The sequence below is a fragment of the Moraxella equi genome, assembly GCF_002027555.1.
In the GTDB taxonomy this organism is placed as follows: domain Bacteria; phylum Pseudomonadota; class Gammaproteobacteria; order Pseudomonadales; family Moraxellaceae; genus Moraxella; species Moraxella equi.
The window spans coordinates 1-57,671 of record NZ_MXAP01000012.1; the positions used below are offsets into that span (position 1 = coordinate 1).

The 57,671-nt window shown below is 43.7% G+C and carries 48 protein-coding genes (1 of these 48 running past the window's edge); 6 read left to right on the top strand and 42 right to left on the bottom strand.

The features are described from left to right. The 25 genes from B5J93_RS00970 to B5J93_RS01095 form a co-directional block, all read right to left on the bottom strand. The coding region (locus tag B5J93_RS00970; RefSeq protein WP_143823463.1) for a DUF2789 family protein at positions 1-228 on the bottom strand (228 nt) is incomplete at its 3' end. A 374-nt stretch (positions 229-602) separates the two neighbouring features. Continuing rightward, complete coding sequence (locus B5J93_RS00975; RefSeq protein WP_079324003.1) at positions 603-1,589, bottom strand: malate dehydrogenase; 987 nt, start codon at positions 1,587-1,589, stop codon at positions 603-605. 637 nt (positions 1,590-2,226) lie between these two features. After that, positions 2,227-4,254 (bottom strand): lytic transglycosylase domain-containing protein, encoded by a 2,028-nt coding sequence (locus tag B5J93_RS00980; RefSeq protein ID WP_228144825.1) that lies wholly within the window; start codon positions 4,252-4,254, stop codon positions 2,227-2,229. A 231-nt stretch (positions 4,255-4,485) separates the two neighbouring features. After that, positions 4,486-8,229 (bottom strand): AAA family ATPase, encoded by a 3,744-nt coding sequence (locus tag B5J93_RS00985; protein WP_079324004.1) that lies wholly within the window; start codon positions 8,227-8,229, stop codon positions 4,486-4,488. A 601-nt stretch (positions 8,230-8,830) separates the two neighbouring features. Next, a complete protein-coding gene (ftsZ, locus tag B5J93_RS00990) occupies positions 8,831-10,015 on the bottom strand; it encodes a cell division protein FtsZ (RefSeq protein WP_079324005.1) in 1,185 nt (394 codons plus the stop codon). 179 nt (positions 10,016-10,194) lie between these two features. After that, positions 10,195-11,517: a cell division protein FtsA gene (ftsA, locus tag B5J93_RS00995; protein ID WP_079324006.1), complete on the bottom strand. Its 1,323-nt coding sequence runs from the start codon at positions 11,515-11,517 to the stop codon at positions 10,195-10,197. A gap of 105 nt (positions 11,518-11,622) precedes the next feature. Further along, the gene (locus B5J93_RS01000; protein WP_143823464.1) at positions 11,623-12,402 is read right to left on the bottom strand and encodes a cell division protein FtsQ/DivIB; all 780 of its coding nucleotides are present in this window, start codon (positions 12,400-12,402) and stop codon (positions 11,623-11,625) included. Positions 12,403-12,757: 355 nt separating this feature from the next. Next, on the bottom strand, positions 12,758-13,666 hold the full coding sequence (locus B5J93_RS01005) for a D-alanine--D-alanine ligase (protein WP_079324008.1): 909 nt from the start codon (positions 13,664-13,666) through the stop codon (positions 12,758-12,760). Between the two features lie 46 nt (positions 13,667-13,712). Continuing rightward, complete coding sequence (locus B5J93_RS01010) at positions 13,713-14,132, bottom strand: type II toxin-antitoxin system VapC family toxin (RefSeq protein WP_079324009.1); 420 nt, start codon at positions 14,130-14,132, stop codon at positions 13,713-13,715. Continuing rightward, positions 14,129-14,428 (bottom strand): hypothetical protein, encoded by a 300-nt coding sequence (locus B5J93_RS01015; RefSeq protein ID WP_079324010.1) that lies wholly within the window; start codon positions 14,426-14,428, stop codon positions 14,129-14,131. Before B5J93_RS01015 ends, B5J93_RS01010 begins: the two co-directional genes overlap by 4 nt. 9 nt (positions 14,429-14,437) lie before the next feature. Further along, positions 14,438-15,889, bottom strand: a complete 1,452-nt coding sequence (gene murC, locus B5J93_RS01020) for a UDP-N-acetylmuramate--L-alanine ligase (protein ID WP_079324011.1) — start codon at positions 15,887-15,889, stop codon at positions 14,438-14,440. Between the two features lie 170 nt (positions 15,890-16,059). Continuing rightward, positions 16,060-16,584, bottom strand: a complete 525-nt coding sequence (locus tag B5J93_RS01025; protein ID WP_079324012.1) for a GNAT family N-acetyltransferase — start codon at positions 16,582-16,584, stop codon at positions 16,060-16,062. A gap of 168 nt (positions 16,585-16,752) precedes the next feature. Then, on the bottom strand, positions 16,753-17,835 hold the full coding sequence (gene murG / locus B5J93_RS01030) for an undecaprenyldiphospho-muramoylpentapeptide beta-N-acetylglucosaminyltransferase (protein WP_079324013.1): 1,083 nt from the start codon (positions 17,833-17,835) through the stop codon (positions 16,753-16,755). A 320-nt stretch (positions 17,836-18,155) separates the two neighbouring features. Then, positions 18,156-18,965 carry a glycosyltransferase family 2 protein gene (locus B5J93_RS01040; protein ID WP_079324014.1) on the bottom strand — a complete coding sequence of 270 codons (810 nt, stop codon included), beginning with the start codon at positions 18,963-18,965 and terminating at the stop codon, positions 18,156-18,158. 113 nt (positions 18,966-19,078) lie between these two features. After that, positions 19,079-21,211, bottom strand: a complete 2,133-nt coding sequence (locus B5J93_RS01045) for a PhoX family protein (protein ID WP_079324015.1) — start codon at positions 21,209-21,211, stop codon at positions 19,079-19,081. Between the two features lie 184 nt (positions 21,212-21,395). Continuing rightward, on the bottom strand, positions 21,396-22,346 hold the full coding sequence (gene gshB / locus B5J93_RS01050) for a glutathione synthase (RefSeq protein WP_079324016.1): 951 nt from the start codon (positions 22,344-22,346) through the stop codon (positions 21,396-21,398). A 12-nt stretch (positions 22,347-22,358) separates the two neighbouring features. Further along, positions 22,359-22,820, bottom strand: a complete 462-nt coding sequence (locus tag B5J93_RS01055) for a type II toxin-antitoxin system VapC family toxin (protein WP_079324017.1) — start codon at positions 22,818-22,820, stop codon at positions 22,359-22,361. Then, positions 22,813-23,055, bottom strand: a complete 243-nt coding sequence (locus B5J93_RS01060) for a hypothetical protein (protein WP_079324018.1) — start codon at positions 23,053-23,055, stop codon at positions 22,813-22,815. Before B5J93_RS01060 ends, B5J93_RS01055 begins: the two co-directional genes overlap by 8 nt. Before the next feature lie 8 nt (positions 23,056-23,063). After that, on the bottom strand, positions 23,064-23,702 hold the full coding sequence (gene pyrE / locus B5J93_RS01065) for an orotate phosphoribosyltransferase (RefSeq protein ID WP_079324054.1): 639 nt from the start codon (positions 23,700-23,702) through the stop codon (positions 23,064-23,066). A gap of 110 nt (positions 23,703-23,812) precedes the next feature. Then, complete coding sequence (locus B5J93_RS01070) at positions 23,813-26,161, bottom strand: TonB-dependent receptor domain-containing protein (RefSeq protein WP_079324019.1); 2,349 nt, start codon at positions 26,159-26,161, stop codon at positions 23,813-23,815. Between the two features lie 383 nt (positions 26,162-26,544). Next, on the bottom strand, positions 26,545-27,423 hold the full coding sequence (gene tsf / locus B5J93_RS01075) for a translation elongation factor Ts (protein WP_079324020.1): 879 nt from the start codon (positions 27,421-27,423) through the stop codon (positions 26,545-26,547). Positions 27,424-27,551: 128 nt separating this feature from the next. Continuing rightward, the gene (gene rpsB / locus B5J93_RS01080) at positions 27,552-28,304 is read right to left on the bottom strand and encodes a 30S ribosomal protein S2 (RefSeq protein ID WP_079324021.1); all 753 of its coding nucleotides are present in this window, start codon (positions 28,302-28,304) and stop codon (positions 27,552-27,554) included. Between the two features lie 266 nt (positions 28,305-28,570). Further along, positions 28,571-29,026 (bottom strand): chemotaxis protein CheX, encoded by a 456-nt coding sequence (locus B5J93_RS01085; protein ID WP_079324022.1) that lies wholly within the window; start codon positions 29,024-29,026, stop codon positions 28,571-28,573. 133 nt (positions 29,027-29,159) lie between these two features. Beyond that, complete coding sequence (locus tag B5J93_RS01090) at positions 29,160-29,522, bottom strand: response regulator (RefSeq protein ID WP_079324023.1); 363 nt, start codon at positions 29,520-29,522, stop codon at positions 29,160-29,162. A 51-nt stretch (positions 29,523-29,573) separates the two neighbouring features. After that, the gene (locus B5J93_RS01095) at positions 29,574-31,745 is read right to left on the bottom strand and encodes an ATP-binding protein (RefSeq protein ID WP_079324024.1); all 2,172 of its coding nucleotides are present in this window, start codon (positions 31,743-31,745) and stop codon (positions 29,574-29,576) included. 1,069 nt (positions 31,746-32,814) lie between these two features. On the opposite strand from B5J93_RS01095, the gene B5J93_RS01100 reads away from it, so the two are divergent. Beyond that, complete coding sequence (locus B5J93_RS01100; protein WP_228144826.1) at positions 32,815-33,990, top strand: cytochrome-c peroxidase; 1,176 nt, start codon at positions 32,815-32,817, stop codon at positions 33,988-33,990. Between the two features lie 145 nt (positions 33,991-34,135). After that, positions 34,136-37,321: a DUF2339 domain-containing protein gene (locus B5J93_RS01105; RefSeq protein ID WP_079324025.1), complete on the top strand. Its 3,186-nt coding sequence runs from the start codon at positions 34,136-34,138 to the stop codon at positions 37,319-37,321. Positions 37,322-37,324: 3 nt separating this feature from the next. On the opposite strand, the gene B5J93_RS01110 is transcribed toward B5J93_RS01105, so the two are convergent. The 7 genes from B5J93_RS01110 to B5J93_RS01140 form a co-directional block, all read right to left on the bottom strand. Beyond that, positions 37,325-38,143: a putative RNA methyltransferase gene (locus tag B5J93_RS01110; RefSeq protein WP_079324056.1), complete on the bottom strand. Its 819-nt coding sequence runs from the start codon at positions 38,141-38,143 to the stop codon at positions 37,325-37,327. A gap of 41 nt (positions 38,144-38,184) precedes the next feature. Continuing rightward, positions 38,185-38,397: a hypothetical protein gene (locus B5J93_RS01115; RefSeq protein ID WP_079324026.1), complete on the bottom strand. Its 213-nt coding sequence runs from the start codon at positions 38,395-38,397 to the stop codon at positions 38,185-38,187. Positions 38,398-38,464: 67 nt separating this feature from the next. Beyond that, positions 38,465-39,256, bottom strand: coding sequence for a hypothetical protein (locus B5J93_RS01120; protein ID WP_079324027.1), 792 nt, complete (start codon positions 39,254-39,256; stop codon positions 38,465-38,467). 44 nt (positions 39,257-39,300) lie between these two features. Continuing rightward, positions 39,301-41,541, bottom strand: a complete 2,241-nt coding sequence (locus B5J93_RS01125) for an HD domain-containing protein (RefSeq protein WP_079324028.1) — start codon at positions 41,539-41,541, stop codon at positions 39,301-39,303. Positions 41,542-41,567: 26 nt separating this feature from the next. Further along, positions 41,568-43,151 (bottom strand): peptide chain release factor 3, encoded by a 1,584-nt coding sequence (locus B5J93_RS01130; protein ID WP_079324029.1) that lies wholly within the window; start codon positions 43,149-43,151, stop codon positions 41,568-41,570. Between the two features lie 80 nt (positions 43,152-43,231). Then, a complete protein-coding gene (locus B5J93_RS01135; RefSeq protein ID WP_079324030.1) occupies positions 43,232-43,600 on the bottom strand; it encodes a hypothetical protein in 369 nt (122 codons plus the stop codon). Next, positions 43,597-43,899: a toxin-antitoxin system HicB family antitoxin gene (locus B5J93_RS01140; RefSeq protein WP_079324031.1), complete on the bottom strand. Its 303-nt coding sequence runs from the start codon at positions 43,897-43,899 to the stop codon at positions 43,597-43,599. Before B5J93_RS01140 ends, B5J93_RS01135 begins: the two co-directional genes overlap by 4 nt. A gap of 100 nt (positions 43,900-43,999) precedes the next feature. Between B5J93_RS01140 and B5J93_RS01145 the strand changes: the two genes are divergently transcribed. After that, positions 44,000-44,362: a diacylglycerol kinase gene (locus B5J93_RS01145; protein ID WP_079324032.1), complete on the top strand. Its 363-nt coding sequence runs from the start codon at positions 44,000-44,002 to the stop codon at positions 44,360-44,362. Between the two features lie 50 nt (positions 44,363-44,412). Here B5J93_RS01145 and B5J93_RS01150 read toward each other — a convergent pair whose 3' ends face one another. The 3 genes from B5J93_RS01150 to B5J93_RS01160 form a co-directional block, all read right to left on the bottom strand. Beyond that, positions 44,413-44,778, bottom strand: coding sequence for a DUF423 domain-containing protein (locus B5J93_RS01150; protein ID WP_079324033.1), 366 nt, complete (start codon positions 44,776-44,778; stop codon positions 44,413-44,415). A gap of 17 nt (positions 44,779-44,795) precedes the next feature. Next, positions 44,796-45,647 carry an RNA polymerase sigma factor RpoH gene (gene rpoH / locus B5J93_RS01155; RefSeq protein WP_208624110.1) on the bottom strand — a complete coding sequence of 284 codons (852 nt, stop codon included), beginning with the start codon at positions 45,645-45,647 and terminating at the stop codon, positions 44,796-44,798. A 674-nt stretch (positions 45,648-46,321) separates the two neighbouring features. Continuing rightward, positions 46,322-46,684: a sulfurtransferase TusA family protein gene (locus tag B5J93_RS01160; protein ID WP_112742559.1), complete on the bottom strand. Its 363-nt coding sequence runs from the start codon at positions 46,682-46,684 to the stop codon at positions 46,322-46,324. A gap of 318 nt (positions 46,685-47,002) precedes the next feature. On the opposite strand from B5J93_RS01160, the gene B5J93_RS01165 reads away from it, so the two are divergent. Further along, positions 47,003-47,626, top strand: a complete 624-nt coding sequence (locus B5J93_RS01165) for a YidB family protein (protein WP_079324034.1) — start codon at positions 47,003-47,005, stop codon at positions 47,624-47,626. A gap of 78 nt (positions 47,627-47,704) precedes the next feature. Here B5J93_RS01165 and B5J93_RS14285 read toward each other — a convergent pair whose 3' ends face one another. The 7 genes from B5J93_RS14285 to B5J93_RS01200 form a co-directional block, all read right to left on the bottom strand. Then, positions 47,705-51,319 carry a putative Ig domain-containing protein gene (locus tag B5J93_RS14285; RefSeq protein ID WP_079324035.1) on the bottom strand — a complete coding sequence of 1,205 codons (3,615 nt, stop codon included), beginning with the start codon at positions 51,317-51,319 and terminating at the stop codon, positions 47,705-47,707. After that, positions 51,306-51,848: a hypothetical protein gene (locus B5J93_RS01175; RefSeq protein WP_079324036.1), complete on the bottom strand. Its 543-nt coding sequence runs from the start codon at positions 51,846-51,848 to the stop codon at positions 51,306-51,308. Before B5J93_RS01175 ends, B5J93_RS14285 begins: the two co-directional genes overlap by 14 nt. Positions 51,849-51,976: 128 nt before the next feature. Next, a complete protein-coding gene (locus B5J93_RS01180) occupies positions 51,977-52,399 on the bottom strand; it encodes a hypothetical protein (protein ID WP_079324037.1) in 423 nt (140 codons plus the stop codon). A gap of 163 nt (positions 52,400-52,562) precedes the next feature. Then, on the bottom strand, positions 52,563-52,877 hold the full coding sequence (locus B5J93_RS01185; RefSeq protein ID WP_143823465.1) for a hypothetical protein: 315 nt from the start codon (positions 52,875-52,877) through the stop codon (positions 52,563-52,565). Between the two features lie 388 nt (positions 52,878-53,265). Next, positions 53,266-53,460 (bottom strand): hypothetical protein, encoded by a 195-nt coding sequence (locus tag B5J93_RS01190; protein ID WP_079324039.1) that lies wholly within the window; start codon positions 53,458-53,460, stop codon positions 53,266-53,268. Then, positions 53,438-53,653 carry a hypothetical protein gene (locus B5J93_RS01195; RefSeq protein WP_079324040.1) on the bottom strand — a complete coding sequence of 72 codons (216 nt, stop codon included), beginning with the start codon at positions 53,651-53,653 and terminating at the stop codon, positions 53,438-53,440. Before B5J93_RS01195 ends, B5J93_RS01190 begins: the two co-directional genes overlap by 23 nt. A 162-nt stretch (positions 53,654-53,815) precedes the next feature. Then, positions 53,816-54,130: a hypothetical protein gene (locus B5J93_RS01200; protein ID WP_079324041.1), complete on the bottom strand. Its 315-nt coding sequence runs from the start codon at positions 54,128-54,130 to the stop codon at positions 53,816-53,818. A 689-nt stretch (positions 54,131-54,819) separates the two neighbouring features. Between B5J93_RS01200 and B5J93_RS01205 the strand changes: the two genes are divergently transcribed. Further along, positions 54,820-56,277, top strand: coding sequence for an anion permease (locus B5J93_RS01205; protein ID WP_079324042.1), 1,458 nt, complete (start codon positions 54,820-54,822; stop codon positions 56,275-56,277). Between the two features lie 229 nt (positions 56,278-56,506). Further along, positions 56,507-57,671: the 5' portion of a calcium-binding protein gene (locus B5J93_RS01210; protein ID WP_158080656.1), read on the top strand. Its footprint extends 677 nt past the window's final position; only the first 1,165 of its 1,842 coding nucleotides appear in the window; the start codon lies at positions 56,507-56,509; the stop codon falls past the right edge of the window.

Consider the following 57,671-nt stretch of genomic DNA (forward strand, 5'->3'; position numbering starts at 1 on the left):
TAAGTTCGGTTGGTATAGCTCATCAATAACAAGCGACCAAACTGCATCTAGCTTCCATTCTTCACGGATAAACATACTTTGTTGCTCATCTAAAAATGGGGCATCTGCCAATGTCACATTCTCAGGCAGTTGATTGTTTTTGATAAAAGTATCAATCTCGCTATCCGAGTTTGGCAAACCGAGCTGGGCAAATAGGTCATTCATGGTGTGTTCGGCATTGTCTAACATGGTATTCTCCAAAGTAAATAAATGAATGGTAAGTCCTTAAACTTAGCTTTATTCTAACAAAATTTGGGCGTGGTAGTGTGTGTTTTATGTGCTGATTTTTATATAAATGTAAAAGACGTTGTTGGGGTTGGGGGGATTAACAATACTTTTTTAAAATACAAATTTATGTTGCGTGGATGTAGGGACGTGCCGAGCATGCCCGATAAATCATATCATCAAGGGCGTTTTCAACACGCCCCCACAAAACCTGCGGTAACTATCAAATTTGGTTAGTCAGAATACACCACAGGGCAAATTGCCATTTACCCACAAATCCTTTTCAAATAATAAAATACCCCCTATCGCACGATAAGGGGTATTTGTCTAACTGCTAATTATAGCAAATGTGCAATCGCATCACGCTCTTCGGTCAGCTCGTTTAGCGTAATATTGATACGCTCTTGGCTAAATTCATCAATCTCTAAACCTTGAACGATTTTGTATTCGCCATTTTCGCAGGTTACAGGGAAACCAAACATCACGCCTTCTGGGATACCATAAGAGCCGTCCGATGGAATGCCCATGGTTACCCATTCGCCATTTGAGCCCAACGCCCAATCTCTCATGTGGTCAATGGCAGCGTTGGCAGCGGACGCCGCTGATGACAAACCACGGGCTTCGATGATTGCCGCACCACGTTTGCCGACTGTTGGCAAGAAGGTGTTAGCGTTCCACTCTTGGTCGTTAATCATGTCTTTGACGCTCTCGCCGTTAATGGTCGCAAAACGGTAGTCAGCGTACATGGTTGGGCTGTGGTTGCCCCATACGGTTAGGTTCTTGATGTCTTTGACGGCTTTATCAGTCTTTTTGGCGACTTGGGTCAAGGCACGGTTGTGGTCTAGGCGTAGCATGGCGGTGAAGTTCTTGGCAGGTAGGTCTGGGGCAGACTTCATGGCGATGTAAGCGTTGGTGTTGGCAGGGTTGCCGACTACCAAAACTTTAACATCACGGCTTGCCACGTCATTTAGGGCTTTGCCTTGTACGGTAAAGATTTTGGCGTTTTCTTGGAGTAGGTCAGCACGCTCCATGCCTGGTCCACGGGGACGAGCACCGACAAGCAGGGCATAATCTGCGTCTTTGAACGCCACATTTGGGTCGTCCGTGCCAATCACGTCATGCAGTAGTGGGAAAGCACAGTCATCAAGTTCCATGATAACACCCTGTAGGGCTTGTTGGGCTTTTTCGTTGGGGATTTCTAGAAGTTGCAAAATCACAGGCTGGTCTTTGCCAAGCATCTCACCGCTGGCAATACGGAACAATAGGCTATAACCAATCTGACCTGCGGCACCAGTTACCGCAACACGAACAGGCTGTTTGCTCATGACTTATCCTTAAAATAAAATTTGAAAATGGAAAAAATTTTGCTCAATTTTGCCTTTTGAAACCCATTTCAAAAACTGCAAAATCGCCCTAGTGTAGCATATTTTTTGGGGTATTGGCAAAGGTTTTTTGGGGCAAATTACCACCAATTGGCTTTTGTTAATTTACCATAAAAAGCTCGTACATTGACAGGCTTGTGTAAATTAGAGATATTGGCAGGCTAAGTCATAACCATTTTCACAGGCTTTGCTAAACCAATATATAGAATGATGTTTTTGCATGAAAAATGGCTATCCGACCACTTAATTTAAAAAATTAAGTTATACCCAATAAACTTTAAAATTACTACAAACACAATGATTTGTGGATGTAGGGGCGTGCTGTGCACGCCTTGCACGGTAATGTCATCAAAAGGGTGTGCTCAGCACACCCCTACAAACCCGTGGTAAATATCAAGTTGGTTAGGTGTAAAACTCTTAAAATTTATCCAGTTAAGTGGTCGGATTGTGGCTCGAAGTCAAAAGCTCGTTTGATAGAAGACTCACAAACTTCACTTTTTCCTTGAAAAACGGGCAACTCCCCTGCGTTTTTAAACAGGCATTTTTCATTGCAAATACAAAAGGCAGGCACGCCCTAGACTTACCAAGACGGCGACACTGTTCCCATGCGTTGGCTGATTGGGGTGTATCTGCCGAGTATCACGCCATAGATGGTGGCATTTTCCATGACGTGCTTGACATACTCGCGAGTCTCTGAATACGGGATGGCTTCGACATATTGGTCAGCACTGATGGTACCATGCTTGGGCAGCCATTTGCGAGCAGGGGTTGTGCCAGCATTGTAGGCGGCGGTGGCAGGGGCGATTTGTCCGTTAAAATCACGGGTCTTATCCGACAGATACCAAGTGCCATAGCGGATGTTGGTATCAGGGTCGCTTGAATTACCACTACCGCCGATTTTACCAGCAATCATCTTGGCGGTGTTTGGCATGATTTGCATCAGCCCACCTGCCCCCACGCCCGAGCGAGCATTGGCAGCAAAACGACTCTCTTGGCGAGTGATGCCATACGCCCACGCAGGGTCAATGCCTGCACTGCCTGCATGAGTCATAAAGCTGTGCTGATAAGGCATGGGGTGGCTAATCGCTGATGCTCTTAGGGGTGAATTTTCCATGGCGTGAATGCTACGGCTATAAATCCCCATGTCGTGGGCTTTTTTGGCGGCGGCAAGCACGAGCTGATGGTCGCCTGCGTTTGTGGTGGTACGCACCGCCCAGTTCCACTCACGCTGAATATGCTCCATGCTCGCCCCACTCTCCATGAGTTTAAAGGCACGAGCAAAATCAGGGTTTTGCATGATACGAGCGGTATCTTTGGCACTGATGTTTGGCATGCCGATACCGCCGATGTCATTGGCAGTTAGGGGCATGTTTAGCCTATCACGGGCAAGCAGACCATAATAATCTAAGTTTTTGGTGAGATTTTGGTAAATCTGACGAGCCTGTCCGCCCTTGCCCGTCTGCTCATAAGCACGAGCAAGCCAGTACTGCCAAACATTCTCGCCTGCCTTGGTCTTGCTCATCGCACCGATGGCGTTAATCACGTCCGTCCATTGCCCAAAATAGATACCTGCTTGGGCGTAGTCTTCGGCTTCTTCAAAGTTAAACGGCTCGCCTAGGCTGTTTCTAAACCAATGCACCGCCTCCACATTAAAGCCGTCATCGGTATTCATATTCATACGCTTAACGGCAATGCTCCGCCACGCATAGCGACGTGCCATGTCCGAGAGCAGTTTTTGGGGGCGGGCGTTGTCTTGATTAATATCATAATTTAGCTGAGTGCTGGCCTCCCAATATGAACGATGAGCCAACTGACTGATGGCATAGACATATAGGTATTGGTTCGTCTCGCTAAACGGCATGGCATGAAACCGACTAAAAAAGCCGTTGGGGTTTGAGCGGATAGTCGCAAGCGTGCCATAGTCGATGGCTAGGTTAAGCTGACGGGCAAGGCTGATGATGTCCGCACTCTTATCAAGGGGCGGGTTGCGTGATGACAGCTGACGGGCGTCGATTCTCATCATGCGAATCAGCCGTTCGTGGCGGTCGGTGCGACTGATGTGGCGGTTATTACCCATTTCTAGGGCGAGCTTGTCGCACAAAGACTGCCTGATTTGGGTGTTTAGCCAGACATTCTCTTTTTGCTCTAAGGCACGGGCGTCATTTGCCCCGTTATAACCTAGGGCGATGGCACATGCTTCGGACGCATCGGCATTGCGGATATTAGGAATGACCGCACGCACGCTGTGATAGTCGCCTTGGCGTGCCTTTTCTTCGGCATAGTCTGCCACGAGTTTTTCGCTGATGACGTGGTTGGGGTACTGCTGAACAAAGCTGTTAATGGTGCTAGGGTCATGATAGGTGATGTCGTTGTTAAGTCGCCAATAGGTCGGGTACATGGCAAACAGCGAGCCTTGCATGCTCTGCTCATACTGATACATGGCGTTGGTGTTGGACTTTTGGCGTTCGGCTTCCATGAACTGATAGACACTGCCGTCTTGGCTATAATCTTTGGCATTGGCACATGCCACAAGCGATACGCCCATGACAGATAGGGCAAGGGTGGATAAAGATAAAAAGCGTCCAGATGAGCGATGTTTGGTGTGCATGATGAGTTCCATGATTTGGGCGGTAAAAAGATGGGTTAGCTTATCAAACTAATTTTGCAACTCATTTAGCGGTTGTATAAAAGTTGTAAAATTGGCGGATATTTTTAATGATAGATAATTAATATTGAAAACAAAAACACGGACAAACAATGCCAACCATTTTTATTTTAAAAATCCCCAAAATACACACCGAAATAACAAGCACCCCGCACTTATCCAAACACCCTTTTATCACTCACGGGGTTCTAGATATTTCTCCGCTTCTTCTAAATCGACCGTCACCAGACTAGAAATACCCGCCGTAGGCATGGTAATGCCCTTTAACTCATGTGCCGCTTGCATGGCAAGTTTGTTATGACTGATAAAAATAAACTGCACGCTGTCTGACAACTCATGAATCAGACTCGTAAACCGCCCCACGTTCGCATCATCCAAGGGGGCATCGACTTCATCAAGCACACAAAACGGAGCAGGGTGCTGTTTGAAAATCGCAAAAATCAGACTTAGGGCAGTCAATGTTTTCTCGCCCCCTGACAGCACGGCAAGGCGTGAGTTTTTTTTGCCTTTGGGCTGTGCCATTAGCACGAGTCCTGCCCGCCATTTGTCCGCCTTGGGCAAGCTCTCATCATCAATGAGTGTTAGGCTTGCCTGCCCACCGCCAAACACTTTGGCAAATAACGCATTCATCTCATCATTGACCGCTTTTAACATGCCCAAAAACAGCTGTTTGGTCTTGTCATCAATGGCACGAATGGCATCTTGGAGTTTTTTCATGCTGTCTGTGATGTCTGCCACCTGCTCATCTAGGGGCGAGACTCGCTCTTCTAACTCGGCAAGCTCTGCCGCCGCCGCCAGATTGACCGCCCCTAGCTTCTCAATGTCCGCCTTAATCTGCTCAATGCGAGAGCTGTTGTCGGCAAATACAGGCGTACTCGCCCGAAAGTCCGCCAACGTGGACGGCAGGTTAAACTGCTCATTCATGCCAAGCATCTGCTCGCCCAAATCCGCCAAACGGCTCTCCCCCACCGCCACATCGGCATGAGCATTGGCAATGCTCGCCTGTGCAGCAGCGAACTTGGCATGGGCATTGGCCAGATTCTCTTCTAGCTTGCCTTGCATGATGACCAGCGTTTTTGCCACCGCTTCATGTTCTTCGCTTTGCACTTTTAGCTCGGCGGTCTCAGCTTTTGCCTGCTCAAAGGCATCTTCTAACACAGGCAGTCGCTCACTCATCGCCACGCTCTGAGCGATAAGCTCCTTGGTCTCAGCATCCGCCTTTGCCACGTTCTCATGCGATAACTCCAACAGCCTTGTGGCATGGGCTTTGTTTTGGGTGAGTGTGGTCTGTTTGAGTGTCAGCTCCTGTCTGTCTTGGGTCATCTGCCTGACCTTGCCTGACAGCTCATCCACGCTTACCGACAGCACATTTAGGGTGTTTTGGGCGACCTGCAATATCGGCAAATGCTCATCTAGTGCCGTCATGCTACGCCTAATCTCATCATCCATGAGCCTAAGCTCGCCATCTAGCTCGGAGAGTTCATCGCTAAGGCTTATCTTTTGGCTGTTAAAATTCTCCCATATCAGCTTATCTTGACTTATCTGATGTTCTAGTTTGACCAGTTTTGCCTTGCTCTCGTGTAGGCTGTGGGTCAGCTCGCTGTGCTTGGCATGGCGTTCTTCTTGTGCCACTCTTAGGACATCCAGCTCGCTCATCATCGCCTTTAACGACCGCTGTTTATCATCTAACTCACTCTCTATCTGCCCCAGTCTCTCTTCTAGCTCATCTAGGCGTTTGGCGTGTTCGGCTCGCTCGCTAAGCACGCCCTGCCCCAAAGCAGAGACATGCACGACCCCAAAAGAGCCAATAATCCATCCTGTCTTTGTCAAAATCAGCACGCCTTGGGCAAGCTCATCCGCCCATGCCGTGACCAGTTTATCAAACCCCTTTTCATCAAGCGTTTGGATATCGACATCCAGCAGATACACGCCCTGCCACAGTGCCAGCGTGGGCGATTTTATCAAGGCAGTGAGCGGAATGAGTTTATCACTACTTTGCCTAAAATTAGGTGCGGTATAAAGCACCATGCTCGGCAAGCGTTCATGAGCAGACAGCCCCGAAGTCTCGCCTTTGTGCTTGGCTTTTTTGCCGTCTTTTTTCTTATCCTTTTTATCATCATGGCTGCGCTTACCACCGTCCATGGCTGTGGGCAGATGATTGATGAGTGGCAACAAAGAAAAATCACGCTCACCATCTAGCACCCGAGCATCCAGCCAAAAGCCCAGAAATTTATCCAGAACATCGGCATATTTTTCGCCATCACGGGTTAGCTTAATGCTGTCTTTTAATAAGTCCAGTTGGGGCAGAGCGATACCATCCACACAGCTTTTGGTGTCAGCCCCACTGTTGTCTGTATCATCATCCGTGCCGTCATCATCGGCGGACGGGGCGTGTTTGGGCTTATGCACCAGTTTGTGCAGGGTGTCATACTCGCCCATCATGGACGCATGGCGTTTTTCTAATGCAGACAGCTCATCTTGCAATGCTTTGACCTGCCGACTTTTTTCATCAAACACCTGCCTGTCGTCGTCATCGGACAGCTCATCTATGGCAAGATTTAGCGTGACGATGTGGTTCGTCAGCGACTTTATCTCATCCTGCTCTTTGTCGTGGTTTTGCTCTTTGTTCTCGTGCTTATTGATGAGTTCTTGGTATTTTTTGGTGACTCGCTCGTGGCTTGTGAGCAGGCGGTTTTTTTGCGCTGTCGCCAGTTTGTGCGTGTTTTCTAGGTCGTTCTTTTTTTGGGTAAGCTCGCTCACTTGCTGTTTGGCAGTGTTAAACACCCCTTGGGCTTGGGTCAGCTCATCTTGTAAGGCGGTCAGTTTTAACGCCCCCTCGGTTACATCGGGGCTGATTTGCCCAAGCTCCTTGTCAATCTCATCAATGCTTTGTTGGTTCTCCACAATGCTCGCCTCTGACTGGGCTTTGAGCTCGGTTAGGCGGGCGATTTTGTCTTCACAACTGGCAATCTCTTGGTTTAGGCTATAATAGTTATGCTCTGCCGTCTGCTCTTTCATGCGAGCGTTATGGTAGTTGTCCCGTGCGTCATCTTTGAGCCAGTTTGCCTCGGCAAGTTTGGCTGAGTGGACGTCCAGCTCTTTTTTGGCTTTACCCACCGCTTGTTCTAGCTCGTGCAGGATTTGGGCGGATTTGTCTTTGTCTTGTTTTTTGGCTTCTAGGTATTGCCATGCCTCAAAAATGCGTTTTAATAAGTCGTTTTTGTTCAGCTCAAACAACTCATCATTTAGGGCTTGGTATTTTTTGGCGGACTCGGCTTGACGGATGAGTGTTTTGTGCTGTTTTTTAAGCTCGCCTTGCAAGTCATTAAGTCGTGCCAGATTATCCTTAGTTTCATTTAACTGTTTTTCGGTCTCGGCTCGGCGTGCCTGATAGCGTGACACACCCGCCGCCTCTTCGATGAACTCACGCAGTTGCATAGGGCTAGAATCAACAATCCGCCCTATCATGCCCTGCTCAATCACCGCATAACTTCTCGCCCCAAGCCCCGTCCCTAAAAACACGTCCACCACATCACGGCGACGTACCTTTTGCCCATTGATGTAATAATCAGACTTGCCCTCCTTGGTCACTTGACGGCGTAGGGTCAGCTCATGGTATAGGTTTAGAGCATGGCGAATGCCTGTACTCTCATCTTGGGTATGCTCAAAGGTCAGCTCCACGCTCGCCAGAGATTTACCCGCTCGCCCTTCCACCCCTGCAAAGATGACATCGCTCATCGCCCCGCCCCGAAGCTGTTTGGCACTCGTCTCGCCCAGCACCCAGCGTATGGCATCAATCACGTTGGACTTGCCACAGCCGTTTGGACCAACAATGGCGGTAATGTCGTGCTTAAAGGTAAAAGTCGTGGGATTGGCAAAGGATTTAAAGCCTGATAGTTTTAGAGATTTTAGACGCATGAGAGATGAATATGGCAGTTAAACTAGGACAAGGGGACGTATTATAGCAAATTTTAGGCGGTGTTTGGCAAAATCCATTACTTCACAACAAAGGGTGTATATAATACGCCCTCGCTCGCATGGCACAAATACTCAGGATGATTTGATATAAAATCCAACAATCCATAAAGGCTTGTTAATGTGTATAAAACCCCACCACCCCACGCCAAATGATAAACCATAATACACAAATGAACTTTAACAACTAAATAGAGCATGTTGAACTTTATTAACAAAACAAAAAACGATTTTGGTACAATGCAAGCTCTAACCCAAACAAAGTACCAAAATCGTCATGGCTTGCACCTTACTCACAAATGAACAATGGCACAAGTTAAAATCTTAAAATTTACCCAGTTAAGTGGTCGGATTGTTTTTCTGCGTCAAAAACTTGTCTGATAGAAAACTCACAGCCTGCGTTTTTTTCTTGAAAAACGGGCGATTCCCCTGCTTTTTTAAACAGGCATTTTCATTGCAAATACAAAAGGCAGGCACGCCCTATTTATTTTACCATCAAATAAAACAAAACCCCACCAATGGCAGGGTTTGCACAAAGAGCATACTACTTATTATGCTGTTGTGATTTTAGGTAGCTATTCACATCAATGCGTGTCTTGACCTGCGGAGCGGTCTGCGGCTGAGCCTGTGCTTGCACTGACTGTGCCTGTGGCTGAGTCTGCTGTGCTTGCTGCCTACTCTCCAAGGCACTGACATGACCTGCGGGGGCAGTTTGTAGGTTCTGAATCGGAGCTTGTTGCACAGCGACTTTTGGACGGTCATCCAAGGTCAAACCCGTGGCAATGACTGTGACATGAATCTCATCACCCATGCTCTCATCTTGGACATAGCCATAGAAGATATTACCTTCTTCTAAGTCAGCAATCGATGACAACGCTTCGGCAATCTCCTCAGGCTCGCTCATCATCAGCTCAGCTGCGGTAATGTTCACCAACAGCCCCTTGGCATTTTCAAGGCGAATGTCATCAAGCAGTGGTGAGCGAATGGCTTTTTCGGCAGCTTGTCTGGCACGGTCATCGCCACTGGCACGACCGATACCCATCATCGCATAGCCTTTGGCAGTCATGGCAGTACGCACGTCTCTAAAATCGGTGTTAATCACCACATTATCCGCCGTATCCACGATTTGAACCAAGCCACTCACTGCGTGCAGAAGTACGTCATCGGCTTTTTTAAGAGCATCTGTAAAAGAGATTTGCTTATAAATCTTCAACAATTTTTGGTTAGGAATGGTGATAATCGCATCAACCAGCTCTGTTAGTTGGCTAACACCATCTTTGGCAGACTTCATGCGTTTTTTGCCTTCAAAGTCAAATGGCGTGGTCACCACAGCAACGGTCAAAATACCCATCTCTTTGGCAACACGAGCCACCACAGGAGCGGCACCTGTACCTGTACCACCACCCATGCCTGCGGTGATAAATACCATATTATAGCCATCTAACATCGAGCGAATTTCATCTTCGTCTTCTTCGGCGTAACGGCGACCTTCCTCAGGATTGCCGCCTGCACCCAAACCTTCCGAGCCAAGCTGAATCTTGTGTGGCACGGTCAGATTATCAAGAGCGGTACGGTCAGTATTGGCAGCGACAAATGTCACCCCATTAAGACCTTCTTGTACCATATGCTCGACCGCATTACCGCCACCGCCACCCACACCAAAAACGATAAAGCGTGCTTTACCGTAGTTTACTTGACCGTCATCTGCATCAAGACCATATTTAGACATTTATTTCTCCGAATTCTTTTATCATATTGACATAGAAACTATTTTGATATTATAACACCAATTCACCCCATATTAAATAGCAGGGTGAATGATTGGCTTGAAATCAGCTGTTAATGGGCAAATGTAGCCAAGATAGACGTTTATTATCTTTTACCCTAACCTTTAAAATCGCAATATCATCACAGTAGCTGTCTTAATTTATCAAACCATGATTGGCATTTTTGCCCAACACGACCAAAAAAGCCCACTCTATCCAAATCGCCAAACTGCCCACGCTCATCGCAAGCATACTGCTCACTTTGATAATACATGAGTGCCCCGATGATACTATGTAATTTCGGGTCGGACAGATGTGTTTTTAAAAGCCCGATATCATCATCGCTAAGCAGTTCAGTATGCACCACCACCTTTGGGTTGATGTCCATTTGACGTACGCTGACACCAAACTGTCTTTCTATCAAGCTGGGCAAATCCCTCATGTCCGCCCCGCCACCTGCCAACACCACGCCCATGTCCATGAACTGGTCTAGTCCTTTGGCGGTCAATTCATCAAAAATCTCATGTAGCAATGTCAGATAACGTGCTTCAATGATACTGGCAAGTTTATACAAATGAACCGTCAATTCGCTGTCATGATGACGTTTTTTAAGCGTGATAAAATCACTTTTGCTTTGTTTGCTGGCGTTCGCTGAGCCGTGATGTTTTTTTAAAGATTCAGCTTCTAATAAAGTCAGTCCAAGCGTACTGGCGATGTCCATGTCCACCAATTGCCCACCCACAGGCAGACAGCGAGTGTAGAGCAGCATGCCTTCTTGGTACAGGCACACTTTGGTGAGTGCTGCACCGATGTCAATAAAGCACACACCACGCTGTTTTTCATCACCACTTAGGGCGTATTCACTGCTGGTTACCCCATCAAAAAACATGGGATGAACTTCTAGGTTATTTGAGACCATCAAATCCTTGATTTGGGCATAAAACATGCTAGGCACGCTGATAAGATGATAGCCAACGGTCAGTTTATGAGCCAACATGCCCACGACATCTTTACCACTTTGGTCATCATCTAGCCAAAAACGCTGTTGGCACAACTGCACGTCTTTATGTCCTTTTTGTGCCAGTCCTACTTTGGCGTCATTTAAAATATCCCGAACATCATCATGGCTTATCTTACGTCCAAGGGTGTCGCCCGTGGGATTGTGTCCTGTGATGATTTTATCTTGAATGCCGTTTTCACCCATCATCGCAGGACTGGCAAAAGACAGCCCGACATAAGAGACTTGCACGCCTGCCATGTCAATGGCTTCTCGCAACGACTTATGAATGGCACTGAGCAGATGTTCACGATTGACGATTTGACCACCAAAAAACGCGTCCGTTTTGGCAAGTCCAAGCCCCATGATTTGGGTTTTTTTATGATGAACGTCAAAATAGCCCACAACGGTATAAACCGCCGTGGAACTTAGATGAATCACCGCATGAATGTCAGAATCGGGTATCATAATTGACCAAAATTAGGGGAAATCCCCCGCCCAAAAACAAGATTGTCAAAACACTTGTTTTAAAAATCTATCAAAAATAAAATAAATCAAATTTTAAAATAACCTTTATTTCTTATTTCGCCACGCAATAGAAAAACCGTTTTTATAACGCAAATCAACCGACTGCATGTCATTGATACGCTCAGCAAATCGCTCATTTAAAATCTGTGCCAACTGATGAAGTTTTTGTGTGGTATTCTCATCATCAACAACCACCCTAAGCCCGTTATGAAAACGTATAACCCACGTGTTGCGTGGTGTCAATATCAAATCATCCACCGTCAGACCGAGCGGAGCAAACTGCTGATTGACATACTGCATTTGACGCATGATGGCATCTGCCTGTGTCGCCGAGCCATGCAATGTGACCAAATCAAGGTTCATGACATCGCCTTTATCGGCAGGTCTAAACACCACGCCGTTAGCATCAATCATCTCTTGACTGCCGAAATTGGCAATAGGCTTGCGTGGCACCGCCTCAACCGTAATGCCCTGATACCAGTCACGGCGTACAGTCGCATGCTCCACCCACGATAAGCTTATCACACTGTCATGGATTTGGTGCAAATTACCCCCAAAAAAAGGCATTTCTCCAAAGGGGGCGATTGCCTGCATCAATGACTGACTCTCTGGTGTGGTCAAATTTGACGCTTCCACATGGATGGGTTTGGCAGGGCTTTTGCCGATGGTTTGCATGGCAAAAAAGCCAATGGCAAACATCAGCCCAAGCGTCACCAAAGCCGATTGCCATGATTTTGACAAATGCTTGTCATCATGCCCCTCATGCTCATGGTTGATATGGTCTGCTGTCATCTCTGCCACGGTTGCACCCAATTGGATAGCCAAATATCACAAATGTATCGCTAAAACAACCTTAAAAATGAACGCTTGCGTACATATTTTATTAAACAAGGCTAAAATTTATATATTTTACCCTATTCTTATTTTAATTTAAAGTAAAAATCATCACTAAATGACTGTTTTTACATGGCGTTACATTTTACCAATAAAATTGTTGGGGTTAATTCGTACCAATCCCAACATTCAAAATATAAAACAATCATTGTTATCACTTAAAATATATGATAAGTTTAAAAACTAGGGCAAATCAGACTCGCCCTAGTTTAATATATCAATAAGCAAATTATAATTTACCCAGCAATCCAACCAATATTAGGCTTTATGGCAAACACATCATTATTTATAACGTCTGTTCTAAAATCTTCACACACAAATCCGCAAATTCAATCCCTGCTTCTTTGGCTGCCATTGGCACAAGGCTATGGTCGGTCATACCCGGCACGGTATTGATTTCTAGGACATAAAGCTTGCCGTCATCAGATTTTAAAAAGTCCACACGAGACCAGCCACGCCCACCCATGGCAGAAAAAGCACGTTTGGCAATCTCGCCCATTTCACGCTCTTGTTCGGCAGTTAAGTCAGACGGGCATTGATACACCGTGTCATCACGCAGGTATTTGGCTTCATAGTCATAAAACTTGCCCTTAGGGATAATGCGAATACTCGGCAAGACATCATCGCCAAGTAACGAACAGGCGTACTCGCCTCCTGTAATCGCTTTTTCTGCCAAAATCTCGCCATGATACTGTTTTAGCTTAGGATACGCCTTTGCCAAACCGCCTGTCTCTTCTATCATCATCACACCCACACTAGAACCCTCACTGGCGGGTTTGACAAATAACGGTAAGCCAAAGTCTGCCTCCACCGCATCAAAATCGCTGTCATCGTGCAACACCACATAAGGCACATTCGGCAAGCCTAGCGACTGCCACACCAAACGGCAACGAAACTTATCCATGGCAATGGCGGATGCTAGCACGCCACAACCTGTATAAGGAATCTTAAAGCCGTCAAGCACGCCTTGCAAACTACCATCTTCGCCAAAAGTGCCATGCAAGACATTAAACACACGGTCATACTCACGCAAGTTTGAAATTTCGGTCTCTTGTGGGTCAAAATGATGAGCGTCCACACCTTTTAAAAGCAGGGCATTTAGCACCGCCCTGCCACTATTTAAAGACACTTCACGCTCGGCACTAAACCCACCGCAAACCACAGCGACTTTGCCAAATTTTGTTACATCGTTCATATTTTATTCTCTATATAAGTGCAAATTGCACAAGGTTAATTGTTGGTTAATTATCAAACCAATTTTCAATCATCAAACCGTCAATATATTTAAAATCATCCACATTGCGAGTTACCAAAATGGCATGATTGGCTAAGGCAATGGACGCAATTTGACTGTCGGCAAAAGATAAAGTTTTGCCTTTTGCTCGGCATTCGGCACGGATTTTGGCGTGAATGTCGGCACATTTTGGTGTATATTCATACATCGGCATCAGTGCAACTTGTTTTTTAATAAAAAACTCAACATCTTTTTTGCGTTTGCCGTCTGGTATACAATACAAGCCATATAGCAATTCATGCCAAACGGTAATCGCCAAAATCATCTCATCTAAATGCGTGCGGTATTTTTGCACCACATTTTCACAGCGATTAACTTTGGTAATTTCAGACAAAATATTATTATCAGGCAAAATCAATCGTTTCATTCAAAACTCACTTCTCGCCCAACATCGTTTTTATCTCTCAAACTTGCCAAAAATTTATCATAATCATCATCGCTCATTTCATCATTGTCAAATTCGACAATCATTTTTTGATGAAATTTTTCATATTCCAAAAAACTCTTTTGTAAATCGGACAATTCGGTTTTTTGAGTGGCGGTTTGCTCTTTTTTGTGTTGAAAAGTCGCTATCCAATCAATCATTTCTTGCTGCATGGATATTGGTAATGATTGAATATAATTGACCGCTTGATTGATACTAGTAATAGGCTGTGTTTGCATATTCACCCCCTATAAATACAAATTATTATCCCGAAGCTCCAAACAAATCTGCCCCACATTGCCCGCCCCTTGCGTGATAAGCAGGTCATTGGCGTGTAGGGTAACTTTTAGCACTTGGGCGATTTGTTCTTTGTCATTGACACTTAGCACAATCGGCTCAACCTGCCCACGCTCACGCAGTGAACGAGCCAAATCGTTGCTACTCGCCCCCTTAATCGGCTCTTCGCCAGCACTGTACACATCCAGCAAAACAAGCTTATCCACCTGCGATAAGACATTGACAAACTCACTAAAACAGTCCCGTGTACGGCTGTAACGGTGTGGCTGAAACATCATCACCAAACGGCGGTCGGGGTAGCTTTGGCGGGCAGCACGAATGGTCGCTTGCACTTCGGCAGGGTGATGACCGTAATCATCAACGAGCAGGATATTACCCCCGTCATGATTTACGTCTGCTTGCTGTTCAAAGCGTCTGCCCACGCCTGCAAATTTACCCACCGCACGCACAATCGCCTCATCGTCCACGCCTTCATCGGTCGCCAGCGTAATCGCCCCCAAGGCATTTAGCACGTTATGCTCACCGGGGATATTTAAGGTCAAGCGAAGCGGTTCACGGTCTTTACGCAATACGGTAAAATGCGTGCGAGTGCCGTCCACCACCACGTCCACCGCTTGCACGTCATTATGCTCTTTAAAGCCAAAAGTCAGCACAGGGCGAGCAATGTCATCAATCATGCCATATAGCTCATCATCATCGCCACACACCACCGCCAACCCATAAAACGGCATATTGTGCAAAAACTGAATGTAGGCTTGTTTTAGCTTATCAAAACTACCGCCATAAGTGTCCATGTGGTCTTCGTCAATGTTGGTAACAATGCTCGCCATCGGACGCAAACTCAAAAAAGACGCATCGGACTCGTCCGCTTCCGCCACAAGGTATCGGCTACTACCCAAGGACGCATTTTTGCCAGAGGCGTTCAATTTACCGCCAATCACATAAGTTGGGTCAAGTCCCGCTTCGGTGAGCATCATCGTAAGTAGGCTTGTGGTTGTGGTCTTGCCATGAGCCCCTGCCACCGCAATGCTGTGGCGGTATCGCATAAGCTCGCCTAGCATATCGGCACGGCGAACCACAGGCAGTCGGGCTTGCAAGGCGGTCTGAATCTCAGGGTTGGTTTTGTCAATGGCGGACGATACCACAATCACGTCGGCGTTTTTGATATTGGACGAATTATGCCCGATAAACACCGTAATGCCCAGGCTCTCTAGTCGCTTAGTAACCACGCTTTCTTTGATGTCTGAGCCTGTTACCGTATAGCCTTGATTGGCAAGCACTTCGGCAATTCCGCACATACCTGCCCCACCAATACCGACAAAATGCACGGTGTTAATCCGTCTCATCTCTGGGATTTCAATGAGTTGTTTGGGCAGGGTTTTGACGTTGGTTGAATTTGGCATAACTTTTTCTCTTTTTAGGTGTTAAATGGGCTGGTAAATAATTACCATGATTTTTTATTTGGATAACCTTTAATTTAAAATATCCAATTCATTTAAAATTTAACTATTAATATATAAATAAAATTTCATTTAGCAAATCAAGACAAATATTTTACCCTATCATTTTCAAATCAAAACCGATACATATAAACCGCATGGTTAATAATATCGCCATTGACATTTTCATTATTGGCAATGATACCACAAAACTCAAATCCCAATCGCTCGGCGACTTGTCGGCTTGGGGCATTATGCTCGCCTGCCTTAATGTCCACCACATCCATGCCATAGGTATGTTTGGCAATGTCCATAATCGCACGCACAGCAAGGGTCATGATACCACGCCCTTGATATTCTTGGTGTAGCCAATAGCCAATCTCCGCCTTTTTTAGATGATGATAAATGTTATTTAAACTCACCGCTCCAATGATTTTATCATCATAAATAATATGGGTATGAATAGCTTTGTCATCGGCATATTGGTGTAAGGCAAATTTGACAAATTCACGATAGCTATTTTCACTAAAATCATTCGCCCACGGTAGCCATTTGCCCAAATAATCTTTTTGGGTATTAACAATGTCAATCATTTGACTGGCAAATGATGAATGCACTAAGGTTAAACTTAATGTGTCGTTGATTTTATAATAAAACATTTTTAATTTATCGGAAAAAAGATATTGTAAATTAATGATATTTTTTGTTAATTTGTAGGGGCAAATTACATTTACCCTGTGATAAAGTGTTGATTTTTGGGCGTTGTGTTCGTCCCTGCACGTCCAAATTTTAAAATATATCTTTATTAAACAATGCCAAACAACAAACTAACCCTTAACCACACGCTCCACAATATCCGCCACTTGCGTGGTCGTGTCTGTTTTGGCAAAAGCTCGGGCATTATTTGCCATATCTAGACATTGCTGACGGTCAAGATTACCCAAAATCTGTGCAAGTTTTTCGCCCGATAATTCACTTTGGGGGAGTAAAATCCCCGCCCCATGCTCGGTTAGGTTCTTGGCATTGGCGGTTTGGTGGTCGTCCACGGCGTGCGGTAGCGGAATAAAAATCGGAGCAACGCCCACACTGGCAATCTCGGTTACCGTCAAAGCCCCTGCCCGACAAATAATCACGTCCGCCCAACTGTACGCCTGTGCCATGTCATCAATAAACGGTATGACTTCAAACACATGACGGCTTGTATCAATCCCTGCTTGTGAGTAAGCAACCAACATGGCGTTATGGTTGTCCTTGCCGCATTGGTGTCGCACGGTTAGGGGCTTGTCGGACAACTTTAACAGCTCTACCACCGCTTCATTGATGGCTTTTGCCCCAAGCGAACCGCCCACCACCAGCACCTTTAGGGGCGATGTATCCGCCACGTCATAACGCTCGCTTGGCGATGTGGCGTTGATAATCGCAGTGCGTACAGGGTTACCCACCGTAACAAGTCTGTCGCCCATGCCACTAAATGCCCCGTCAAAGGCTTGTAGTACTTTTGCCGAATGGGGGGCTAGGGTCTTGTTGCTCATGCCTGCAATGGCGTTTTGCTCGTGAATGATGAGTGGTTTGCCTGATAATTTGCTTGCCAATCCCCCCGGTACGGTAACATACCCACCAAAGCCGATAACCACATCTATGTTGTTGTTTTTGATGATATTTTTGCTTGCCATAACCGCTTTAAACAGCATAAAGGGGAGCTTAATCATGCGTGCCAACCCCTTACCCCGAAGCCCTTGCATATCAATATGGTGCATGGTGTAGCCATGTTTGGCGACAAGCTCATTTTCCATACCGTTTGGCGTGCCAAGCCAATGCACTACCGCCCCACGAGTTGTCAGCTCGTCCGCCACCGCCAACGCAGGAAAAACGTGTCCGCCTGTACCTGCCGCCATAATCAATACATTCATCGTTATTCTCTAATTTAAAATTTAACCCCCTATTTTGTAACAAAATGGGGGAAATTACAAGGGGAAAATGAGTGGGTGGGGATATATTTTAACCAAAATTACAAAAAGACAAATTAGGGCGTGCCCGCCTTTTGTATTTGCAATGAAAAATGAGAAAAATCGCCAGTTTTTCAAGGAAAAAACGTAGGTTGATAGTCATTCTATCAGACAAGTTTTTGACGATGAAAAACAAGATTTAGCCATTTTTCATGCAAAAACGATTGGTTTTATTTCTAAAATAGTTCTATATCATAAATAGTGTTATAAAGGGTAGGCACGCCCTAGCTTAATATAACAGGGAACCTGCCCTTTTGCTCCGCCAAAATGCGTTGTAATTTTTGGATTCTGTCAATGGCGTTTTGGGTGGATTGATTGGCTTTTTTGAGGTCGGTATCTAAGACTTGGCGGGTATTTTTACCAAACAACATGGCATTAAAAAGATGATTGGCGTGCATATTGTCATGGCAATGATAATACACAAACACGTCAAAATCAGGGTTATCAAACAGCGTAGCAACCCTTGCTGTATCAATCGTGGCAAGCCCTAACGCTCCGTCTTCTCCACCAAATTTTTTAAAAATTTCATCATCGTCAAACCGGCCCAACGCCAAAAAATACGGACGATAAAACACCATATTACTCCCTGCGGTCATCTCAAAGGTTCGCCATGCCATATCAAAATTAGGGTGGCTTGCAAATCTGTTTGGCAAATCAACAGGCTTCATCGGCAAACGAACAAGCCCCACGTCAAACCGCTCAAAAATCATCGCACACGCCGATAGCACCTGCCTGCCATAGCTATCATCAGCGTCCAAGAAAGCAACAAAATCCGACTTGGCAAGCATTGCCCCGATATTGCGAGCCGTTGCCACGCCCTTATTTTGGGTAAGTTTCTCAGCATGGATTTTGTCAGGATAAGCGTTTTGTAATGACAGTATTGTTTGCCATGTGTCATCGGTTGAGTCGTCATCAATAAGATAAATCTTGCCCAAATGCTCTTGTACCAACACACTCTCTACCGCACAGGATAAGGTATGGGCGGTATTATAACAAGGAATGACAACGTCTATGGCGTGGGGTTGGATTGACATAAATAGTCCTGTGATTTTTGTAGTTTTGGGGTATTTTAGCATAGAATTTTTTGTAATTTTTACAATAAAAAAGAGCGGAAAAATATCCACTCTTTTATTTTAACCAACTACGTTTATCCGTCCAACGACTCCGCCAAAATCACGCCACCGTCTTTTTTGGTAATCACCACCGTGCCAGAGCGTGGGGTTTTGCCCCCTGCCACCGCCCCAAATGTACCCTCAGGGTGCTGAATATTGATAAACAACGCCTTACAATCAGGGGTCATGGTAATGCCTGTTACTTCACACCCTTTTGGTCCGGCAAAAAAGCGTTTTAGCGTGTCGGGCGTGGCTTTTGCCCCCATGTGGGTGGTTTTGCCTGTGCTTGTGGTCAGGCTCGCCCCGTCTCCGATGTGGTTTGGCAGGCTTGCCAGTAGCATACAGTTGGTCGTTTTGGTGTACGCCCCGTCATCGGTCTGAATCCACAGCACGCCACGGGGGTCAAAAAACAGCCCATCAGGGGACGATAAGTCATTCTCGGCGGTCAAGCCCGATAGGTTTTGCTCGTGCTTGTCATGGGGAGATGCAAACAGATAAATATCCCAAACAAACGTACCACCCACGCCCCCTGCCGTCTCGGCAAAGCGAATGATATGCCCGTGCTGATTGCCCTTGCCGTCATAACTTCTAGGGTTGGCTCCGTTCACGTCTTCTTCTTTACGCTTAGAATTGTTGGTCAAAGTTATATAAATCTCACGAGTCAAAGGGCTTACCGACACCCATTCAGGTCTGTCCATTTTGGTCGCTCCCACCTTATCGCCTGCCATACGGGCAAACACGGCAATCTCGGCATCGCTCTCAAAGTCGGCAAGCATGGGATTTTTCTTAGACAGCTCACGCCACTGCCCCGTGCCGTCATCGTGGAACACCGCCACATACAGCGTGCCTTTATCCAAATATTTATCGCCCACCGCAAGCCCACCGCCCACATCGGCATTTGTCCATTTGGCATCGGAGACAAATTTATAAATGTACTCGCCCCGAGCGTCATCGCCCATATAAAACACAAGCGGTTCGCCTTCGTTTGGTGGGGCAAAGGCACAGTTTTCATGAGCAAACCGCCCCAAACTTGTGCGTTTGACCGCTTTTGCTTTTGGATTAAAAGGGTCAATCTCGGTAATGTAGCCAAAGGTGTTAAAGGTATGGCGATAATCATCCGTGGCGGTTTTGCCTGCCTTGGCGGTGATGTCCCAATGGTCAAACTCGCCTGCCTGTCCGTCCTTTGGCGTGTGCCAACTGTACGCAGGGTCGCCCATCGTGTCTTCTTTTAAGCCATATCGGGCAAGGCGTTTGTCGTTTTTGTCGCCGATGATGTCCTTATCCGCCCCACGAGCGAACACATTCAAAAAATTCTCTTCGGTCGTCAAATACGTCCCCCAAGGCGAAAGCCCTGCTCCGCATTGGTTGTTGATGCCCACGCTCGATAAGCCTTGTGGGTCAAGGCGTGTTTTGACAAATTCACTGCCCTTTGCCACGCCTGACAATTGGGCTGGCGTGCCACTGGTGTAGCGTTTGTTAAAGGGCGAATCCTTGATGAGCTCATAACCTGTGGGCGTGCGTTTGACTTCCACCACCGACACACCATGAGCGTGGATTTCACGGCGAACGTCATTGGCAAGTCGTCTTTTTTGAAAAATCTTGGGAGCGGTGTCGTCTTGGTCGGAGTAGTTTTCAATGGGATTTAGGTTTGAGTTGGTGTATTCGTGGTTCATGGCAAGCAGTCCCCGTTCGGACACATCGGGGGCGTAACTGCTGTTTTTTAAGCCAAAAAACCACATTCCGTCATGGTTGTCGCCCATGCGGTATTTAAAAGATTCGCCCACCACCATACGGTCGTCCGTCCACTCACCAAGTCCGCTGACAATGGGCGTTCCCATGGGTAAAATCAGCTCGGCACGGTAACCGTCCGCCACAATCATGTCGCCCCCTGTGTAATGGGGAACCGCGGTAAATTTTAGGGCGGTTGGGCGTTTTGGGAATTTGCCTGCCCCATTGGTTGCTATTGTTGCCGTGCCTACTCCTGCTCCTGTGGCACAGCCCATAAGGGGCAATGAGCCAAAGAAACTTGCAGTCATGAGCCCTGCCCCACCCTTTAAAATGGAGCGTCTTTTGATGAGCATATTGGCAAATTCGGGGTTGTCGGTCGGGTTTGAGTCTTCGATGATTTCGTCATCGTGGTCTAGGTCGGTGTTGCTGTGCAATGGCATGGCGTACTCCAAAAGTTATCAAAGTACGCATAGGATACGAGCTTTTTATGACGGTTTTGTGAATGGTTTATGATGATTTGATGAAAATTACCGCAGTTAGTAAGGGCGTGATGAACACGCCCACGTGGCATTTCCTTAGAGTAAATTGCAATTTACCCCACAATCATAATAAATCAACCACAACTTATTTTACCAAATTTTCAATAAACTCAATAAAATCCACCGCAATGGTTGTGCCACATTGCTCGTCAATCTCACGCACGCACGTTGGCGAGGTTACGTTAATCTCGGTAATTTTTGCCCCGATAAGGTCAAGCCCCACAAAATACAAGCCATTTTCCACCAAAGTAGGGGCGACTTTTTCGGCAACAGCTCGCTCAGCGTCCGTGAGTGGCATGGCAACGCCACGTCCGCCCGCCGCCAGATTGCCCCGAGTCTCGCCCCCTTGCGGGATACGAGCCAAACAAAACGACACAACCTTACCACCAACAATCAGCACTCGCTTATCACCGTCTTTAATCTCGGGCAGGTATTTTTGAGCCATGATAGGCAGAGTTCCTAATTGGGTCAGCATCTCCAAAGTTGAGCCGATATTGGGGCTATCTGCCGTCAAACAAAAAATCCCCATACCACCCATGCCGTCAAGCGGCTTGACAATCACGTCTTGATGTTCGTCAATAAACGAGCGAATGTGCGACTGTTTGGCGGTAACAATGGTCGGACTCATCAGCTCGCTAAACTGCGTGGCAAAGAGCTTTTCGTTACACGCACGCACCGAGTTTGGGTCGTTTGCCACCAGCACGCCTGCCCGTTTGGCGTATTCTAATAGGTGCAAGGCGTACAAAAAATTCATGTCAAAAGGCGGGTCTTTACGCATCAAAATCACGTCAAATTCTGTGGCTTTGACGGTTGATTTTTCGCCCAATTTATAAAAATTATCAGGATTTTTAAAGACTTCCACGTCCTGTTTATCCACGCACAGCTCGCCCTTATCAAGCCACAAATCATGAATGCCACAATACGCCAAGCCATGCCCACGCTCGGCTATCGCCCACATCATGGCAAGGGAGGTGTCTTTTTTGTAGTTAATGGTGGCAATATCGTCCATGACGATAAGAAAGTTGAGTTTTTTCATCAGATTTTCCAGTTAAAAATTTTTAAAAATACCACGCCAATCTGCCAACGCACAGACATTGCCATGCTTTTTGGCTTTGGCGATATGGCGAGTGTCGGCACTGACAAACGTGATGTTTCGGTTGATTGCCATTGCCTGATAAATGCTGTCATACATGGACGGATAGCCACTTTTGGCATTGCCGTCTTGGCAGATTTTGGTCGCCAGTTGCCAGTCGTCAAGCGTTGGTTTATACAGACTAAGACTGGCTTTATAATAGACATTTAGGCTAGATAACAGCTTGTCCAAATCCACGCCTTTTTGCACGCACACGCCAATCACTTCGTATTCAAAAAGCGTGGGGGCGATAAATGCTATGTCATTTTGATTGCAAAATGACAAAAATTCACGGGCGGTTTGACTGTCTGGCTCGGGCGCAAAAATTTTGATAAAAATATTGGCATCCACAACCACTTTTGGCAATACGTCATACATGATAATGTGTGTCTCGCAGTTGTCTTAAAAGCTCCGTGCCTGTTTTTTCGCCTTGTTTGGGCGTGCTGTCGTCAAAATGCCAAATGATATTTTCAATGGCTTCACGGTTTTTTTGCTCAATCAATGACGCAAACAGCCGATTGACATACTCCGACTGCTTGTCAAGCCCACATATCTTATCCAACGCCACGGCAAGCTCTTCATCAATCACAAACGTTCTTTCAACCACCGCCATAACACCCCCTATACGCCATATTGCTCACGGTAGGCTTGCATTTTTGCCAAATGCTCGGTCTCGCCTTTGTCTTGCAAAAAGGCAATAATGTCATCAATGTCCACCAAGGCAAACACAGGCACGCTAAAATCATCTTTGATTTGCTCTACTGCCGAACGCTCGTCCTGCCCACGCTCTTTGCGGTCAAGGGCGATGACAATCCCAGCTAGGCTCGCCCCTGCATTCCTTAAAATCTCCACCACTTCACGCACAGCCGTCCCTGCGGTCATGACATCGTCAATCACCCACACCGATTTGCCTGACAAATCCGCTCCAACAAGGTTGCCCCCCTCGCCATGCGTTTTGGCTTCTTTGCGGTTATAGCCCCAAGCGGTGTCAATGCCATGCGAACGCCATAGAGTCTGAGCGGTGGTCGCCACAAACGGAATGCCCTTATACGCCGCCCCAAAAATCGTGGGGTTGTCACCCAACTGTCCTGCCAAAATATCAGCATAACCGTTTGAGAGCATATCCAACGCCTTGCCGCCAGACAGTAGTCCTGCATTAAAAAAATAGGGACTGACACGTCCTGATTTTAGGGTAAATTCGCCAAATTTTAAAACGCCATAATCAAGCAGTAGCCCAATAAATTCATTTTTGTTAAACATAAAAATCTCCGATAAAATAAATGATAAAATAATCTCTATTGTACTCTGTTTTGACAAATTTCCCAAATTTTTTACAATAAAAAACGCACCGAGATAGTGCGTTTTTGTCATTAAAATCGTGCTGTGACACCAACGGTAAAAGCTCTGGCAGGTAGCGGGGCGATATAACGCAAGGGTGAGTTATGCGGGCGAGCATCCTCATTAAGCAAATTTGTACCACCAAAACGCAACGTCATCGGACTGCCCAACCAATACACGTCTTTTTTCACATCTGCACTGATAAGTGTGTAGGCAGGTAGTGCTGTCTCGCTTTTGGCGTTTTGATAACGCGGCTCATCATAATACACACCATCAATACCCACTTGCCAATCCTGATACTGCCACTTCACCCCAAGTCCGTAGCGATTGGTTGGCATATTTGGCATATAGATACCGTCGTTATGTAAAGCCACTTCACCAGCATTTAGATGTTTGTTTTTAACCAAATCAGCAAATGACGATATCGTCATACTGCCATAACGCCCCAAATCAAAATCCCGACTCACATCTACCTCAAAACCCGTTACCTGAACGTCATTTTGTTGCCAGTATTTTAATGGCATCCTCGCTCCACCTGTAATCGCCCCACTTGACGCCATATGAATGTAGTCGGTGAACTTACTTGCATACACTGATGCATTTACATCAAAATCCGAACCATCAAATGATACAGACAATTCTTTGCTTTTTACCCGCTCTGGTTTTAGGTTTTGATTGCCTTCTTCGTGTGCCATGATGCTATAATGTAAATTGGATGCATAAAGCTCATTAATGTCAGGTGCTCTTTGGCTATCGGCATAGCGAGCCTTAATGCCCACTTGGTCAAACGGACGAAAAGATGCTTGGATATCATAGCTATCTAGCCCATATTTTCTGCCTTCTAGCTTTGTATTCTTGGCGTTACGATGTGTGGCAAAGTCACCCACAATATCGTGTTCAACACGTTCATGGCGGTAACCCAATGTCAAATCCACAGGCTTAAATGATAGCGTTTCTTGTAAAAACATCCCATAAGTTGTTGTATTCACATTAGGCAGATACACCGATTCGCCCGCTCCTTGAACCTGTCTTTTAGAGCCGTTTACCCCTACCACACCCGACATAAATGATTGGGGCTGATGATAAGCCGATGTGGCAAATTGACTGGTGCGAAAACGGTAGTCATTAGCCAACTGCTCCCCCACATTCTCTTTACTCTGCTCATCAACCCAGCCAGCACGAACGGTCATGCGATTTAGCCAAGGCGAAGCATGATGTGTCTGTGCTTCGACGGCCAGTTTATTTTGCGTGCCATCAATACGCACGGGCTGACCGCTTTTATAATCAAGCCCTGCTCCTAGATTTGACATGGAAAAACCCGGCAGTCCATAGCGACTGTGCTTTGTATCAGCAGATAAAGCGATGTAATTGCTTTTGCCATGTCCTTGCCAAAAATAACTACCTGCCACGCCCAAGCGATGATTTTCAAGATCGCTGTTGCCTAGCTTCTTATGATAATTTTCGGTAATGTCCAAAATTTTATCCACTTTCTCTATCTTGTCGGGGGTACCTGCGACATAATAGGGATTGTCTTTATACCTAGGATTTGGCGTATTGGTGAACACATCTGTCAATTCAAGTCCCCAATCGCTGTATTTATCATGAATCTTGCCCGTTGTCATGTCATAATAATCGGGCATATAGTATTTTTTGGAAGCGATGTTAAATTCGCTTTTGATGACAGGCTGGCGTTGACATGAATTCACCAAATTCATGTCATAGCCAAGCCCGTATTGGTTACGTGAAATTAATTGACTATCACACACACCCGCCTTACTTGCCCCCACAATGTCGTAGCCATCTAACTGCTGAGTAGAATACAAGACATTGACACTGATGTTTTTTTGGTTGTTAAAATTCGCCTTGATGCCATGCGAGTCAATGTCATTAAAACCTTTTTGCAAATGCACTTCAAGCCCCACAGGCTCATCATTAAGATACTTTGGCACAAGACCGCCATCAATCTCTACGCTACCACCAATGGCATGACCACCTTCTTTTACGACATTATTAAACTTTTGCACACCGACCAAACGATGAAATACTGGGTCAAAAGCGATATTTGTCCCTGCACTCATGGCATTTAGTCCATTGACCGCCATGCCATTTTCTGTGATATTAACTCGATTGCCAGATAAGCTACGCACCACGGGCGAACCTGCATGCGGACCAAAACTACTACTCTGCACGCCTGAGATGCCTTTAACTGCATCGCCAAGTGTTTTATTATCTGATAATTTATTATAAATATAGGTGGCGTTTGGTGCTTTTTCATCAAGATAGATGGTCATTGCCGGCAATTGAACGTTGGGCAACTCTTCTGCCATTGCCACCTGAGCCAATATCGCCAACATCGTCAAATTTAATGTACGTAAATGCATAATTACCTCAAAAAAAGTATATTATTACATAACAATTACGCAAAAACAACAAGTATCTTTACACAAATTTCAAGCTCACATACCAACGGAACCTAAAAATTAACACAAATTATAATGCGGGCAATGCACCATTTTGGACTTAGGCTTTTGATAGCACGCATTGTACACCTTAGCCCAAAAACAAGCTTGTAGCACTTTTGGAGTTGTTTGGATATATCATGACATATAATTAATTAAGCTCAAAATACACCACATTAGGTTTTTCGTTCGTGGTGAGCTTGTCGAACCATAACGGAAAACCGTTCACCCGAAGACATATACCAACCGTTAGTGCAGACAATAAAAAACCCAATCACAAGATTGGGTTTTTAGGTAGTGGCATATTAACCTTGGGCGGCAGCTTGGGCGGCAGCAACTTCGGCAGCGAAGTCTTCTTGCTTTTTCTCAATGCCTTCACCAACTTCTAGGCGTTTGAAGCTGATAACAGTGGCGTTTTCGGCTTTTAGGACATCGCCAACTTTTTTGTCGTTGTCGATGACATAAGGCTGATTTACCAAAGTCACTTCGTTTAGGTACTTTTGAACACCACCAGTAATCATCTTCTCGACAACCGCTTCTGGCTTGCCTGACTCTTTGGCTTTGGCTTCGATGATGTCTTTTTCACGAGCTAGGATGTCAGCAGGCACGCTCTCTTCGTTTACCGCCAGTGGGTTGAAGGCAGCAACTTGCATGGCAACGACTTTACCAAGCTCTTCTGAACCACCTTCATAAGATACCACAACACCGATACGCAGACCGTGACGGTAAGCAGCTAGGTTAGCACCTTCGATGATTTCGGCACGGCGAACTTGTACGTTCTCACCGATTTTTTGTACTAGGGCAACACGAGCTTCTTCTACGCTTACACCATCTTCATAAGACAGTGCAGAGATAGCAGTCACGTCTGTGATGTTGTTTGCTAGGGCAAGCTCAGCCACTTTGTTGGCAAATGCGGTGAAGTTTTCATCTTTGGCGACGAAGTCAGTTTGGCAGTTTACTTCTAGTAGGAGTGCTTTGCCAGCCGTTTGGGCGATGATGATGGCACCATCAGCGGCGATGTTACCTGCTTTTTTGGCGGCTTTGGCTTGACCTGATTTACGCAGGTTGTCAATGGCAAGCTCGATGTCGCCATTTGCTTCTTCTAGGGCTTTTTTGCATTCCATCATGCCAAGACCAGTACGGTCACGGAGTTCTTTTACGGTTTTTGCAGATACTTGAGACATGGTAGTTACCTTTTAAACTTATTTTAAATATAGCATATCATACCATCATGAATGCTTGATGACAAATTTATCAAAAAAGGCATGAACGTTTATGCAGACATTCACGCCTTTTATCATAACCCTAAGGATTATTCAGCTTGTTCGGCGTTTGCTTCTTGAGCTTGCTCGCCACCTTTGCCTTGAGTTTTAGCATACTCTTTGCCTGCGATGATGGCATCAGCCATGGCAGTGGCATATAGAGTTACAGCACGGATGGCATCGTCATTGGCTGCGATGACATAATCTACGTTATCAGGGTTTGAGTTGGTATCAACCACACCAATCACAGGAATGCCTAGATTTTTGGCTTCTTTGATGGCGATGGCTTCGTGGTCAACGTCAATCACAAAAATCGCATCAGGCAGACCATTCATGTCTTTGATACCACCCAAAGCACGCTCTAGTTTTTCCATGTCACGGGTACGCTCTAAGGCTTCACGTTTGGTTAGCTTGGCAAAAGTGCCGTCTTCGGCTTGCTTTTCCAGCTCTTTTAGACGAGTGATGGATTGGCGAATGGTTTTCCAGTTGGTCAAAGTACCGCCCAACCAACGATGGTCGATGTATGGCATGCCAGCACGTTGTGCTTGCTCGCGGATGGCTTGACCTGCCGCACGCTTGGTGCCAACAAATAGGATTTTGTTGCGGTTAGCAGCTTGCCCGTTAGCAAAAGTTAAGGCTTCATTGAACTGCTTAACAGTGTGTTCAAGGTTAATGATATGAATGCCGTTACGTGCACCAAAGATGTATTGATTCATCTTAGGGTTCCAGTAGCGAGTTTGGTGACCGAAGTGAGCACCGGCTTCTAGCAAGTCACGCATGGCGATTTGAGTAGGATTTGACATGATGTGTCCTTAAAATTTGGGTTATGCCTCCACGAATGAGTCTTACCGAATTCATCTTATTAAAGTCCATCAAGACTCTTAAATAAGACAAACACCCCGATAAGCCAAAAGCAAGTCCTACATAGATAATCCGGACTTTAATTCGTGTGTGTCATTAGGGTTCGTTAAATAAAATGCTTAAAAAAGCCACTTATTATAACACTTTTATGCCATCAAAGCAAATAAAAAATCACCCATGACTGGCATGGGCAATTTTATCAACGTTATTAGTTGGTATAACCAACACAAATACCAATCACACCATCATGCTCACGCCAATGAAAAGGAATGACATAAGTGCGCTTATCTTTGGGCAAGAAGCTGACACTGGGAGCCCCATCCACAATCTTAGGTGGCGAGATGATAAAATCCGAACCAAACTCTGTGCGTGCATTACCCGATACCGTATTTGCCACTTCACCAATAAGGTCTTTTAATAGCGCCAATGAATTCTCAGGCTCACCCAGTGTGATGAGCAGGTCGCGCAGTAATGGCGTTTCAGCACTTACATATACACAGCCCGTCAAAGGACCTGTGATGGTAATAATACCGCTATAATCATAAGCTAGCGGTGTGGCATTGCTGTTTAGATAAGGCGTGTCCACCTCTGTAAGTTTCTCGCCAACTTGGTCAAAAAATGCCATAACCGAGCTGATAAATACGTTTAATTTTTCTGCTTTCATGCTAATTCTCTTTTTGTTTACTATGCCCTATCTTAAAATGAATTTTCAAATAAAGCAATAGGATTACCCTTAAAATTTCTTTAAAACTGACAAATTATCAATAAATGACACATCATCACTTATTGAATAGAGACTAATCATGCATCAGCTCATCAAGTGCCAAAACCAACTCTTCGTCAGAAAAGGGTTTGCATAGAAAACCACTGGCACCTAATGATAACGCCTGAATACCCGTAGCTTTATCTGACAAAGCTGAGACCACGAGAATACGAACATCCTCATCTAGCGATACTAGCTTTTCAATGCATTCCAATCCATCCATGTGTGGCATGGTTAAATCCATGGTTACCACGTTAGGTTGATGCAATTTAAATTTCTCCACTGCATCAGAGCCGTTAGATGCTGTAGCAACCAACATGAATTTTTCGTTATTATAAGCACGTTGAATACGATTTCGAATGATATTTGAATCGTCTACAACCATTAATTTATACATAAATAAACTCCACCGGAACCCCGCAAGCATTTACCTACGGGGCTTACCATATTACATTGGCAATTTAATCACAAAGCGACAGAATTGACCCTCTTCACTTTGTACATTAATCTTACCACCAAATTCTCTAACACGGTCTTTAACAATATCTAGACCCACACCACGTCCAGCATCTTCATCAGCATGATCTTTGGTGCTAAATCCTGATGAGAACAAGGTGTTCAATAAGCGACTCTTTTCAAAGGCATACACCTCATCTTCAGTATAAGTGCCTTTGGCAATAATACGCTGACGAATCGCTTCATAGTCAATGCCCCTGCCGTCATCTTCCATACTAAAAATAAAGTCGCTCTTATTATCTCCTGCGTAAGACTGCACCATTACTTTTACGGTACCCATCTCGTTTTTGCCATTTTGGACACGAGCGGTGGGCGAGCCAATACCATGAACAATGGCATTACGAAGTAGCTGAACACACAACTCTTTGGTGACGGTTTTTAGGCGTGCAGGAATCTGTTGACCCTCCAACCCTTGAGTGTCTAGTTGTACAAGTTTACCTTGACGTTCGGCAATGTCTTGGGCAAACTGCTCTAAATAATTGCCCAGCTCTTCTTTGGCGTCTACCATGGCAGGCTTGCTAATCTGAGCCGTTTCAGTTCTTAGGTAGTCCTCTTGAGTCTTTGGCATTTCTGGTTGAGCATGCCCCATCATGTTGCGGGCAGCGGCATTAATACGCTCACCAAGACCTGTAATGGTGTTAGACAAGCTAAGCAGTTCATCCAAATGCACAGTCAATGGTAAGAAATCATTACCCGATAGCGTTGCTTGATTCTGTAGTGCATGTAGCTTATTTTCCGCCTCAGAGGCAATCTTGGTAAAGCTATGTAGTTTAAGTGCCGATGCTTCACCTTTTAAGCTGTGCATTTCACGATACAGTGACTTAGTTTTGTTTTGCAGTTCAAATTGTGAGCTACCAGGGTTTTTCAAGGTGTTATTCATTTTCTCAATATGCTTGTGCGTATTGTCAATGAACTCACTAATCACACTAGGGCTTACGTTCAAGATGGTGGTAAGCATCTCAATCTGCATGTCATTTTGGACACGTTCTTGTTCTAGACGTTGCTCTAGACGTACCGCATCTGAAATGTCATTGACGTTCACCAAGATACGAGCAATGTCTTTGCCTTCATACACCCGAGAGAATTTAAAGTCAAGATAGCGATTCTCACTGGTACCATCTTCACTCTCACGCTGAATCATTACCTTATTTAAAGGGTTTAAGCTGTCCACCAGTTTTTCTTTAACACGAGGATTATACAACTGATCAATAAATTTTTGTGTGGTGTCAAGGTCTTTTTCGGAAATGCGGTTACGTAGTACGGTATTTAAGTTCTCACCACCCAAACGCTCAGTACCAATAATATCTATCAGTGCTTTTGAGTGTTGCTGACCGATATTTAGGTCTCTGTCAAGCAGGAACAGACCAGTATTCACTGTCTGCATAATCTCCGCGGTTTCTTGACGTGCCGCTTCGGTCTTAGCATCCGACTCACGCAGACGTCTTAGCACGATGAGAATAAACACGGCAAAATACGCCAAAATCGCACCCACCCCAACGAGCTGAATAATACGAATATTGCGAGCCTGAGTTTCGGCAATGTTCGTTACGTCAGAAGTTAGATCATGCAAAGCGTCATTCATCGCCAAAGATGAAATTTTGGCTTGCTCACCTACCAAACGCAGTGGCGTAATAGAATCTGCAGTAATATCGCTCGCCACCGCCAGATACGCATCTACCCTAGGTTTTAGAGCATTCCATTGTTCTCGTGCCACCTTTAACTGGGCGATTGTACTTTCATTTGTCACCTTTGGCAGCTGATGAACATCACCATGCAAGTCATGGTAGATACCAGCATTTTCAATGGCAGTCAAAGTTGCATCAATAGATTTACTGGTGGCATCTAGACGAGTCAATACCGTTTTCATGTGGGGGGACGTGATGTCCTCACCATAGCTTAATTGCATGTCAAAAATGTCTTTAATGAGTGATTGCGTGTCGTTGGCAACCCAGTGTGTGGCGTTCGCCAAGTTAGAGTTGCGCTCTAGCACGTTTGATGCATAAAAGGTAAATGCAAGTAAGACAAAAATCAATGCCATAAAAAGCGACATCGAGAGAATCAAACCCTGATAACGCCCTGTGGCTGGTGTGGTATTTTGGGGCATATAAAACACTCCTTATGGAAAATGATTGGTGGGTTACATGATGGTACATGAACATCACCCTAAATTCTGCCAAAACCTGCTTTTACTTCTAAATAACCCAGCAATGACTTAAACAAATCAAGCCAAACCCTTTAATAAGGTGCTTTCACAAACACTTTAAATGCAACCGGTGGCACAAGTATTGCTCATTTATTGCAAATTCTAGGCATATATACTTTTTATTATAACACAATTTCAACAAATATCAGCATAAAATTGTTGAGTCTAAAGAAAAAATGAGTAAGAAAATCATAATAAACCGTCATGTACTTGTCATTTATTTTTGTTTATAAAAAAATCCGCCCCAACTACAATCCCACTCCAGTTCCAACTCTGCACACTTTCCATGGCAAAACACCAAGCAGGTTTTAAATTCCTAATCGTTAAAACGCTTGGAATTCTTGTAGGCGATTGCAGAAACCCTGTCTGTATTTCAACAATGGGTTGTGATACAGGCGGACAATTCCAACGCACACAACATTTCCGTGTGCTTTAGTGACGGTGGCTATCCTTATGCTAACACCTCATATATTGTCAAAAATAAATAAAAGCCCATCTACAAAAATAAAAATATTAGCAAAGTTTGGCAAATGATTTATTTTTATAAATTTTAGGAATGAGTGCATTATTATTGACCAACATCAAGACCTGCTTTGTTATTTGTGTTTATTATGTTTCAAATCCACAAAACTTTTGCTGAATTCTTACTATAATACTTGGTTATAAATTAATTTTATTTAAATAATCAATTTTTTGCAATATACAAATTTAGCAAAGCATTTTAATATTAAATCCATAAATAAAATGTGTATTTAGGCGTATTGAGCTTTTATATTTGCAATGAAAAATAGGGGAAATCGCCCGTTTTTCAAGGAAAAAACGTAGGCTGATAGTTGTTCTATCAGACAAGTTTTTGACGATGAAAAACAAGATTTAGCTATTTTTCATGCAAAAACAATTAATTTACTTCTAAATTGTAAATAGTGCTATAAAGGCTCAACACGCCCCAGCCAATCCTTAGGGGATAGCCATGAAAAAATTAGGTTTGTCAATGATTACCGTCTCGTGCCTATTGGTCGTGTTGGCGGTTGTGTTTATCGGTCTGTTTATGCTGACCGAATACGCCCGAATCCCAAGCCAAAGCGAACTTGTCGCCACAGATAAGGTAGGGTCTAACACTGCCAGCACGCCTACCACAGCACAAGGGCTACACGGAGCAACCACAGCCCATCACCTTGCCAGCATGACAAGTCTGGTCAGCACTCGCCCTGATGAACCCATCAAACCCATCGCCATTCCCCAAATTGACAACCCTGCCGTTGTCGCCCTTGGTCAAAAATTGTGGTTTGACACCCGCCTTTCCAAATCGGGCGGTCTGTCGTGCAACTCTTGCCACAACCTAGCAATGGGCGGTACGGACAATATGACAACCTCCATCGGACACAAATGGGCGGAAGGTCCGATTAACTCACCCACCGTGTTAAACAGCGGTCTTGCCATCGCTCAGTTTTGGGACGGACGAGCCAAAAACTTACAAGAACAAGCGGGTGGCCCAATCGAAAACCCACTTGAAATGGCATCCACCCACGAACATGTTGTGGAAGTATTAAACAGCATTCCTGCTTATCAAGATGAGTTCAAATCCGCATTTAGCGACTACACCGATGCCATTACCATTGAGCAAGTGACCAAGGCTTTGGCAAGTTTTGAAGACACGCTTGTTACACCAAACAGCCGTTTTGATAAGTGGCTCGCTGGCGATGACAATGCCATTACCGAGCAAGAACTGCGTGGCTACCAAACCTTTAAAACCTCAGGCTGTGTGGCGTGTCATAATGGCGAACTGTTGGGTGGTGGCTCATTCCAAAAATTTGGCGTATTTGAGCAATACACCACCAAAAACCTAGCCGAAGGTCGTTTTGCGGTCACAGGCAACCCAGAAGACAAACTTAAATTTAAAGTACCAACCCTGCGTAACATTGAGCTAACCTACCCCTACTTCCACGATGGGCAAGTCAATTCCCTAGAAGAAGCGGTTAAAATTATGGGTAAAATTCAGCTGAACAAAGACTTTACCGATGAAGAAATTGCCGATGTTGTGGCGTTCTTAAAGACTTTGACAGGCGAACAGCCCAAGTTCCAACACCCAATCCTACCACCGTCCAACCCCAACACCCCCAAACCCAATCCGTTTGGCAAGTCATAAGGGCGGACAAAAAAGACAATCCTGCAGGGTTGTCTTTTTTATGCTTTAAAAATGGGCTAAAAATAAAGACAATCAATAAACATTCTTAATTCCCTATGTCCAAAATTTATGTTATGCTATATCAAACATTTTTTTGGGGTGTGCGATGGCGGTGTTTGCAACGATTGTAATTATTGTTCTATTTATAATGGTGCTCGGGCATAAAAGTCAGATTGATACGCTTGGCGAACGGCTTGATGAATTGCAAAATGAAATCAACCGTTTGTACAAAGAATTGGACAGACAAAAACACGCCAATGACCTTAGGCACAAAGCAAGCCTTAACCATACGATTGCTCACACGCCTGCCCCAAGCACGCCAAACACATTCCCAACCTCAGACCCTTTGGCAAATATTTCGCCAACCGTCTCGCACCAACCGCCCCAATCTTTATCCGAGCCATTGCCCGAATGGACTGCCACACCTTTTAGCCCCACAACGGACAATCATACCGAAATTCCAAGCCACACAACCGAGCAAACCAATCAACCAACCGAGCCAATCAACACACAACCACTCGGACAGACCGAGCCAATCACCACACCAAGCCTACCGACAAATCCAAAAGGCAAGGCACGCCCCCACTTTAAGAAAAAAATCAAACCAACCAAACGCCCCGAACCAATGTCCGTCATACAGCCTGTTTTGGCGTGGTTTGGCAAAGGCAATCCGATTTTAAAAGTGGGCATTGTGGTGCTGTTTTTGGGCTTGGCGTTTTTATTAAAATTGGCAAGCCATTATATTGAAACACCGCTTTGGCTACGGTATTTGGCGGTGGGCGTGTCGGGGCTTATTGCCACAGGCGTGGGATTACGCCTAACCCAAAAACGCCGAGACTATGGCTTGATTTTACAAGGCTTTGGGCTTGCGGTGATGTATTTGACCACTTTGGCATCGCTCAAACTGGCTCACCTGCTCTCACCCACCACCGCCTTTGTGTTAATGGTGCTGGCGGTCGTTGCCAAAATCGCCCTTGCCGTCCGCCAAGACGCCAAAATCTTGGCACAAATCGCCCTGCTTGGTGGCTTGGCAACGCCCCTTTTGACCGCCACAGGCAGTAATAATTATCTGGCGTTGTTTGCTTATTTGGCGACACTTAACACAGGCATCACCGTCATCGCCAACTGGCGGGCGTGGCGTAGCCTAAATGCCATTAGCGTGACAGGGACTTTTTTCATTGCCTTTTTGTGGCAAGGTGGACTTGATGACGGCGAACGGCTTGGGGCGTGGCTTGCCAGTACCGCGTTTGGCGTTTATCATTTGGCGTTGTATGGCTATATGGTGTGTGCGTACAGTCGCACTTGCACCAATGAACAGTTGCCGTCCCTTGCCAATGACGCACCGCTTGCCGTGATTTTTGAGCATTATATTAAGTCAGGCTTGCAAGCAGGCAAGGTGGACGCTGGGGTGCTGTTTGGCAGTGCCTTGGCAGGGTTTTTGTTTTTGTACAACGCTGTTACGCTTGTGGGCGATAAAGCGACAATGTTAATGGCTTTTGGCTTGGCAGGGCTGTATGTGGTTTTTGCTCTATTGACAAAAACCAACAAGGACAATGAGCCAACCCTTGCCTATGCCTTATGGCTCTTGACAGGCTTGTTTGTGGCACTTGGCATTGGGCTTGGCTTTGATGGTAGGCTGGCGATTGGGCTGTGGGCGTTGCAAGGGGCATTGGTCTATGCCTTTGGACTAAGGCAACAGGCGGTGCAGGTTCGCTGTTTTGCCTTGTTGTTGTTTGTGTTAAGTGCGATTTTGTGGTTTGGCGAATATCACGACTCATATGGCGAACACATTTTGGCAGGCAATGGCTTAGGTAGCGATTACGGCACGCTGTGGCAGGTGCTGGCAGGGTTTTTGGTCTATGGGCTGTGGAACAATTGGCAAGGGGCGGACAAATCGGCTCGTTGGGAAACGAGCGTCCAAAACATCGGCTTGGGACTGACCCTAACGCACGTCTTAATTTTGCCAAGTTTGTGGTTTGGTGAGTTAGCGACAACTTGGGTGCTGATTGTCGGACTTATCCTGCTTGGCGTGTGGGCGTATCGGACTTGCAATAAAGTGGTGGCGGTGGTTGCCCCTGTTGCCTGTGCGTGGACTTTGATTTATGCCATTGATTTACTTAATAATATTGGCATTGTTACCCTAAGTTCGGGACTGGCTATGCTTATTTTGGCAGGGGCGTTGCACCTTAATCCCCACCAAGAAACTAAGCGGTCGCCCCTGCTGTTGTGGTCGGGCGTTTTGACGATTTTGTTTGGACTGGCAGGCTTAATGACAGGCTTTGGCTCGCTTTTGGAAAATCGTATTATTAACAACAACTTACACTTTGGTTGGTCGCTGTGGGCGAGTTTTGCGGTGTTGGCGGTATTTGTCAAAGTCGCCAAAGTCATCACTAACCGCCATTGGCACGCCCTTGCCTTAATCAGTCTAAGTTTTATGCTATTAATGGCATTAACCCTTATCAATACCGTTTTGGAGAGTCCGACCACGCTCGCCCTTGCCGTTCTTGGCATAGCAAGTGTCGGTTTGGGAGCGATCATCATTGCCAGTCAAACACTACGCCCCCTATGGGCAAACCGTGTGCATTTTGCCAACCTTGCCCTTGTGCTTGGCGTGGCAAGTCTAATGCTCGCCCAAAGTCCGCTTGAAAGCCTTGCTCACCTATGGGGTGTGGCAAGTTTGATTTTGCTTGGGGCGGTTTTGTTTGTGCCGTATTTTGGGCGGTTTGCCAACGCCTATCAAAAGTGGGGCGTGCTACTATGCCTTAGCGTGGCAAGCCTTTGGCTGGTTGATGTGGCGGTCTCACAGCCTGTGGCGATTGGTAGCAGATTGCCCGTCATCAATGCGGTGGATATGGTGCAATTGGGCTTGGCTGTGTTGTTTGTCAAGGCGTTAAACACCCAAGCAATGAGCCTTTATCGTTCGCTCTTGATTAAGGCGGGGGCGGTGCTTGTCTGGCTGTGTGTCAGTGCGGTGGTGGTGCGGACTTGGCATTTTTATGGCGGTGTGGCGTGGGACTTTGGGGCGTTCTTTGGCGATTTTGGCATTCAAACCAGTCTGTCCCTACTGTGGGCGGTGATGGGCATTGGGCTGATGATGACGGGCACAAAACGGGAGGCTCGCTCGCTGTGGGTGGTGGGTGTCAGCCTGATTGGCGTGGTGGTTGGCAAATTGTTTTTGATTGATTTGGGTAATAGTGGGGGCGTGGCTCGTATTGTGTCGTTTATTGGCGTGGGGCTTGGCTTACTTCTTGTCGGGTGGTTTGCCCCTGCTCCACCAAAGGGGGAGCATTAACCATCACCCCTGTGTCCTTTTAAAAAGATACAAACAAAATGACGCTGTAGCTTCAAAGTTATTTTGGGTTTTTAGGGCGGTTTTTTTATCCAATTTGGCTTTATAAGTATAGGGCGTCATATCTATCAAATCGGACAAATTTTGGCTATCCAAGCACAGCGGTGCGTCAATCTGCCACTCATCAATCAGCGTAAATTCTGGCGACAGTTCAGTGATAAATTTGGCAGGATTGTGCAAATTAACCCGCTCAAACAACTGCTCACGCATTGCGTACAAATGGCGTGGGGCGGGCGTGGCAACCAGCAAATGACCGCCTGCCGTCAGCACTCTGACCATCTCAGACTTTGGTAAAGGGCTAAAAAAGCTCGTGCAAATGTCCACACTGCCATCCGCCACAGGTAGCACCGAACCTGTGCCCACCACCCAAGTGGTGTTTTTACCAACAGCTTGATTTTTATAAGTTTTTGACGCGGTGATGATGGCGGTTTTGGCGATGTCTAGCCCAATGACAGGGGCGGTTTTGGCAAGCTCACTCGTATAATAGCCTTCGCCACAGCCGATGTCTAGTATCGTTTTAGGCGATAGGTCGGCAATCACTTGGCTGATTTTGGTGCGAAGTGGCTCATAAAATCCGCCCGCCAAAAAGCGTCTGCGAGCCTGCACCGATTCTGGCGTATCGCCTGCGGTGTGGCTGTTTTTGTGTTGAACGACATGCAAATTGACATAGCCGTCCTTGCTAATGTCATAGCTGTGGCGGTTTTGGCAAGTGTAAGTTTTGCCTTGTAAATTTAAGGCAGTATGGCAGATGGGGCAGATGAGCATAGATTTCATTGTTGTTGGTCTTTTGATGGTAATTGCTGATGTTATGATTGGCTGTTGCCTTTTAACTCTTGATAAAATTCTTTATCATCGTCATAACTTGGCGGATTTAATAATATGATTTGAGCTGTGATTAATTTATTATAAACAAGATTAGCTTGTTCTTTGATTGCCTTTAACTCAATCTCCGAAAAATCGCCATAATATTCTTCTCTCCAAAAATACAATTCTGCATTCAATCCATATTTTGTTGCCATAACTCACCAACTATAACCATGAACCCTAAATCAATCTTGAAAAACATTATGGAGTTTTTGCCATTTTCTAGGTTGCGTCTTGCTCAATCTCTATCATATCTTTTAACTTAGGAATATTAGAAATTTTGTTAATAATTTCTTGGCTTAACTTTGTGTATAAATTTTTTACATAATCTTCTTTTTTGTTTAATTCGCAAGAAGTTGCATTGAATATGGTGCCTGCATCTAGCATTTGTAGTTTTTTGTTTTTCCAATCAATCGTAACTTGTTTAAATGGCATAATAATAAAAGGATTTTTATCAAAATCATTTTTTGAAATAAGATTTTTATGAATATTTGTATACACAAATAGCTCATCATACCCAATCAATCCGCATTTCTCCAAATCATCAAGAGTCATAACCCAAAGCAACTCACTGGATTCTAGATATTGATTTAAAAAATAACAAATTAAGAAATTTTCTGAGCCAGAGTGCTTTTTGAAGTGATACACGCTAAAATAATCACTGGTATATTCTTCTTCAGAATCATCATAAATATCATATTCTTTTCTCATTTTAATAATTAAACCACCTAATTTATGCCATTCAAAAATAAAGTATTTAAAAAAATTTGATTGTTCTATTAAGCTTCCATAATAAGAATCGTTAGATACAGAAACTTCATTGTTTGAAATTTCTTGAATTTCTTGAAATGGCTCATGTTCTATGATACAAAATTCATTTAAATTAATAAGACTAGAAAAATTGTTTTTATTCTCAATATCAACTCCAAACTTTGATGATTTTGGGAAAAATTTTAGATTTTTCCATTGTTGGTTGCTGGTTTTGTTTTCTCCAAAATAATATACAGAAATCACATTAATATAATCATCAATATTTAATTTATCATTATTTTTGTTTACTATGCTATTAATATTTTTTTGGCTTCATTTATTTTAGTATTGACCAAATTTAACATCAAACTCTTTATGAAATTACCATTTTCAATATAATTCATAAAATTCTTAGTCCAAGAGTTTCTATTAAAGCTCAACACCTCTTTTGATTCCAATCCATAAAAATCAATTTGAATACCAAATAAACAAAGCTTATCTATATCACAAGAATCAAGCAAGCCAACATTTTGTCCTTTAACAAGCGTTTTGATTTCTCCTTTCATCTCAACCAATGAGCTTGTATCAAAATTTGTAATGGTACAATATAGACTGTACTCCTTGTTCCAAATTTTAAAATTTTTAGAAGGGGGCATTAATTTTTGATTTATTTGGAAATAAAAAGGAGAATTTTTGATAACTTCAATCATTTTCTCTTTTTTTATTTCAATATTGATATCATCTACTAAATTGTCAGATAGCATATTAAGATTCTTTATCATTTTGTGAGATTCTGTATTTTGATTCTTATAGAATTTAATTTTCTCCATTAATTCAAAAATATTTCTGTTTTTAACTGAAATATTCAACATCAACTTCGTACCATATCCTCTTTTCATATGTTCATCTTGGCTTATTTTTTCTATAAAACAATAACCTTGATTGCCTGAAAGTGGCGAAGTCATTTCTATTTTATAAGACGCATTATCAGCGATACTTGTAGTTTCTATGATAATTTTATTATTTTCGGGTTTACCATCTTTTAATAATAAAAATGCACTGTGCAAACCAATGCCAAATGCTCCAGATGGTCTCATCCAAATGGGCATATCCTGCATCAGTCTTTTCTTTTCAATATTACGGCTAGAGCCTGCGATTTTTTGCATATATTGCAAATCTTGCAAACTAATTCCCGTACCTTTATCGGTAATCGATAATTGCCAAATGCTAACATCTGAATCCAAATCGTCTTCCAATTTTTTAAAATCAATATCTATTGGATATTTTTGTAATATTTCTTGGAATTTCTCGTGAAAAGGATGTGAATCATCGGTAATTTTGATGGAGTTCTCTTTGATACCGTGTTCTATCCATATTCTTAGATAAGTTGCATCTATGGCATTTTGGATAAGCTCTCTATAAATATTGGATTCACCATCATACAAATTACTTCCTTGTAATAATTCAATGGCATTTTTTTCATCCAAGGAAAATTTCATCGGTTTATTATTCAAAAGAATTTTAGATGAAGCCATTTTTACATCTAATTTTTGAATGGTTGGTAATAAACCAAACTTGCGATGTGGCACAATGTTTTTCCATTGTGACATTTGGTTTTGCATTTCTTCTTTTAGCCACTCAAACCAACTTTGAGTTTGGATATAAGAATCTTCATCTTTACATTCTGCTGTAATACTAACTGTTTTATTGTCTAACTGAAATTCTCGAATTGCCAAATGTTTGTTCTGATGAGCTGTACTTAAAGTAGGAGTCTTAACAACTTGCTTCATCATTACAGGACAAAAACGATTGTCGTCAATATCAAATAAGTCTCCCAATCGCAATAAGCAAGCAATAAATCTAGGATGGCAGTTTTCTGTTCCCATACCTGTTTGTCGATAAGGCAAATCATTCATTACTTGCTCAAAACTTGCACCATGAGCCAAACAAATTTGACCCAAATAACGATAAATGCGTTTGGGTAAAAGTTCTGTGCGTGGCGAATTAATGCCAAGTGATAAAAATGGGTCTGATATGACCTTTTGAGATTGGGTAGGATGTTTGCGACGATACCATTCAGCAATTAATTGACGATATCTCTCTGTGCCCAAGATAGGATTATCATACATAATGAGAGCATTTTGCCAACCCTGTAAATGCCAAACTTTAGCAAAATCATGCAAATCTTGAGTATTGTCATTGGCTAAATTTTCAATATATTCTTTAAACTCTTTGTTATTAATAACTTCCAAGACTTCTTGGTTATTAAATAGCATACCAATATCGTGCCAATACGCAGATTCCAATAATAACCAAGTGTCTGTTGCTGATAGTAAGTGAATATTGTCTCCCAATAGGCGTTCAATATTCACTAAGATTTGGTGTGAGTGTGATTCATTGTGACTGCTAAAATGCGGATAATAGCTGGCGATATTTTCCAATGCTTTTCCAACCAATTTTTGGTCAAACTCCCATTGAGACAATAAGATTTTAACATTATCATCTTCGTTGGTTTTGCGTTTTAGATGTTCAATTAAACCCGCACTCATTTTTCACTCCTTAAATTATGAATATTTTAGTGTTCACGAGTCGCCCTAAACTCAACTTCTGGATACCGCTCTTGCATTAACTGCAAATTGACACGGCTTGGGGCAAGGTAGGTCAGATAACCACCGCCGTCTAAGGACAGTTGGTCGTGGGCTTTTTTCTTAAATTTTTCAAACGCCACTTTATCATCACAATGCACCCACCGCACGGTAGCGATACTAATTGGCTCAAAGCTACATTGCACCTTATATTCTTCGAGCAAACGATGTGCCACCACTTCAAATTGTAGCACGCCCACCGCTCCCAAAATCAAATCATTATTGATTTGGGGCATAAAGACTTGGGTTGCTCCTTCCTCACTAAGCTGTTGCAAGCCTTTTTGTAATTGCTTGGATTTGAGTGGGTCTTTTAGCACCACACGGCGAAACAACTCAGGGGCAAAGTGCGGAATGCCTGTAAAATTCAAGGTTTCGCCACTGGTAAAACTATCCCCAATCTGAATCGTGCCGTGATTGTGCAAGCCAATAATGTCGCCAGTATACGCCTCTTCTAGGCTTTCACGGTCGCCTGCTAGGAACATCAACGCGTCCGAGACTCGCACTTCTTTGCCAATGCGAATGTGGTTCATTTTCATTCCCCGTTCGTATTTGCCAGAGCAAATTCGCATAAAGGCGACACGGTCTCGGTGTTTGGGGTCCATATTGGCTTGGATTTTAAAGACAAAACCTGTAAAGTTTGGCTCGTCCGCCTTGACCACTCGTTCAACCGCCGTGTGGTCTTTTGGGGCAGGGGCGTATTTGGTTAAGGTGTCTAGCACCATATTCACGCCAAAGTTGCCAAGTGCTGTACCAAATAGGACGGGCGTTTGTTTGCCTGCCAAAAATTCATTTTCGTCCCAATCGCCAAACGCCATTTCGGCAAGTTCCACACCTTCCAAAAACTCATTCCAAAGCAGTTCACCCAAACGGCTTTTGATGTGTTCGTGGTCGTAGCCGTCAAGCGTTTCAATGGCAGTGATTTGTGTACCAAAGCCTTTTTTGTACAGATAAGTTTTGCCATCCAAAAAGCTATACACGCCCACAAAATCTTGCCCCATACCAATGGGATAGCAAAACGGCACGCATGTGATTTTTAGCACGCTTTCAATTTCATCAAGCAGGGCGAGCGGATTTTGGATTTCACGGTCAAGTTTATTGACAAAGCTGATGATGGGTGTGTCTCGCATACGACAAACTTCCATTAGCTTAATCGTCCGCTCTTCCACGCCTTTTGCCCCGTCAATCACCATTAAGGCACTATCAACGGCGGTCAAAGTGCGGTAAGTGTCTTCTGAGAAATCGGCGTGTCCGGGGGTGTCTAGTAGGTTTACCATACACTCGCCATAGGGAAATTGCATTACCGATGTGGTAATAGAAATCCCCCGCTCTTGCTCCATACTCATCCAGTCGGAGGTAGCGTGTTTGTCGGTTTTACGAGATTTGACTTCGCCTGCGGTTTGAATGACCTGCCCCCACAGTAGGAGCTTTTCGGTCATTGTGGTTTTACCTGCGTCAGGGTGGCTGATGATGGCGAAAGTACGGCGTTTTTGGATTTCGGATAAGAGCTTCTTCATAGGGATTTCTTAATCAACATAAAAGGGTTATTATACTTGAAATAACCATAAACTTCACATAAAAAAACCGCCATTAGCAGTCAGTAAGTCAATTTGTCCACGCTTGGCAAATCAAACGGTGGGTGCGTACTAATATCCACCAGCACAATGACGCCATCATAATGACAATAATGCAAAATATATTCGCTTGTCAAATCGCCATTGGCTTGCTTGACATAACATGGCACGCCAAGATGATAATGGTGCAGGCAGTATTTTTGGGCAAATTTGGCGTGCTTGAGTTCTTTTTTGGTGCGGGGATTTGGTAGGACGGACGATTTGTTGCGACCTTTTAAGTGTTTAATGCCACGATTGGTTACGCAAAAGATAAATTCATCAATCGCATCCTTTGTAGCTTCATCAAGATTGTTTAGTTCGCCTTTCAAATAATGAGAAAAAAGAACATTCATGCATTTTTCCCCAAAGTAGGCGAAACATTTCTTGTCCAATGTCTAAGCTCCTCTATGGTCTCAAACTTTGGCACCAATATGCCGTTTTTTAGAGCTTCCTCCTTACTTTCAAAGCCTTTTAACCGTTCTTGCATCACGTCCATATCAAAGACCATGACATCATCAATATGCTTAGGCATATCATTTTCCAAAGTGGCTTTGATGGCGTTTAGGATATAGTCATTGACGCTTACGCCTTGTTTTTCGGCGGTGATGGTGATGGTTTCTTGCATTTCTGGGGGTAGGTCTAGGGTAATCATAACTTATTTATCCAAGTGTTTTTGTCATTATCCCAAAATCTCGGATTTTGTCAATATTGAAAAAATGCTATAATCAACCATTATCACGCAGGAAAAACCCATGTCCGCATTCAACCAAACCAAAGGCTTAAAACGTATCATCAAAACCCTATCTTATTCCAAAGACGGTTTTAAAGTGGCTTTAAAAGAACCTGCCATTTTTCAGTTAATGATGTTACATTTGCCCTTAATGGGCTTGGCATTATGGCTGGATTTTGCTTTGGCGGTTAAGATGATGTTGATTGTTGGCTCATTTTTATCGCTCATTGTGGAGTTTTTTAACACTGCCCTAGAAGCTGCCGTTGACCACACATCTATGGAGCATCACCCCCTTGCCAAAATCGCCAAAGATGTTGGCTCATCTGCTCAGTCGCTGGCACTTATTTTGGTGGCGGTGCTGTGGGGCATGGCGATTTTTGGATAAAAACAAAAAGAGCAAAACCATTTGCCCTTTTATCATGATTAATCAACCCATCAGCCATCAGACTTTTTGACAAAAACCAACATCAGCCAGCCGATGATAAGTAGCGTTCCGCCCATTGGGGTTATCGCTCCAAGCCATCTAGGCATCCCCAGTGCCATCAAGTAAAGCGTACCACTAAAAATGGCAATGCCTATTTGCAAGGTCATGGCAACCCTATGAATGCGATAGGCAGATACCACCCCCAACATGCCCAACGCCAATATCCCCAAGCCATGCACGAACAGATAGAGTGTGGCAGTCTGCCAAATATCAAGCTCATAAGGCGTGGCGATTTTCTTTAAGCCGTGAGCCCCAAACGCCCCAAGTGCCACCGCTGTCGCAAGATTCACACCTGCTACTTTTATCCAGTTTATCATTTGTTCATCTGTTCGTTCTAATCAAAGAGCATGTTATCAATGGTCATTGCTTCACGGATTTTATCCATGGCGTTTTTCTCAATCTGACGCACCCGCTCGGCTGAGATGTTATAGACCGCCGCTAAGTCATGCAAAGTGGATTTTTGGTCGGCAAGCCAACGCTGAGTGATGATGTCCCGAGAACGCTCATCCAAGCCGTCCATCGCTTCTTTTAGGGCGGTGGTCGTATTCTCTTCCCAATCGGCATCTTCGACCATCTCGGCAGGATTGACCCCATCCTCCAAAAAGAGCTGGGGAGCATAACGCCCATCTTCATCGTCAGAGTCTTGTAGCTCAAAGGACGCATCATAACTGGTCAAACGTGATTCCATTTCTAGGACTTGCTTGACCGTGACGTTTAGGTCTTTGGCGATGGCTTCGGCTTCTTCTAAGGTAAGCTGATTGCTTGATTTTTTAAGGCTACGCAAATTAAAAAACAGCTTACGGTGTGCTTTGGTGGTGGCAACTTTGACAATCCGCCAATTTTTGATGACAAATTCATGAATCTCCGCCTTAATCCAATGCACCGCAAAGCTCACAAGGCGTACGCCCTTGGTAGGGTCAAAGCGTTTGACCGCTTTCATGAGTCCCAAATTACCTTCTTGAATCAAATCCGCCTGCGACAGACCATACCCTGAATAACTGCGTGCGATGTGTATCACAAACCGCAAATGACTCATGACCAGTAGCCGTGCCGCTTCCACGTCGCCATCTTGATAGTACCGCTCGGCAAGCTCTCGCTCTTCGTCGGGGGTCAAGATAGGAATCTGATGTACGGTATTGATGTACGCCCCCAAATTCACCCCAGGGGCGGTCAAATTGGCAGGCATGGCAGGCACCAAATCCTTGGTGGCGACGTCATAACGTGGTACGGCACTGGGGGCGTGGCTAGTATGGTTGGCAAGCACAGGAGCAAGGCTTGCCCCATCATGGGACTGCTCGTCCGTTTCTAATTCACTCTCTGACTCATCGAATGCCAGCCCATCAGCGTCATCAATCTCATGAAAGCCGTCCAATTCGTCTAATTCATCAGATAACAACTCATCAGACAGTAGCCCATCAGAAAAACCGTCAAGCTCATCTAATCCATCATCTAGCTCATCTTCATCTAACATATCAGACGACTTAAAATCACGCTCATCGGCATAATCACCGCCATAATCGTCAAAGTCATCAAAACCATCATAATCATAATTTTTGGGCATGTTTTCTTTCTACCAACAAATCATCAGTTTAAATATCGCCCCATTTTAAGCCGAAATCCGCCCAAATGCTAGCGGTTTTTACACCTTTTTGTTAGGACATGTGAACATTGATAACATTTATTAACATTTGGTGAAATTTTATGATTTTAAATTATTTTTGCATGAAAAATGGTCAAATCTAGTTTTTCATCGTCAAAATTTTGTTTGATAGAGTGGCTATCAAACTTCATTTTTTCCTTAAAAAACAGGCAGTCCCCTTGCTTTTTTAAACAGGTATTTTTCATTGCAAATACCAACGTTCAACACGCCCTAATTAAAAAGTGAAAGATTGTATCTGTTTGCCCATACGCCCATGTCTTGACCGTCAGCCCGTTTTTTTGGCAATACGCCACAAGGTCGGTTTGTGAATTTTTATCAGTGGCAAGCAGGTACAACCCCCGCCCTGCCCCCACATCTCGCAAGGTTACTTTTGCCTTTAACAAAGGCATGGGGCAAGGCAGACGGCGTGCATCAAAAAAATGACTGACACACGCCACGTCATCGGCGGTTATCAGACGCTCAGTCAAAGCAAAATGCAAAGCATCCGTCATATTAACATCATCTACCACATCGGCAGGCACAATGTCATAAATAAGGTCAAAAACAGCAGATAAATCGGTCATGGCAATGGCTCAAAAATGGCTCAAAAACAGCTTAGAATAACCCATCATGGGGGCAAATCCATGACTTTACAAGATAATCACGGGGCAAATCAATGTCCATACTATTTTTTATAAAAGCCAAATCGTTATGTTTCTTATGTCAATTTTTGGCATGATGTAAATAAAACAGACACCACTATAAACAAACCCACGTCGCTTAATAATTCATCTATTTACAAAAACCTTTAATAAAAATAACGCAGGTTCACCAAAATTCTGATAAGATAATGCATGATTTGGCAATTTCGCCAATATTTAATTTATTTGATAGGATACTCCATGAGTTTATTACAAAACATCATCACCCAAGTCGCCCAAAATGCCCTAACAGGCGGTCAAGCCCAACAGCAAAATAGCGGACTTGGTGGCGTGCTAGGTAGCGTACTTGGCGGTCAATCCCAAGCCCAAGGCGGACTAGGCGGGGTATTAGGCTCGCTCCTAGGCGGTGGGCAAACTCGCCAAAACGTGCCTGCCAGTGACCTAGGCAGTGTGTTGGGTCAAGTGCTTGGCAGTCAGTCCGCCCAACAAAAAGGCGGGTTTAACAAAAATACCCTACTCCTTGCCCTTATCCCCATCGTGCTGGGCTATATCCAAAAAAATGGCGGTCTGTCAGGCGTGCTTGCCAAATTCCAAGGTAACGGACTGGGCAATAAAGCCCAATCATGGGTAAACATCGACACCGATAATGACGGACTAGACGCCCAGGACGTGATGAGTCTGTTCGGTAAAGATGAGATTAACCGTGCCTGTCAGCAAACAGGAGCCAGCGAGACAGAAGTCTGCCAAGGCATTGCCGAGCTACTACCACAAGTGATGAACGACCTAACCCCCAATGGCGACCTAGCCACCGAAAACGAAGCCAATGCCGAGATTAGTCAGATTCTAAAACAACTGCAAGGTTAATCGGCACAATCCGCCATCAGCAGACCATAAAAAAGAGTGTTATTAAACACTCTTTTTTAACATTCTTAGCCTTAAACCTTAAATAATCACATCCGCCATCTTGATAATCTCATCATGCCCGACAAACTTATCATTGATGTAGATACGTTCTATGTTGGGGGATGATTTTTGGCTTGGTATGATACTGCCTGATTTGAAATAATCTTCAATAATAATGCCATCATCATTTTGCTTGACATCAATAAACAGATGATTGCCCTGTTTGGCAAAGCCCAAATCAGACAACGTCAGCCCCGAAATCTTTAAGATATCCAACCCACCAACATCACGAATCGTGTCCAGACCATCGCCTTTGTGATACAGATAAGTATCATTGCCATAGCCACCGACAAGCAGGTCGTTATCAAGTCCGCCAATTAAAGTGTCATGACCAAATCCACCGATGAGCGTGTCATTACCACGACCACCACTTAGGACATCATCTCCTGTCAGGCCATTGATGGTATTGGCTTTATCATCACCTGTGATGTCATCAGCACCGAGCTTGCCCACATATCGCTTACCAACAGTGATGGGGTCAGGCGTTGGCGTGATGGGCAGAACAGGCTCTGGCATCACGATGGGCTCACTGCCTTTGATGGTAAAGCTGGCATTGGTACTGACACTCTGACCGAAGCTGTCTGTCGCTGTTATGGTAATGTCATGCATGCCAATCTCTGTGGTCGCAGGGTCTATGATGAGATGATTGTTGTCAATGTAGATACCGCTCAAAGAATTTGCCGATAGCGAATAACTTAACGCATCACCATCGTTATCAACAAACAGCTTATCTAGACCTATCTGCATCATGGCATCATCTTGGCTTAGCACAAGCGGTAGAGTCAAGGCAGAGACGAGCGTTGGTCGTTCATTTACTCTTAGTGTGAAGCTGGTATTGGCATGCTCGCCCTTGGGGTCGGTGGCGGTCAATGTGATGTTAAATACCCCTTTATCAGGTGCCCTGCCTGTTAGCATCTTTGTAGCAGGGTCAAAATGCAGTCCATCCGCCCCTTGGATGCTATACGTCAGCTCATCACCATCAGCATCGAAGAATACCTCGCCAAGACCGAGTGCGATGTCTCGCTCTGCCAACACCATCTGGTCAGAGACGGGATTATGAACGATAGGAGCGGTGTTTTTGGTTTCTTTTAGTATCATGCCTAGCAAGATGTCATTGTCGCCATTTTTTGTGATGGGGGTGTCTTTGATGGCAATGGAGGCGTTGAAATCTTTGCTTAATAGGCTGTAGTTGCCGTTATCGTATCTTATCAAGTCAAATTTGCCATCATCGCTTTGGTAGAGGTTGCTGGCATTGGCGGATTTAAAAAACTGTGTGCCTGTTAGATCATAATGATTGATTTTGATGATGCCACCATTATCACTGTCAATGATGGTTTTGTCATCCGCCCCGCTTTTGGCTAGGTCTTCTAGGTCAAACACATACGCATCATTCCCTTTGCCACCAATTAGCCTATCTCTTCCTGCACCGCCTTTTAGCGTGTCATTCCCTTCAATATCCTCATCTCTGTTATCATCACCCCATAGGATGTCATCACCCTCACCACCATCTAGATAATCATTGCCATATTGACCGATGATAAGGTCGTCTCCCTTGCCGCCGTACAAAAAGTCATTGGCATTGTGTTTGTATGATTCGTCTAAAAGATGGTAATTATTTGCCAAAGCAATGTCTTTTTGTTTGGTTAAGAGATAATCCATTTTGTCAGTATCTACTTGAATGTTCCATTCAAAGGTTTTGTAGTCTTGTAAATTTGCGGTTTTTTGTTTTAGGGTGTTTTCTTTGTGATTGACTTGGTCGTAGGTATGCTCTATGCTTAAAATCTGATTATCACTGCGTAGCACTTGATTTTTTATGCCAAACCTAATATGTCCATCACCCAATATCACATCATCGCCACCACCGCCATACACATAATCATTATCCGCCCCACCTTGTAAAAAGTCTTTATTTGCTCCCCCATAAATCACATCACTTCCTTGTCCGCCTAATGCCCAGTCTCCTTTGTCGTTGTTATGGGTGTTATTAGACTCTGCTTGTTCATTGTCCACCCAAATAATATCATCCCCAATCCCTGCTGCAATCAAATCTCTTCCCATGCCACCAATAATAATATCTTTATCCACCCCAATTAAATTACCCTCTTTGTCTTGTTTTGGCTTAGGTAGTCTTTGACTGTCTTTGGGTTCAAAATCATAAAAGACTGCAGAGCCATAAATCACATCATTGCCATCACCTCCTTTTAGGGTATCATGACCATCACCGCCATAAATCACATCATTGCCTCCTTGTGTGTCTATATCAAGGCGTTTGTCAGCCCCCAGTGCATTGATAAAGTCCACTTTATCAGAACCCATCACAGCGATGTTGTCAGAAACAAAGCCATTGATATGAATGGTTGAATGCAGTTTATCATCAGTCTTGATGGTATAGACACCATGTGTGTCAGCTTCTTCTTTGGAGCGGGCTAAGACAAGAGAAAGGGCGGAATAAACATTGTGGTTGTCGCCTGTGATGGTGGCGGCGGTGAAGAAGTCTTTGATGGTAACGCTGTCAGCAGGAGAATTGGTAGAAGTAATTAATAAATCATTGGCACCTTTGATGGCGGTATAGAGTACATTTCCTTGATTGTCTTTTGCTTCCCATATGCCCGATGTGCCGTCTTTTAGAATAAAGTCTTTGGGGAGTTGCTTGCCATCAAATAGGATTTTGCCTTTGCCGTCTTTGTCATAGATGGTATCACGGTCTTTGATGTGGTAGGTGTCGTAGCCTTGTTCGTCAAGCAAATTATCAGCACCTTCGCCACCGATTAGGGTGTCGTTGCCTGTTCCGCCATAAAGATGGTCGTTGCCTGCTTTGCCATCTAAGGTATCATTACCGTCTAGACCTTTGATTGTATTGTGTTTCCAGTTTCCCTCTATATAATCATTAGTTACAATACCATCTTCATCGCCAACCAATGCAATGTTGTCTTCTCTATAAGCATCCACCCACTCTAACACATCATTATATTTATCCTCCACTGCTTTTTTAAATGGACTTAGGGTTTTTTCAAGAGCCTGCTGTAATTCCTCTGGGGATATTTCTGAACTAATGAGAACAGACCACAAATCATCAATATGAATATTTGAGCCCAATTTTTCATCAGCAGACGCTAGGTTTCCTAAAAACGCAAATATTTGACTAACGGCACCAAGTGCAAATTTTACAACAACATGTTTAACATCACTAAATACATTAAATAAGTCTGATGCTACGGTCGCAATATCTGGCAAATTGACAGTTTTATTCTCAAGATATTCTGTAAATATCTCCACAGTTGTGTCGGCAATTCTAGTTCCTGCAAGCAACTTTTGTGCGACATCACTATTTTTTATAAAGAAGGTTAAATCAGTTAAGAGCATACCAAAGGCAAAAGACATATCTTCTTTTATATCAAGAATATTTCTATTAATTTTATATATTTCAGATGCGTCATTCGTTGCTTGCAACTTAACATTTTCTTTTCCAAGATTAACCATGCCAATGCCCAATGACATAGCATTATTCCCAATACCTATCATGGACATAAATACTTCATTGGTTGATATATCATCTTTGATATATTTGTTGTTTGTGATTCTACGGTTGTTCATCTCTAAATTCCTCAAATTCATCAGTCAAGCTGATGTGATTGTCATAAACGGTTGAGTTTGGTTTTGTGATATATAATATCAATCTAGCACTTGGCAAGTGAAGGTGGATATGTTGAAATTGAATAAAATATTGAATACATATTTTATCTCCTATTTGGTATTTATCAAAATTTTCATAACTGTAAAAATGGTTTGCCGAATAAATATCATTGTTCATTTTTATTCGTGTAGGTTTGCTTTTTTCATTTAACCCTCTGCTCTCATAAAAAGAAAAACTATCAATTATACCACAAACCTCATGATAAGACTTATTTTTTAAATGGTATTTAATCAACCTATTTGGTTCACTAAATGCAAAATACATCGCCAAGAAAAAAGACATCAGTGCAGTAAAAGCAAAAGCTAATGATTTTTTACCACTCCATATCTCTGAGTTTTTTCTTTTTTCAATGCTTAGATAGGCTGCCATTGCAAAAAAAGTAATAAAAAACACATAAAATAAAATTCTAAATAAAATAATTAAAAACATAAATATTTCTCAGATGCAGACCATAATATTAGCAGTAAGAATCATGGCTTATAAGCTGGCAATGTTAGTACTAAATAAGTATTGCTTTCTTTTTCGGTTGGTACTTGAATTTTAGACATAATCGTCTCCTAGGGTTGGTTAAGATAATCGTATAAATAAAATTTTTTAAAGCCAAAGATGTTATAAACTTCAACATATTGGACTTTTTTGCAGATGTTGGGTTCAACTTTGAGAAAATCTTTAAAGTTTTGACCTAATGGAAATTTGAGCCATTCCTCTTGCTTGATACTTGCCCTGTGCTGTAATGGTAATATATCTCGGTCTATGTAATCCTCTCCGTTAATGACAATAATAGTATCATCAGAGTGTTTGGCTTTTTTTGTGCCAACCACATAAGCACAAGCCTCTTTAAACTTACCTCTCTCTGCTTTTATGACGGCAATATAAGGAAAAAATACCCATTGACAAAGTGCATATAAAATTAATATCACTCCGCCTATTATTTCTATCATTCTTATTTGTTTTTTGTCTTTTTCTGTCATTTCACTCATAAATTTTCACCAAAATTATTATCGGCTTCTTTCTCGGTAGGTACTTGAATTTTAGACATAATCATCTCCTAGGGTTGGTTAAGATAATCGTATAAATAAAACTTTTTAAAGCCAAATATGTTATAGACTTCAACATACTGGACTTTTTTGCAGATGTTTGGCTCTATAACAACAAAAGATCTATGCTTGGCACGAATTGGAAAATTATTCCATTTGTCTCTATAAAAAAAGATGCACCTGTGGTTGGAAATATATCGTATTCATCATAAAGTCGATTACTTAATTTAAAAACAAACTGCTCAGCACTCCGTGTTGTTTTTTTCTTGTCAACCACATAAGCACAAGCCTCTTTGAACTCGCCTTTTTCTGCTTTTGTTACTGCAATATAAGGGAAGATGACATAATCACCAAGCATTCTTGAGCCTATTAGCAAGAGTGCAACAGCAAAGCAAATTCTACCAAATGTTTCGTTTGTCATTATAAAAAACTCTAAGTTATGTTTTTGGTGCTTGTTGATTAAGATAATCGTATAAATAAAACTTTTTAAAGCCAAAGATATTGTAAACTTCAACATATTGTACTTTTTTGCAGATGTTGGGTTCCACAATCATGAAAGAATGATATTTTGTTCGAATTGGCAAATCACCTTTTTTGTCTTCATTAAAAAAACAGCGCCTATTTTTGGCAGTATATCAAATTCTTTAAAATTATTATTTTCCGATTTAATAACAAACTGCTCAGCACTCCGTGTTGTTTTTTTTCTTGTATCATAGGAATGAGGCATTTTTTGAGTACGGTTGTTATGTTTTAGCCATCATACGTCCGTTTGTTGGGGAAGTCAAGATATTTTTTTAAAATCAATAAAATCACCCCCTAAGCCACACCGTCTTTGACCTTTGATGAAAGCGAATGTTACCATCACCCAATATCACATCATCACCTCGTCCGCCCAATGCCCGATCGCCTTTTTTGTTGTTATGGGTGTTGTTGGGATTATTTGAGTCGGTATGTATCGGTGTTTTACCATTTGATTTATACTCAGGAGTTTCCCAAAAAATCACTTATAATACCAATAGCATCAGAGACAGCAAGCAAAACAGCACGCCCCATCTCAATATCATTGGTATTATTACTATTGGCATTATTGATTGCTGACAAAATATTGTTACCAATACTCACACTAGACAACAATGTACCGCCTTTTTTGGAACCATTATTGTTGCTGGCATAATCAAGAAAAGTTTGACTGCTCATAAATTACCTTGTTTGGCTGGTTAAAAAAAATAAATTATTGCACATCATCTACATCATAAATAAAATCAACACCAAACCATAAGGTTTTCGTTGAAATGTATTTAACTTTAAAACATTCTTTTGATTTACTGGAATAATTTTCTTCAAAATCCATACGAAACTTTATATCATAGGATTTCCATTTTTTAGAAATGGAAATTCTTTTATGGTTAAAGACTCTAATCTATTAGTTCTTTTCCCATTAAGAGAATACACATCCAATCTATTATTCCATTGCCCAGCATAAATCAGGCAACCGTCATTTTTAATATTTCTTTCATCTTTTGCCAATTTTTTGGCTAGAAACGGGGAATAATATTCACGTGCATAAAATTGAATTTGCCACACAATAGGGATACACGTAAGAATGACGCCTATCGTACCAACCAGTCTGTGTATCACTTTGTTTTTGTAAGATTCATTTCCATTGGTATTCATTTATTTTCCACCAGTTAAAATCTGACATTGTATGACCAAAAGAAGTTTGACTAATCATAAATCACCTGCTGGTTGAAAATAATTATTGATTTTAGTTTAAAAAGCATGCTAAAAAACCATTCATGCCATGCCTACCCATAATGGTTTTTCTGTCCGCAGGCAAGCTTGTGGCAAACGGAAAACTGGTTTTACAGTAAGTTTAATAGATTTTTGAATTTAATGACATTCATAGGACAGGTTTAATCTTAACATATTCATCACAAGTTTATTATGGTTTTTATGCTTATTCACAAAAATGATTGAGAGATATTTTGATGCTAGAATCATCGGCAGGGAAGTTGGACAAAGTTCGGGTATTCATTATATTCACCAATATATCAAGTATAAATAGATGACAAATTAAGCAATTCTACCACTTTTGAGTTATTTTTATCATTTTATCTGATGAATTTATCAAAACATTCCTTAAATAACCCCACATATTTTGTGGGTTCATGCCAATAATTCTGTTATAATCAAGTCAAGAAATTATGCTGATAAAAGTTTGATATTTGTTGCATTTTATCAATAATCAGATGATGATTTTTTATTTCATTTTAAATCCTTAAAATTTATAAGGATATTTTACCCAATACGGAAATTGGCAAGGTTTTATTTTTAACATCTTACAATAATAAAAAGGTGAACATATGCCATTTAAGCCCGTTTCTGCGGTCATTGCCGTGTTTGTTACTCTCATCATTTGGTTTGGTATTCCTGTGCCACAAGGCGTTGAGCCGAACGCATGGCACCTGCTTGCGTTGTTTGTCGGGACGATTGTTGCGATTATTGGTAAGGCATTGCCCATTGGGGCGATTTCTATCATCGCCATTACCCTGGTTGCCTTGACGGGTGTAACTGCCGACACGCCCAAAGATGCGATGAAAGATGCGTTGTCTAGCTTTTCAAGTCCACTTATCTGGCTCATCGCTGTGGCGGTCATCATCTCACGAGGGCTTGTCAAGACAGGACTTGGGGCGAGGATTGCTTATAATGTCATCGGCTTTTTTGGCAAAAAAACGCTCGGCATTGGCTATTCATTGGCTATCGCTGAGACCTTGATCGCCCCCATTACCCCGTCCAACACTGCTCGGGGCGGGGCGATTATCTACCCCATTACCCGCTCTATCGCCGAGAGTTTGGGCTCAAAGCCTGATGACGGCACCACCAAAAAAATGGGTGAATATTTATCACTGGTAAACTATCAATCCAACCCAATAACCTCCGCCATGTTCATCACCGCCACCGCCCCAAACCCTTTGGTAGTGGAGCTGGTTGGCAAAGCCACAGGCAACGAGATCCATCTGTCGTGGACAACGTGGGCAATCGCCATGCTCCTACCAGGGCTTGCGTGTATTCTGCTTATGCCCCTTGTCATCTACGTCCTTGCCAAGCCTGAGATTACCCAAACGCCTGACGTCAAAGACTTTACCCGCCAAAAACTTGCCCAGCTTGGCAAACTAAGCCGTGATGAAAAAATCATGCTTGGTGTATTTAGTGGCATGCTTCTGCTATGGGCGAACGTGCCTGCCATGTTGTTTGGTAATGCGTTGGCGGTGGATGCGACAGCGGTGGCGTTTTTGGGCTTGTCGGTGGTGATTTTGACAGGCGTGCTGACGTGGGATGATATTTTAAAAGAAAAGTCGGCTTGGGATACGCTTGTGTGGTTTGGCGTGCTGATTATGATGGCGACTTATCTGAACAAACTTGGGCTGATTGCATGGTTTTCAGGGCAAATTGAGACTGCCATTGGGGGCATGGGGCTTGGCTGGGTCGGTGCGGTGGCGATTTTGACACTTGTGTATCTGTACACCCATTACTTTTTTGCCAGTACGACCGCTCACATCACGGCAATGTTTGGGGCGTTTTATGGCGTGGGGCTGGCTCTTGGAGCTCCGCCCATGCTCTACGCTCTGATTTTGGCGGCGTCAAGCAGTCTGATGATGACGCTCACGCACTACGCCACAGGTACAGCTCCTGTCATCTTTGGGGCAGGCTATGTCTCGCTTGGACAATGGTGGAAAGTCGGGGCAATCATGAGCGTGGTCAATCTTGTGGTATGGATTGGCGTGGGACTTGTGTGGTGGAAGATATTGGGTTATTACTAAATAACCATGGGTAAAGTTATCCAATCATAAGCCACGCCCCAAGGTCAGATGCTCCACCTTTGGGGTCTTATTTTGTGGATGATTTAATGAGGTAAAAGTTTATAGGATTGCCAAACATCATGAATGAGTGTATTTTTTACTTGTTATTTTGCATCTTTTTGGTTATATTATTAGATGTTAGCAAGTCTCAGTTCACCCACCAACACAACAGGGAGTACCATCCATGGGAATGTTTGACTTTCGTCACTTTGACAGCGATCACTCTACCGAGCTCATGCACACCACCAGTAAACTGGCACAGCATGCTAATGTCGCCAGTTTTGCCACACTTGTGCCTGACGGACTAAAAGGCATTAATGGTGCCTTGACCATGCCTGAGGGTTGGCGTTCACTGACTCCAGCTGAACTTAACCTGCCTAACAACGCCACAGACATCTATGGTTACTACACTTTTGCCAGTACAATCACTGGCAACCGACCCATTAATGGCTCAGGTCCGCAAGTAATGCTAGTGGGTGAGTTTGATAATGCAGGCAAACTTACTCGCATTGGTATTAGCTGGGCCGGCACCAATGACTTGCTTGATGTGGCAGACTATTTTCATCTCAATGAAGGCAAAATTGCACCTAATATGCAACCACTGCTACAAGCAGTCAAAGCTTATGCCATATCCCATGGACTGTCAGGCGAAGATGTCTTGGTAACAGGTTATAGTTTAGGTGGCGGTTATACCAACATCATGGCAAAGCACCGTGAGTCATTGGCTGATGGTTTTTTCAATGATTCGGTATATATTGGCCATGCCAGCCCTGTCATCTATGACAATCCTGATGTCATTCTTAACATGGGTTATGAAAATGATGCGGTATATCGCATTACAGGATCGCATGAGAGTATTGCCGATGCTATTGCTGGAGGTGGTCCTGTATTATCCAACATAGACCACAATTTTGACAGCAGTATTGACAACATGGTATTAGTTACAGGCACCTACGCCTCTGCTTTGTGGGATGTGAACAACCCCTTTGTAATGTCACTTCTCAACAAATCACAAGGTTGGGCAGCACATACAGGAGCTTTGGGCAAAGACACTTTGGAGCGGATTACTGATTCTGTTTTTTATGAGCTTACCCACCGAGACAGTCGAATCATTGTCGATCAACTAAACAGCGTTGAACGCCTAACCATGTGGGTCAAGGACAAAAGCAAGCAGGCAGACAAAGTCGGTAGCTTTATGATAGGGTCAGACCATAACAACCTGATTCAAAGCAGCAATCAAGGCGACTATATCGACGCCAAAGGTGGCAATGACCGCATTGCACTGGCTCACGGAGCTGACCGTGTGGACGGTGGTCATGGTGTTGATACCGTCATCTTGCAAGGCACAAGCCAAG

Coding starts and splice junctions, on each gene's coding strand:
- B5J93_RS14285 (WP_079324035.1), bottom strand. CDS start 51,319: ATGAACAACCGTAGAATCACAAACAACAAATATATCAAAGATGATATA.
- B5J93_RS01165 (WP_079324034.1), top strand. CDS start 47,003: ATGAGTTTATTACAAAACATCATCACCCAAGTCGCCCAAAATGCCCTA.
- rpsB (WP_079324021.1), bottom strand. CDS start 28,304: ATGTCAAATCCTACTCAAATCGCCATGCGTGACTTGCTAGAAGCCGGT.
- B5J93_RS01180 (WP_079324037.1), bottom strand. CDS start 52,399: ATGAGTGAAATGACAGAAAAAGACAAAAAACAAATAAGAATGATAGAA.
- pyrE (WP_079324054.1), bottom strand. CDS start 23,702: ATGTTTAACAAAAATGAATTTATTGGGCTACTGCTTGATTATGGCGTT.
- B5J93_RS01060 (WP_079324018.1), bottom strand. CDS start 23,055: ATGGCGGTGGTTGAAAGAACGTTTGTGATTGATGAAGAGCTTGCCGTG.
- B5J93_RS01070 (WP_079324019.1), bottom strand. CDS start 26,161: ATGCATTTACGTACATTAAATTTGACGATGTTGGCGATATTGGCTCAG.
- B5J93_RS01135 (WP_079324030.1), bottom strand. CDS start 43,600: ATGAATGTTCTTTTTTCTCATTATTTGAAAGGCGAACTAAACAATCTT.
- B5J93_RS01025 (WP_079324012.1), bottom strand. CDS start 16,584: ATGTTTTATTATAAAATCAACGACACATTAAGTTTAACCTTAGTGCAT.
- B5J93_RS01015 (WP_079324010.1), bottom strand. CDS start 14,428: ATGCAAACACAGCCTATTACTAGTATCAATCAAGCGGTCAATTATATT.
- gshB (WP_079324016.1), bottom strand. CDS start 22,346: ATGAAAAAACTCAACTTTCTTATCGTCATGGACGATATTGCCACCATT.
- B5J93_RS00975 (WP_079324003.1), bottom strand. CDS start 1,589: ATGAGCAAACAGCCTGTTCGTGTTGCGGTAACTGGTGCCGCAGGTCAG.
- ftsZ (WP_079324005.1), bottom strand. CDS start 10,015: ATGTCTAAATATGGTCTTGATGCAGATGACGGTCAAGTAAACTACGGT.
- B5J93_RS01100 (WP_228144826.1), top strand. CDS start 32,815: ATGAAAAAATTAGGTTTGTCAATGATTACCGTCTCGTGCCTATTGGTC.
- B5J93_RS01185 (WP_143823465.1), bottom strand. CDS start 52,877: ATGACAAACGAAACATTTGGTAGAATTTGCTTTGCTGTTGCACTCTTG.
- tsf (WP_079324020.1), bottom strand. CDS start 27,423: ATGTCTCAAGTATCTGCAAAAACCGTAAAAGAACTCCGTGACCGTACT.
- B5J93_RS01150 (WP_079324033.1), bottom strand. CDS start 44,778: ATGATAAACTGGATAAAAGTAGCAGGTGTGAATCTTGCGACAGCGGTG.
- B5J93_RS01205 (WP_079324042.1), top strand. CDS start 54,820: ATGCCATTTAAGCCCGTTTCTGCGGTCATTGCCGTGTTTGTTACTCTC.
- B5J93_RS01130 (WP_079324029.1), bottom strand. CDS start 43,151: ATGAAGAAGCTCTTATCCGAAATCCAAAAACGCCGTACTTTCGCCATC.
- rpoH (WP_208624110.1), bottom strand. CDS start 45,647: ATGCCTGCCAATTTGACCGCCCCTGGGGTGAATTTGGGGGCGTACATC.
- B5J93_RS01040 (WP_079324014.1), bottom strand. CDS start 18,965: ATGTCAATCCAACCCCACGCCATAGACGTTGTCATTCCTTGTTATAAT.
- B5J93_RS01045 (WP_079324015.1), bottom strand. CDS start 21,211: ATGCCATTGCACAGCAACACCGACCTAGACCACGATGACGAAATCATC.
- B5J93_RS01105 (WP_079324025.1), top strand. CDS start 34,136: ATGGCGGTGTTTGCAACGATTGTAATTATTGTTCTATTTATAATGGTG.
- B5J93_RS01145 (WP_079324032.1), top strand. CDS start 44,000: ATGTCCGCATTCAACCAAACCAAAGGCTTAAAACGTATCATCAAAACC.
- ftsA (WP_079324006.1), bottom strand. CDS start 11,517: ATGATACCCGATTCTGACATTCATGCGGTGATTCATCTAAGTTCCACG.
- murG (WP_079324013.1), bottom strand. CDS start 17,835: ATGAATGTATTGATTATGGCGGCAGGTACAGGCGGACACGTTTTTCCT.
- B5J93_RS00980 (WP_228144825.1), bottom strand. CDS start 4,254: ATGCACACCAAACATCGCTCATCTGGACGCTTTTTATCTTTATCCACC.
- B5J93_RS01160 (WP_112742559.1), bottom strand. CDS start 46,684: ATGACCGATTTATCTGCTGTTTTTGACCTTATTTATGACATTGTGCCT.
- B5J93_RS01200 (WP_079324041.1), bottom strand. CDS start 54,130: ATGAATACCAATGGAAATGAATCTTACAAAAACAAAGTGATACACAGA.
- B5J93_RS01115 (WP_079324026.1), bottom strand. CDS start 38,397: ATGGCAACAAAATATGGATTGAATGCAGAATTGTATTTTTGGAGAGAA.
- B5J93_RS01195 (WP_079324040.1), bottom strand. CDS start 53,653: ATGAGCAGTCAAACTTTTCTTGATTATGCCAGCAACAATAATGGTTCC.
- B5J93_RS01055 (WP_079324017.1), bottom strand. CDS start 22,820: ATGTATGACGTATTGCCAAAAGTGGTTGTGGATGCCAATATTTTTATC.
- B5J93_RS01175 (WP_079324036.1), bottom strand. CDS start 51,848: ATGTTTTTAATTATTTTATTTAGAATTTTATTTTATGTGTTTTTTATT.
- B5J93_RS01090 (WP_079324023.1), bottom strand. CDS start 29,522: ATGTATAAATTAATGGTTGTAGACGATTCAAATATCATTCGAAATCGT.
- B5J93_RS00985 (WP_079324004.1), bottom strand. CDS start 8,229: ATGCGTCTAAAATCTCTAAAACTATCAGGCTTTAAATCCTTTGCCAAT.
- B5J93_RS01085 (WP_079324022.1), bottom strand. CDS start 29,026: ATGAAAGCAGAAAAATTAAACGTATTTATCAGCTCGGTTATGGCATTT.
- B5J93_RS01010 (WP_079324009.1), bottom strand. CDS start 14,132: ATGAAACGATTGATTTTGCCTGATAATAATATTTTGTCTGAAATTACC.
- B5J93_RS01125 (WP_079324028.1), bottom strand. CDS start 41,541: ATGAGTGCGGGTTTAATTGAACATCTAAAACGCAAAACCAACGAAGAT.
- B5J93_RS01140 (WP_079324031.1), bottom strand. CDS start 43,899: ATGATTACCCTAGACCTACCCCCAGAAATGCAAGAAACCATCACCATC.
- murC (WP_079324011.1), bottom strand. CDS start 15,889: ATGCCAAATTCAACCAACGTCAAAACCCTGCCCAAACAACTCATTGAA.
- B5J93_RS01110 (WP_079324056.1), bottom strand. CDS start 38,143: ATGCTCATCTGCCCCATCTGCCATACTGCCTTAAATTTACAAGGCAAA.
- B5J93_RS01005 (WP_079324008.1), bottom strand. CDS start 13,666: ATGAACGATGTAACAAAATTTGGCAAAGTCGCTGTGGTTTGCGGTGGG.
- B5J93_RS01095 (WP_079324024.1), bottom strand. CDS start 31,745: ATGCCCCAAAATACCACACCAGCCACAGGGCGTTATCAGGGTTTGATT.